A 57671-nucleotide genomic window follows, 5' to 3' on the forward strand; every position below is an offset into this window, starting at 1 on the left:
GATTGCACTGCTGGCGCTGATGTTGCTGGGCAGTGGGAAACACCATTGGGTCGAGCGTGGCCTGATCACGCTGGTCGTCATGATGAGTGTGGTGTTCATTGCCACCGCAGTGGTCGCCGGCCCTGATATCGGTGCCCTGTTCGCACAATTGACCGCACCCACACTGCCGAGCGGCAGCGAACTGATGGTGATTGCACTGGTCGGTACCACTGTCGTCCCCTACAACCTGTTTTTACACGCCAGTACCGTCGCCCGGCACCGTGATGAACGCCAACCGGTTAGCGAAGCCCTGCGCAACAACCGCTGGGACACCGGTCTTTCGGTAGGTTTGGGCGGTCTGGTGACGCTGGCTATCCTCTCCACATCCGCAACCGCATTTTTCAATCACAACGCCGAACTCACCACCGCCACCATCGCCCAGCAGTTGGAACCTTTACTCGGTATCCATGCGCAGTGGTTTTTCTCATTGGGATTACTGGCGGCCGGGTTGACCAGCGCAATCACTGCGCCGTTGGCGGCGGCTTATGCGGTGTGCGGTGCATTCCAGTGGCCCACCGATCTGCATGCTACCCGCTTCAGGGCCGTGTGGTTCAGTGTGCTATTGATCGGAACGGTGTTTGCTGTTACCGCGATAAAACCTTTACAGGCTATCCTGCTGGCACAAGCGGCGAATGGAATACTGTTGCCGTTTATCGCGGTGTTTCTGCTGTGGATCATGAACCGCAGCGACCACCTTGGCGAGCACCGCAACGGCATACTCGCCAACCTGCTCGGCGGCATTATCGTCAGTGCAGTCACGCTGCTGGGGGTTTATAAAGTGATCAGTGTGTTCTGATCACGTCTTCAATCGCTGCGCCAGGGTATCCAGGTGTGCTTTCGGACAACCAAAATTGATGCGCACAAAATCAGGTGCGCCAAAGTCCTTACCAGGGGAAGGTCCAATACCCCGTTGTTCGAAATAGCCCTGAGGATCATCACTGTCCAGACCGCTGGCATCCACCCAGGCCAGAAACGTTGCCGGTGGCGTAATCATCTGTAATCCAGGGTGCTCGTCAATGATGTCTGTCACCCGGGTGCGGTTTTCGCGCAGGTATTGCAGTTGCGCTTCCAACCAGTCATCGCATTGGGTGAAGGCCGCTTCGGTAGCGACCAATCCCATCAGGTTTGCCCAGGGCACCAGGCCTTTGGCAGCAGACTCAAAACGCTGACGAATTCGTGAGTCAGGAATGATGGCGAATGATGTCCCAAGGCCAGCAATATTGAAGGTTTTACTGGCCGCCATCAGGGTCACTGAACGTCCAGCCAGAGCCGGTTGCTTACCGGCAGGTAAGTGGCGTACCCCCGGCTCCAGGATCAGATCACAATGGATCTCGTCGGAGCACAGCATCACGTCATGCTGTTCACACAACCGGGCAATGTGCGACAACTCTTGCGCGGTGAGCACCGAACCGACTGGATTCATCGGATTGCACAGAATGAATAACGTACACTTGGGGTCCGCCATTGCCGCTTCCAGAGCAGCAAAATCCAGTGTCCAACGCCCCGCTTCCACCACACTGGGCACATCGACCCTCGTCAGACCATGCAACGCGGGCGCAGCCAACAGCGGTGGATAGTTGGGTGTTTGAACAATCACTTTGTCACCCGGTTGGCAGTAAGCCCGGCATGCGACGTTAAATGCTGGTACCACACCCGGGGTCCATACGATCCACTCAGGCCGGATATCCCAGTCATGCTTATCCCGCAACCACCGGACCACGGCCTGGTTGACACCGGTCTGCTGAACCGGCAAGTGGTAACCCAGTGGGCCATGATCGATCCGTTCATGCAGGGCATCCAGAATGGGTTGGGCGCAGGCAAATTCGGTATCCGCCACCCACATCGGCAAAATGTCTTTGCCAGCATACTTCTGCCATTTGAAAGATTGATTGGAACGACGATCGATAATGCGGTCAAAATCCATAACGGTCCTTGCTAACTGAACGGGAAAGGAAGACATTTCCGGCAACTCAGGCGGCTGGGGATATACACTCCCTCACCCGAGCAACCAGATCCTGTTGTTTGAATGGCTTGGCAATAAAACCGGTCACCCCGGCCTGCATGGCGGCCAGCACATACTGTCGGCTGGCGTGTCCGGTCATCATCAAAAACGGTGTATCGGGACTCTCGGCGCGCAGGGCTTTAAGGATGTCCAGCCCTGTATGATCAGGCATTTCCCAGTCGCATACCACCAGGTCAAGATCGCCGTCGCGACAGGTCTGAACACAAGCCATCGCCTCTATACTACTGGACATCAACAGCAGTTCGCCAGACACAATGTCTTCTAAGATATGCTTGACCATTTCCAGGGTTATCGGTTCGTCATCGATAACCAACACTTTGCCACTGAGCACTGCAACTTCCTCTTCGAGATTGGTTTGACTATAGGCCGTTGCAGGGGGTTTCTACAAGTGTAAAAAAAAGCGCCTAATTCCACCCCCTTGATACAGATCAATATCCCGACATGCGGCGAGCGTATAGTGAAATCATCAACCTGAAGAGGAGTTTCCTGATGAAACAGAATGTTGGCATTTTAGACACCGCTATTCGCTCCGTTATCGCTTGCGTGGTTTTGGCGCTGGCAGTTGAAGGTATGTTCTCCACCGTGGTTACCAGCATCCTGGTGTTGGTCGGTGCAATGCTGTGGTTATCCAGTTCATTCGGGGTTTGCTTTTTGTACAAAGCACTGGGCATCGATACCTACCCTGATTTTAGCGATGACTCTTTCCATCCCCAGCATTAAGCGCGAGCTAAAAGAGAGACATCTGATCATCGGACAAACGGCTGAAGTCCAGGCCAATAAACGGCAATATGCCGTCAGCAATGGGTTTTAGCTGTTTGTCGATGTAGTGCTGATAGTCTATCGGTGCGCTGATACTGTCCACGGCCTGCGGCCCCTGGGTGGTGATCACATATTCCACCCAACCACGGCCCTGGTATTTCGGGCTCTTGCCCTGTCGGGCACGCTGCTCGTTGGCATGCAGGGCGGCACGGACATGGGGCGGCACATTTTTGTGGTAGTTTTCCAATCCCTGTCGCAAACGCTTGCGATACACCAATAAATCATCCCACTGACCGTTGCGGGTCTGCAGCAACATGTCCTGGATGTAATGCTGTACATCTTGTTGATTAAACACTTTTTCGAACAGCGTTTGCTGGAAACCCTTGGCCAGCGCGGTCCAGTCACTGCGCACGCTTTCCAATCCTTTAAACACCAGGTCCTGGCCTTCTGGTCGTTGTCGGCGTCCGGCATAGCGCTTCTTGCTGCCTTGTTCAGAGCCGCGAATGGTCGGCATCAGAAACGGACTGAAGTACGTTTCAAATTCGATTTCCAGGTGGCATTCCAGACCATACTCATCGCGGATGTTTGCTTGCCAGCGGGCATTAATGTCATCTTGTAGCCGCCGCCCGATGGCGGTGGCGGATTGCAGGTCCTGCTCACCATCCAGACACACAAAAGTAGAGTCGGTATCGCCATAGATGACCTTGTAGCCTGCCTGTTCTATCCAGCGCGCGGTGGTTTGCATGATTTCATGACCACGTAAGGTGATGGAACTGGCCAGGCGCGTATCATAGAAGGGACATCCGCCAGACCCCAACACGCCATAAAACGAATTCATCAAAATTTTGATCGCCTGGGATCGGGGTGCATCGCCGGCTTTTTTGGCTTCATCCCGCTGTTGCCAGAGACTAGTAATAATGTCCGGCAGGTAATGCTGGGTGCGGGAAAACACGGCGTCTTTGAATCCGGGTATCCCCTGTTCAGGGCATTTAAGTCCCTCCACCAGCCCTACCGGGTCGATACAGAAGGTGCGAATAATGCTGGGATACAGGCTCTTAAAATCCAGCACCAACACATGTTGATACAAGCCCGGATGAGAACTCATCACATAGCCGCCGGGACTAGCCAGTCCTCCATTGGCAGGTCGCATGGGTGCCACATAGCCGGCACGGTGAACATTGGGCAAGTAGAGGTTGAGAAAAGCCGCGACTGAGCCTCCACTGCGATCCAACTCAAGTCCGGTTAGCTGACTACGCAAAGTCAGAAAGGACAGCAATCGGGTGTGGTCAAAAATGTCCTGCACCAACACACAATCCTGCAAATTGTATTCGGCCAGGGCCCGTTTGTTGTGTACAAAGTCATGCTCAATCGCCGCCAGCCGATTGTCCACATCGTCAGAAAGCTTGCCCCGACCCAGTAGGGCCTGGGCAACGTGCTCCAGTGCAAAACTGTCGAACTGGTAAGTTGCGGTGCGCAGGCTGTCAATGCCATCTACCACTTTGCGCCCTTCTATACTGACCCACGCCTGCAGTGTATCGTCGCGTGGGGCGCGCCAATACATCGGTGTGCCATCCCGCCCCAGGGCCAGTTTGACACCACAGCGCCTGGCCGCCTGGTCGAGCACTTTCATGTCAAAATTGACGATGTTCCAGCCGATCAGAATGTCCGGGTCGAGCACATGCAGTTGCTCAATCAATGCCAGTAACAATTCCTGCTCATTCTCAACCCATTGGATCCATTCGGGATCATCGTCAGCTTGCGGCGCACCAATCATGACCACCCGTTGATGACGCCCCTGCACCAGACCGACACTGAACAATTCCCCCCTGCCACTACACTCGATGTCCAGTGACATGACCTTAAACCTGGGCTGCCAGCTCCCTGGCGCCAGTTGCCCTTGACGGATCTCGCTGATGGGCCGCCGAAGTACCCGACTGGGTACGTCGATACGCGTCCCGCTAAAACGACAACTGCCATAGATAAAGCGTTCCATCAGATAGCGATCTGTGGGTTTGACATCGTGTTCGTGACACGCAACGCCGGCGGCCAAAAGGTGGTCTCTGGCGCTGTAATAATCACTCATTCGATCAAAATACAGCGCTTCTGTAGGGGCATGTCCGAAGGTACACAACGGCACCGAACTGCGACGACAGCGCAGCCCAGACTGACTCAACACCTGGTCAGCTTTGTGTCCTTGGTCGGCAGGAATAAAAAACACCGCTTGCTGCGCGGGCACTTGCAATTTAATCGGCCCGGAGGGAGTCACCAACCAATAGACGAAAACGATGCCGGAGGGCGTGTCCCGGTGCTGGCGGGTCAGGATAAAGCCTTGGTTCTGCGCTGACATGCTATGACATCATTGTTTTGGGGTGCACACGACAAACTGATCACGGCCATTGGCTTTGGCGTCATACAAGGCTTGGTCAGCTTCGGCCATCAGTTGGGTCAGGCTCGTATCCGTTCTGTTCAACACCAAGCCACAGGAAATTGATAGCCGCAATCCCTCTATACCAATGCGATCTGACAGTTCATTGACCTTCAATGAAAAGCTCTTGATGATCTTTTTCGCATCTTCCAGGCCAGTATGGACCAGACCGATCAGAAACTCTTCACCGCCAATCCGTCCGACCACATCGGTGGCCCTGAAAGTACGTAGACAAAGCTGCCCCAGTTCGCTCAGCACCTGATCGCCAACGCCATGCCCGTGGGTATCATTGATGCGCTTAAAGTGGTCTAAATCAACGATCACCACCACCAAATCGAAACCATGGCGGTTGGCCAGTTCCAACTGCAGTTGCAAACGCTCAAGGGCGAAACGACGATTCGCTACACCGGTAAGACTGTCATAGTTGGCCAGTCTCTCCAATTGCGCCCGGGCTTTGCGGGTACGATACACCAGCACAATCAACAACACACAGATGATCAGTGACGCCACAAACAACAATGTCAGTTGCACAAAGCGCAGGCGACTGTTCTGCAAATCGGACTGGGTCAGATGGTTGCGTTGCTCTAACAGCCGGTTTTCCCGCTCTTTGGCGTTGATTTCATATTGCGCGCGCAAACTGTGTAATTGTTCCGTGCTGCGTTCACTCATCAGTTTCTGTTTGCGCGGCACCGTCGCCTGCAGTTGTTCATAGGCCGCCTGATACTGGCCCGTTTTGGCTAACCACTGTGCCTTGATCTCATCGATAGCGAGTTGTTGCAAAGGCATGGTTGCAGGATCAAGGAAACCGTATGCCCGTTCGATGTGCTGGTAGGCGATGTCAGGCACCCCTTCTGCCAGCGCAATACGCGCCAGACTGAGGGAGGTGTCTAACTGCATGTAGCGATTTTGGGCAAGATCAAAAGTGCTTTGGGCTTCAGTGTACAGACGTTTGGCGCGGTCCAATTCGTTGCTGCGAAAGGCCAGCCCCGCGAGTTCCTTTAAGGCATAAGCCACACCTTGCAGATCGCGAATACTGCGCGCCAGTTCGGCAGACTCTTCCAGCTGCTGACGTCCAAGTTCGTGCTCGCCCAAATTGCTGTTGGCCCGCCCAAGACCGTACAGGGCGACACTCAACTCAAGGGTATTGCCCTGTTCACGGTGGTAACTCGCAGCTTCCTCAAAAAACGGCACCGCCAGTCCATCTTCGCGACGGTATTCATACACCAGCGCCAGTACACTGGCAATGTGAGCACGACTGACAAGGCCATCGTCCGAGGCTTGTTCATACGCATTCTGCAGGTCCTGCAGAGCTCCCTGGTAGTCCACCAGGCTGATCCGCAACTGTCCCCGGACATACAAGGCATGCACCATCAATTCGGTATTGTCGGCCAATTGTGCCCACACCAATGCGGCATTGGCGCCGACCAACCCTTCGTCTGAGCGGGCCAGTAAATCAAGGGCAAGGGATTCGGCCAGCCGAGCGTGGAAGAATAACCACGGTTGCACTTGGGGATCGGTCAACGCCATTGCCCGCTTGGCATACTCTAATGCCGGACGAGGATAGGTTTGTGCGTAATAGGCCAGGCTCAGCACATAATGGTATTGAGCCCGCTCGATATCGCTGTTTAATGCCTCAGCATCGCGGCGTTGCAACTCGCTGATGATTTTGTCGGGATGTTTGTTCAGCGCGACCAGCCAGTCAGCATAAGGCTGAGAAAAGGTCGTTACCGGCTGGGCGGCACTGGCTGCACCCGACAGGCACAACAGCATCAACAGCGTACGCAACCAGTTGGTCATCCTTTTACCCATAAACCATGCACTCTTCATACACCTCAGTGTACCTCGTGGGGCGCAGAAAAGGTTATCTGCACTCATACCTCGGCATCGTTCAGTCGCTAGCCATCAGTGCACGCTGCAGCGTGGCCCGGTAGCTACTCAATGCCGGTATCAGGCTGACCACTTGTCCACTGATGACCAACAAACCAAGCAATCCAGCACTTTGGGTAGTGAACACATTGCTGCTGATCATCACCCCGTAAGTCTGCAACAACCAAGGTTGCAGCAGCATCGCGCTTAGCCACAGCACTAACAGAGCAAGCATAGCGGCGACTAAGGTCATGAACAGAGTTTCTATCAAAATAAGTCGCACCACGAAACCGGGCCCGGCGCCGATAGCCCTGACCATTGCCAGTTCACGCTGGCGTTGTGCCATAGACGCCAGCAACTGAGTACACAAACCACCCAACGCCGCGAACAGTACCAGGCTGCCAATGACCATCAACAGTACTTCGACGCTATCGAGCAGCGACCACAATGAGGTCATCGCCAGTCGGGGCATGATTGCACTGAGCGGCTCCTGGTCAAACTGGTTAATAGCGCGCTGTAGCCGCAGCACCGCGAAAGGCGAAGAAACCCCCAACAGAAAGCTGTTGATGGCTTGTTCAGAAGCACTGCTACCGTGCAATTCACTAACAGCGCCCTTGTCTATCCACAGGGATTTATCCACCGGTGTTCCGGTGGGTGAAAGAATGCCGACCACATGAAAGGTGTGTTCACCATGCTGCTTAAAACTGACCCGCGCCGTACCGTGAGAAAGGTGCAGAGTATCGCCCACAGACAATTTCTGCTGGCGAGCGACCAATGCCCCCAAAACGACATCATGGTGCTCGGTAAAAATGCCGCCAGACTGAAAGTCCAGCGGCTGTTTATCGACCTGATAGTGGCTAAAGAATGCCGCTTCGGTACCCACCACCGGGTACCCCTGAAAACTGTCGCCGACCACCAAAGGGACGGCCCATTCAACGTCTTTGTGCTGCTGCCAATGTGAAAAACTGTCGCTGGATACCGTGGTCGGCAGCGTTCCCATATGAAAAACACTGGCCAGCAACAGGTTGATGTCACTGGTGCGCGGGCCAACGATAAGATCAACACCGGAAACTGAGCGTTCAAAGCTGCTTTTGAGTTGCTGTGAAACATGCACCACGGCCAACAGTACCAACGCACTGATCGCCAATGTCAGTGTGGTCCAAAGTGCCGTCTTCCAACGGTACAATAAGCTCTGCCAGGCGAGTTTAATCAACATGGTCGTATTCCACCTGATTCAGGGTACGCAAATCCAACTGTTGGGAAAAGTGCCCCGCCAGTTGATGATCATGACTGACAAACACCATCGATGCGCCTTGCTGCTGTAGGGTTTCCATCAGCAACCCCATAAAGCGTTCGCGGTTTTCTTCATCCAGGGCCGAGGTGGGTTCATCCGCAATCAACAATGACGGGCGATTGATTAACGCCCTGATAATGGCCACCCGTTGACGCTGCCCTACGCTGAGAGTCATGGCCGGACGCTCCTGGAGCTCAGCGGGCAATTGCATGCGCTCACACAGATGGGTCAGCATTGACAGTGTTTCTGTGCGTGACTGGTCGGCAAACTGGGCCGCCAGCAAAACATTGTCACGGACGCTGAGATACGGGATGAGATTGTGCTGTTGAAACACCATACCAATGTGGCGGGCCCGAAACCGATCACATTGTCGGGAGGACAACTCACCCAACGGTTGACCCAGTACAGTCACTTCGCCTTCACTGGCAGGCAGTATCCCGGCCAACACACTCAACAGCGTTGACTTTCCAGATCCCGACGGGCCATATAAGAACACATGCTGTCCGTGCTCGACCTGCCAGTGCGGAATGTCCAACACAGGCCGTTGCGTATTCGGATAACGAACCACCAGTCGGTCAACGGCAACGGCGGCGCTATCATGGCGTTGCAACGGAAACCTCCTGCATCGTTAACTGTCGTTGCCCCTGCTGTTCAGAAACCCGATACAAGGTACCGTAATCGCTTTCGCCGATTTCAATGCGCTGGCCGGTCAGCCGTTCAATCAATGGCGGCACGGTATTGCTGTGACCTACAATTAACACAGCACCTTCAATGTCCTTCAGACTGTCGAGTAATGCAGTCGGGTTCATCGGATCATAGGAGGTGACTGCAAGTCCCTGGGAGTCAGCGGTTGGCGATGCAGTTTGCTGCGTGCGGCGATAATCGGTTGCATATACCCGGACCAATTCTTTATCTGACAACAGCGTCGCCAGTTGGATAGCCCGTTGCTGACCGGTAGGTGTTAACCCCGGGTCCTGGACATTGGCCTGTTTTTCAAAATGTCGGGTCATGAAGATATCCGCGGCCTGAACCGGCGCAGCCAGAGTGACTGCGCACAGGGCCACGAATGACAGCAAAGTGCTACATGTATTCATCGTGCAGTGCTCACAAACCTAGTGTGGCAGCATTGTGCCAGAAGCGGCAGTCTGACAACAATGTTTCTCAGGCGATCAATGCAGGATTTTGCACGCCTGAAGTCGGGCAGACGGAATGGCCTGCCCGCGGATTGCTCCACTGAACTAGAATGTCCAGTGAATGGCCACACTGCCATTTCTGGGCGCACCGTAGTAGCTTTGCGCCCAATACAGACTGGTAAGGTACTTTTCGTCGCTGAGATTATTGATGTTGGCTGTCAGGGCAACACTGGCGCTGATCTGATATCGGGCCATCAGGTTTACTTTGGTATAGGCTGACTGCTCTGAAACGATGGCCTCACCGGCATTGGCAAACCCATCACTGACGACCCCTTGCTGACGGGAAATCGCCCCTTGCCACTGCACACTGGCCCCGAGGGTAAGACCTTCCAGCGCCGACGGCGAGTACGTTAAAGCCAGGCGGAGCATTTTTTCAGGGGTGTACGCCTCGACGGTTTGGTCGCCGTCGATGTCAAATTGGGTGTAACCAATGCTGCCCTGCACGCCCTGCAACAGTTCGCCTGTCAGTTCGACCTCAAATCCCTGACTGGTGATCCCTTCTGCAGGCACAAAATAATCATAAACGATGCCGTTTTCATCGGTCGTATTGCCACCAAACACCGCCAGATCGGCCTGGGTGATGTCGAAATAGGCCAGGGTCAGCAGCCCTTGCTGGGAAGACAGGCTATGCTTTACGCCAATTTCTCGGGCCTGCCCGGTCACCGCCGGCAGGCGCTCCCGCTGCGCGTTGCGCTCCGTTTGGCCACGGTACGTCTCGGTGTAACTGGCATACAGGTTGGTGTTGGACGTCACCTGATAAACCAACCCGACGTAAGGGATCAGCTCCTGATCAGACAGACCTTCATCCTGCGCATAGGAAATGCCGTCCACACTGATGTCATTGTAGCGTGCGCCGACCATCAAGGCGGTGGTGTCGTTCAGCGACCATCGTGTGGCCACATAGGCCGCTTTTTGACGCTCGGTAACGTCACTGTAGTATGCGTCAGAGGTGTCGGTTAACTCAGGAAAGTCCACATTGCCATCCCATGACGGCATGGCCGGAATGGGTGGGAAACCTTTACCGCTGTGAAAATCGTACAGCGAGATGTCCTGATAGGCCATTTTCGAATAATTAAGTCCTACCACCACTTCATGCTGTTGTCCCCAGGCGCCAAATTCCCCACGGACATACACATCCATCAGATCATGTTTGTCGTCCAGATCATACTCGCTGGCGTAGCCCTGCAAACCCAGGCCGGTGTCAGGATCCAGCGGCGCGACCAGGTAGGTGTAAAACAACAGAGAATCTTCGTCGGTTTCCCGACGAGAGTATGCGGCGGTCAGGGACCACTGCTCATTCAGGCGATGTTCAAGGGTAGTGAAATAGCGTGTATCCTCAACATCCCAGCGCGACCAGTCTGCAGATGTGTTTGTTGAGCGATCAAAATTGGTGGCCGAACCGTCACCGTAGTACAGCGTCAATGCGCCCCACATGTTACCTTGCGCTTCACTGTTCTGACGACTGACACCGACGCGCAGAAGGGTGTCGGCACTGAGGTCAGCCTCAATAACACCATAGGCCAATTGCTTCTCTAACCCGTAACGGTCGAGATACGAGTCACCGTTCTGGTACGCCAGCACAGCCCGCCCACGCACTCCATCAGTAAGACTGCCAGAAACGTCAACATCCAGACGATGAGTGTCCCAACTACCCCGCTGCAACTGCACGCTGCCTTGCAATGCTTGTGTGGGCTTCTTGCGCACCATGTTAATGGTTGCTGAGGGATTACCGATACCGGTCATCATACCGTTGGCACCCCTGATCACTTCAATTCGCTCATAGATGGCAGTATCAATATCACCGTGAGTATTGCCGGAAAATACCGGTAGCCCGAGGCCGTCTACCTGGAAATTGGTGATGTCGAACCCTCTGGCGGTGTAGTACGTTCGATCGGTTTCGACCTGTTCAACATTGACGCCAACCGTATTGGCCATCGCATCGTTAAGGCTGTTGAGATCGAAATCTCCCAGTTGCTGAGCACTCAGCACTGACACAGACTGGGGGATTTCGTCCAGGGACAAGGTTAGCTTTGAAGCACCCGAGGCTTGTTCAACCAGATACGGATTGGTGCGCTGCCCCACCACAACCACTTTTTCGACACCATCGTCCGGTAACCACACATCTGACGGGCGCGGTGACGATTGCTCAGCCAATGCGGATTGGCAAGCCATGGTTAACAGGGATAAACAGAATGAGGAGCGGGACAGGGAGATCATATTCACTAATACCGTTGCTTGAAAGTGAACGGATCTTAATGATAATGATTATTATTTGCAATAGTGTTTATTGCGTTTTTGCCGAGCAGGTGTCCCCTTCGGCTGATGGCGTGATTTAACAGCTTTATTGGCAGATATTTGCTGAAAGGCGGAGACTCCCCCCCTTGAAAAACGGGTTTGAAGGTGGGAAATCAGACAAGAAAGAGTACCGGAACGCCTGCACATTGTGCGCATGCAGTCATGGCGTATCCGGAGGCATCTGGCCATCCCTGCTTATCAGGATGGCAAAGAACATTAGCGCAAACTCAGCCAATCACTGTATTGACTGTCACTGCGATGATATAGGCGAGCACCCCATAGGCCAGTACCAGTCCCCAGGCAATCCGTGAACGACCGGTTTCACCGCGCAATGTGGCGACGGTGGCCACACATTGCAGTGCCACAACGTAAAATAGCAGAAGACCGATCCCGGCCCCCAGGGTAAGACCATCCTGTTGTAGCTGACTGGCGAGACCGACCAGATTGTCTTCGGCCCCGTCGATACCAAACAGGGTTCCCAGCGCGCCGACAAACACTTCCCGCGCCAGGAATGACATCAGAATTGCCACACCATAGCGCCAATCCAGCCCCATGGGCTCAAAGATCGGCTCAATCCAATGACCCAACTGACCCAAATAGGAGTTCTGCAAACCTTGATCCTGAGGAAAATAACCGAGGAACCAAATCACCAGAGACACCATAAAAATCACCGGCGCGGCGCGACGGATAAATTGCTTCCCACTATTGAGTACCCGATGCATCAAAGGCTTCCAATGGGGCAGACGGTAAGTCGGCAACTCAAGGATAAATGGCATATCAGTCAACGACTCGTTGTCTCGGGTAAAGCGGTTTAATAAAGCACTGACCACCAGTGCCATGATGATGCCGAAGAAGTATAGGCCGAAAAAGGCGGCACCCTGCAAACCGATAAGCCCGCCAAAATACACCTTCTCCGGGATCAATACCGCAATCAATAGTGCATAAACCGGCAAACGTGCAGAGCAGGACATCAGCGGAATGGTCATCATGGTGATCAGACGCTTGCGGGGTGATTCGATGGTGCGAGCAGCAAATATCGCCGGAATGGCGCAGGCATGCCCCGACAGATAAGGAATGAAACTGCGACCAGAAAGCCCGAAGTAGCTCAGCGGTTTGTGGCATATCAACGCCGCTCGGGCCAGATAGCCACTGTCCTCAAGCACGCCGATGATAAACGTTAGCACCATGATTTGCGGGACGAACACCAGAAAAGACCCTACCCCACCAAAAATCGCGTCATTGAGAAAGTCCGTCAGCATACCGGGGCCTATCATCCCTGTGACGGCTGACGCGAGTGCCCCTATGCCCTCTTCCACACCGTCCATCAACGGCGTAGCCCAGGTGAAAATACTTTGAAACAACAAGAACATGATGGCCAGAAAGGCAACCCCGCCAAGCATATTGTTGAGCAGAAACGCATCAATACGGTTTTGCCGCTTCAGGACGACATCGGTCTGAATGCCAAACTCCTGTGCCAGCGACTGACTGCGCTGGATAACGCTGATCTCATCTTCACTGACGTGTTCAGGCAACAACTGATCCGCTCGCTCCACCAGCTCAGGCAAGGCCTGTTTGAATTCGTGCACCCCTTCCAAGGACTTGGCAGACAAGGCAAAAACCGGACTGCCCAGCGCTTTACTCAGCGCCTGGGTATCAATGTGGTGACCGAAACGTCGCACTTCATCAATCATGTTCAACACAAACACCACGGCTTTGCCGTGCTGCTTGGCCAGCGCCTGCACTTGCATGGCAAACACCAGGCTGCGCTCCAGGCGCGTGGCATCCAGCACACAAACCAACAACGCAGTGACATCGCTGTTCACCGCTTCATTGAGCTTTTCGATGGCGATCTCTTCGTCCCGTGACAAGGTGCTCAGTGAATAGGTTCCCGGAAAGTCCACCACTTCAAACGCTCCCATCTGTCCACTTTTCAGCTCAACGGTGACACCGGGAAAATTGGCCACTTTCTGACGCAATCCGGTCAGCTGATTGAACAACAAACTTTTGCCGGAGTTCGGCTTTCCGACCAGAATGATATGACGTTTAACGGACTGTAAATGGGATGGATGCTCAGCTAACACGATCTCTGCTCACATATGGATGGCGGCAGTACTGCCTGAAAAATCAATAGGAATTAGGGATGTAGCGCAATCCCTTCTGCGACTTGCTTGTCGAGGGAGTAAACACAATCTCCCAGTTGCACGACCAGCGGTCCCTGCAATGGACTGCGGCGCAAACAATGAATTGACTGACCAGGATAAAAACCCATTTGGCGCAACCGGCTTGCCACTTCAGGTGACATAGCTTCAGCCAGTCCGAATACCTTAGCAGTCTGATTGGCAGCCAACTGCCACAGGGTCATCGTTGAATCGGCCATGACAAAACTCCAAATAGAAATAATTATCATTTATTATCATTCAAACACCCCCAGACTACAACCCCACGCCGGTGATTCACTGCATCTTCCCTGGCAAGCAATTATGACGCGCCTCGCGTAAAGGCAGCATCAGCAATTCCTATTAACTCAATCGATTTTTATCAACCATATGCGCTCCCTAATCGATTGGTTAGCGACTATAGTTTGGACGGTAAATTAAATACCTTCAGGACACAGAGGGAAGCAAACCATGAAAAAAACCATTCCGTTGGCCGCGGCAATCGCCTTGGCCCTTTCTCCCATTGCCGCCACAACGAATGCAATGGAGCAGGCACGAGACAATCAGTTCTGGTGGCCAGAGCAACTTGATTTATCCCCATTGCGGGACCATGACGCCCGTTCTAACCCCTACGGCGAGGACTTTGATTACGCCAAAGAGTTTGCGTCTTTAGACATGGAGGCGGTCAAGAAAGATCTGAACGAACTGCTCACCACCTCACAGGATTGGTGGCCAGCAGACTTCGGCAATTATGGTCCGTTCTTTATCCGTTTGGCATGGCACAGTGCCGGTACTTACCGTACCCTCGATGGTCGCGGCGGTGGCGGCGGTGGTCAGATGCGTTTTGACCCGCTCAACAGCTGGCCAGACAACGGCAATCTGGACAAAGCCCGCCGCCTGCTGTGGCCTTTGAAGCAGAAGTATGGTCGCAAGTTGTCCTGGGGTGACCTGATGATCCTGGCCGGTACCGTTGGCTTGGAAAACATGGGATTCCAGACCTATGGCTTTGCCGGCGGTCGTCCGGACGATTGGGAACCAGACGTTGTGTATTGGGGCCCTGAGGTAGAAATGCTGGCCAGTGATCGGGAAGAAAAAGACGGCACATTACAGCGCCCTCTCGGTGCAACGCACATGGGCCTTATCTATGTCAATCCGGAAGGCCCCAAAGGCAAGCCTGATCCTGTCGGATCCGCTAAGAACATACGTGTCGCCTTTGGCCGGATGGCCATGAATGACGAGGAAACCGTGGCACTGGTCGCCGGTGGTCACACCTTCGGTAAAATGCACGGCGCACACAAGCCGGAAGAATGTCTGGGCCGCGAGCCTGCAGCAGGTCCTATTGAGGATCAGGGCCTGGGCTGGAAGAATAACTGTGGTAAAGGACATTCTGAAGACACGGTTACCAGCGGTCTGGAAGGCGCCTGGACCCAGGCTCCTACCCAATGGACCACACTGTATCTGCAAAATCTGCTCAACCTTGAATGGGAGCAAACCCGCAGTCCAGCAGGCGCTATTCAGTGGGTACCGAAAGACAAATCCCAACACAGCTCGGTGCCGGATGCCCATGTTGAGGGCAAATTCAATTCACCGGTAATGACCACCGCAGACCTGGCACTTAAGTTTGATCCGGAATACCGTAAAATTGCTGAACGGTTCCTGGCCAATCCGGAAGAATACCGTCTGGCATTCGCCAAAGCCTGGTACAAACTGACCCACCGTGACATGGGTCCTACCAGCCGCTATGTCGGCAACACCGCACCGGATGATGCACTGATCTGGCAAGACCCCATCCCAGAGGTCAAACACAAACCGATCAATAACAGTGACATCAAGAAGCTGAAGAAGCACATCCTGGACAGCAGTCTGTCAGTACCAGAGCTGGTGCGTACGGCCTGGGCTTCCGCTGCCAGTTTCCGTGCCAGTGACATGCGTGGTGGAGCCAACGGCGCCCGCCTGCGCTTAGCACCACAGAAGGATTGGGCAGTCAATAATCCGGCAGAGATCAACAAAGTGCTCAATGTACTTGAAGGCATTCAGTCTCGCTTTAATAAAGGCTCTGGCAGCCGCAAAGTATCAATGGCTGACCTGATTGTGCTGGGCGGTGCTGCAGCGATTGAAAAAGCCGCCGCTGACGCTGGCCATAAAGTGTCTGTGCCGTTTGCCCCTGGACGGGCTGATGCCACGCAGGAGCAAACGGATGTCACGTCCTTCAGCCTGCTTGAGCCTCATGCGGATGCATTCAGAAACTTCTACAACGCCGACAAGGCTTACCGCTCACCGACTGAAATGTTGGTCGACAAAGCCGATCAACTGGACTTGACGGTACCTGAAGCCACCGCATTGTTGGGTGGAATGCGTGCCCTGAACGCCAATACCGGTGGTGCCAAGCATGGTGTGTTTACCGACAAACCTGGCACACTGACGAACGACTACTTCGTCAACCTGTTGAGCATGGACACCGTGTGGAAGCCCTCAGCCGATGATGTGTCCTTGTACGAAGGTCGGGATCGCTCGTCTGGCGAACTGAAATGGACCGCCACTCCGGTAGACCTGATTTTCGGCTCCAACTCCGAATTGCGCGCTATCGCTGAAGTCTACGGTTCATCTGACGGTGAAGCATTGCTGGTCAATGACTTTGTAGACGCATGGGTTAAGGTCATGCAGGCGGACCGCTTCGACATGAAGTAGTTTGTCGCGGAAAACGAAAAAGGCGGCCTGTTGGCCGCCTTTTTTAATGCATCAATACAATGCTTCTGACACCGTCCACTGCCCTATGATGTGGGCCGTGGTTACTGAGCGGCAATCAATATTGTTTGTTGTGCCAGCGACAGGTTGGCTGCAATCACTTCATCCACTTTGCGCAGGCGCTGTGCCTGCTTGAGATCATCCACACACTGTTTGGCATTGCCAACTTTGCAATTCAGCACTGCACGGTTGTTCAACGCGACGGCATTGCGACTACCAGAGGACACCGCTGCATCGCAGGCACTGTGCGCCGATGACAACTGCTCAAGGGCAATATAGGTTGCACACAGATTGTTCAGCAAGGGTTGTCGTTGACTGGCGACAGTTGTCCGACTGAGGGTTGCCAGCGTTTTACGCAATCCATCGTTCAGGTTCCCTGCCTCAATATCTCGTACACCGTTGACATCTTCGACACTGGTCTGCAACCGCAGGCTGTTTGCCGTTGAAGGCTCACTGGCATGACTGACAGCAGACAGGAATAGCGGTATCGCGCATACCAGCGATAGTGAAGCAGTTCTGATAAAAGCGTTTTTGGTGTGTGGCATAACGGTCCCCTTATGAGGCAGTGATAGACAAACAAAATCCCGACCCAATGGCGGTGTTGCTCAGGTCGCTCGCCCTTCGCGTTTAGCCATTGAGTCCTGGAGCGGATCTGAGTATGGTTCTAACAGGTGTGGATTTGCCTGATGGAGAGGCAATGAAAGACCGATGAATTCCTAATGAAAAACCAATGCTGCCCCCAAGGGCATTCAGGTAAGGGAGAAACACGGGTTTGCACCACCACAGCACGGAAAATGGCAGCTTCACCATTAATGACTATATCGTTGATGTGGGTGACAATACGGTGTCTGACGGCGTGGCATCACAGCATGTTGAACCTAAAGCCATGAGCGTGCTGTATGAACTGGCATTGAATGCTGGCCAGACAGTCAGCAGACAAGCACTACTGAGCAGTGTTTGGGGTGACCGAGTGGTGGTGGAAGAAGCATTGACCAGAACCATCTCACAACTCAGAGCAATTTTTAACGACAGTAAAGACAAACAGCTCATTCAAACCATTCCCAAAAAAGGCTATCGCCTTAAAGCCCGGATCACCTGGCTGCAGGATGACCAGCGTGGGTCAGACACCACGCCTCCCTCCGGCGACGACCCCAGTGCTGCGATCCCCTCTGCGCGACCGGGGAATAGTGATGCCGGCGCGCACAAGCGACCGATGTTGATTGCCTTCCTAGCGTTGATACTTGCAGCACTACTGTGGTGGTGGTATTCCTCCAAGACGACGGAGCAAAGCTCGTCGGCCCAACTACAGACTCCGTCCATTGCCTTGTTGCCACTGAAAAACCTCAGTGGCGATGAACAAACCCTGTATCTGGCAGAAGGATTGCCGGACGAATTACTCAGCCACCTGGCAAAACTCGATGCGCTGGAGATACCGTCGCGCTATTCAACCTTTGCACTGGCAAGGAAAGGTCTCACAACCCAAGAACTCGCCGAACAGCTACAGGTGCAATTTGTGTTGGAAGGCAGCGTGCGCAAGACAAACAGCGCATATAACATTTCAGTGCGGTTGGTCGATGCGGCGTCTGACAGAACGGTGTGGGCACAAACTTATCAAAAAGCACTGAGTGACATTTTTGAGGTTCAGTCGGACATTGCCGACAACCTTGTGCAAGCCATGCTGCCAGAGCAAAACCAACAGCCTGTCTCCGACGGGAATGGGAGCATGCCGGATGTGGAAGCCTACCAGCACTATCTGAAAGGTATTTACTGGTGGATGAATGGAAAAACCAGCGAATGGTTTTATCGCGCCGAAAGTGCGCTGTCTGAAGCGACACAACGCGATCCCGAATTCGCCGCGGCCCATGGTGCGTTAGCCTACATTTATGCACGCTATGACTATCATGACCTGTACATGGACAAAGCAACCGCAACACAAAAGTCCCGACAAGCGATTGAGCGCGCGCTGGCCATACAACCAGATGAAACCAATGCGCTGTTGGCCAGGGCGATACTGGCAACCTCCGGTGCCGAGTTTGATACCGCACAACGCGCGCTGGACAAGGTGTTAAGTGCAAACGCCAATCACACAACAGCCCTGTACCTGAACGCAGAACTTGCCTTGGCCCGTAATCAACCTGACATGGCACTGACGTTCAGCGAACAGGCCTTGCGCGCCGACCCTCTGTCTCCCTGGGTCAATGTCAATCTGGCCATCGTACATTTTTGGCGCGGGGAATTGGAACAAGCACTGGCCTACACCCACAAAGCAACAGACATCGATAGCCAGTATACCTGGGCGTATGTGTGGCGCGCCAAGATCCTTGAACAACAAGGCAAACTCGCCGATGCCATCACCGCGATGCAGCAATGTCTGGCCATTGACCAAGGGTCGCCCACCAACACCGCCTACCTGGGCCTGTTGTATTTGCAATTAGGTATGACACAACAGGCTCAACAGTATTTCGCCCAGACCGCGACGCTGTACGGTGACTCTAATGATGCGCGGCTGTGGCGCAGTTTCACGCGTTTTGTTATGCCACAACGGGACGACGACATCGCGATTCAATTGCTGGAGCAATCGGAATTACTGGACAACCGCATGTTCAGTCTGCTGCCGTTGCTGTATCAGAAGTATGTTTTCACCGAACAGCGCAGCCGCGGCGTGACGTTTTTTAAGCAACGGCTGCAACCCAATAGTCGTACTATTGCCAATTATCGCAATCAGCACGCCATCAATGGACTGGTTAACCTTTTAGAGGACTCGCGAGGCCAGGGTGCAGATTGGCGCACTGTGTTAACACACCTGAACAACACTTTGCCCGAGACGTTGCAGGTAACAGACACGTACCGGTTTATTAAGGCTCATACGGACAATCGCGCAACACCTGTCTATTCTGAACTCGCTCAGCCCTACACACAAAACCAATGGTGGCCATGGGTGTGGATCTATCCAGAGGCTCACTCTCCTGAACTTGAGGCGATGCGCCAGCAACAACGGTTAAAACTCACCGGAACATCTTCACCCACAAAATAGCCAGGTGTATTCGTATTGCGCACTATCACTGCCCTGAATTTGACAACCCCCCGGGTTGTGGCGCAACGTAGTCTGACTACCTGCGCAATAACAGGACACCCATATGCCCCCATCGCATCCACCGGCCGAAACACACGAGGTCTTTAACCAACCAGCGGCGCTGGAAAACTATAATGCGTTCCAATCCGATCGCATCTTGCAATACTGGGTCAGCCAGTTTGGCGGGGATTGGGGCACGCAACACCTGGCGCAGTTTGGCCATCGAATTGGTCATGACCTGCAACAGGCGGGCTTTCTCGCCAACAAACACCTACCGGAATTCCACTCCCACAACCGCTTTGGTCAGCGCATCGATCAGGTTGATTATCACCCTGCTTATCACCAATTGATGTCACATGCGGTTGCCCATGGCCATTGTGCGATGCCGTGGACAGACAAAAAGCCGGGTGCCCATGTCATCAGAGGCGCCATCGCCTACCTGCATAACCACGCCGATCCCGGTTCCGGCTGTCCGCTGACCATGACCTTCGCCAGTGTTCCCGCCATTTCAACACAACCGGAGATTGCCGCACGCTGGTTACCCAAGATACTGTCGCTGGAATATGATGGCAGCAATCAACCCTGGTTCGACAAACCGGGGGTTACCATCGGCATGGCCATGACCGAAAAACAAGGCGGCTCCGACGTGCGCGCCAACACCACCATTGCTGATCCCGTCAGCGCTGCCGGCGCCGGACAGTTGTATTCACTGACGGGGCATAAATGGTTTTGTTCCGCGCCGATGTGCGATGCGTTTTTGGTATTGGCTCAGGCCGATGAACAACTGAGCTGTTTCCTGGTGCCGCGATGGCGGGATGATGGCAGCAAAAACCCTATCCACATCCAACGTCTGAAGAACAAACTGGGCAACCGCTCCAACGCCAGCTCCGAAATTGAATTCAGAGGCGCCCACGGCTGGATGCTGGGACAACCAGGACGGGGCATTGCGACCATTATTCAGATGGTGGCGCTGACCCGCTACGATTGTATGCTCGGCTCCAGTGCACTGATGGCACAGGCAGCCAAGGAAGCCATCTGGCATACCCACGGCCGACAGGTGTTCGGCAAGAACCTGCATGATCAACCCCTGATGTGCAACGTGTTGGCAGATCTGGCGCTCGAAGCAGAAGCCGCCCTGGCGATTTCACTGCGCATTGCCAAGGCCTTAGACCATGCCGATGATCCTCATCAGGCAGCACTGGTACGCAGTGCTACCGGGATTGGCAAATATTGGATCTGTAAGCGGGCCATTCAACATACCTACGAGGCAATGGAATGCATCGGTGGCGTTGGCTACGTGGACGAGAATGTAACCAACCGTTTGTATCGGGAAGCGCCCGTCAATGCCATCTGGGAAGGTTCCGGCAATGTGCAGTGTCTGGACTTGTTGCGGGTCCTGCAACGTGAGCCAGAGACGCTGGACGCCCTGATGGCTGAACTGGCACTGGCATCGGCAAAACACCCCTTATTTGATACCGCGCTCGCGGCATTGCAAGATGAATTAGCCAACCCCCAACACATTGAAATGCGTGCCCGCCGGGTAATGGAGCAACTGGCGTTGCTGTGGCAATCCGCCACCTTACTGGTTTACGGGGATAGCATGATTGCCGAGGCTTTTGTCATTGCACGGCTGGGCGAAGGACATTTTCACCACTACGGTACATTGCCCCCCGAGGTTGATGCCAAAGCCATCATAAAACGGGCGATGCCTGAACGATAAGCGCCATGTTAACGTATATACTGAAAGACAGCGTTTGCACCATCCAAACGCGCGTGATCAAAACAACAGTGAAGATTAAACGGTAGGGATATGTCAGTAGAAGAAGCACGTCTTGAGTTGTGTAACCTGAGTAAATCGCAGTACCCGGAAATCAAGGCCTTGATGGATGAGGTCTACAATGAGCTGGGAGGTGCCTGGCCCAAGCACACCATTGATTATCTGATCGACGAATTCCCGGAAGGACAAATCGGCATCGTAGACGAAGGCAAGCTGGTCGGTATCGCCCTGAGCGTGCAGGTGGATCACAAGCGTTTTTCCAATCCCCACACCTACGAAGACATCGTCGACAGCAATGACAATGTCAAACATCAGGCTGACGGCGATAGCATCTACGGCCTCGATGTGGTGATTGCCCACAGTCACCGGGGCATGCGACTGGGGCGTCGTCTGTACGATGCGCGCAAAGAGTTGTGCCGCCAGTACAATTTGCGCGCCATACTGGCCGGCGGTCGTATCCCTCAATACTACAAATATGCCGATCAGATGACGCCGACGGAATACATCTCCAGTGTGGATCGCAAAGAGATCTACGATCCTATCCTGTCGTTCCAGTTGGCCAATGACTTCCAGGTCACCCGGCTACTGAAAAAGTACCTGCCCGATGATGACCGCTCAGGGGGCTATGCCACCCTGCTGGAATGGAACAACATTCTGTATGAACCCACTGAAACGGTGATTGAGAGTCGCAAGACCACAGTGCGGGTGGGCGCGGTGCAATGGCTGATGCGGCCGATGCAGTCGGTCGAAGAAATGATGCAGCAGGTCGAATACTTCGTCGACACCGTGTCTGACTACCAGAGTGACTTTATTGTCTTTCCGGAGTTTTTCAACGCGCCACTGATGGGGCTGGCAGAACACCAGTCGCAAACCGAAGCGATCCGCTTTCTGGCCGGTTATACCGAGCAGTTCCGCGAAGAGATGACCCGTCTGGCCATCGAGTACAATGCCAATATTATCACCGGCTCCATGCCGCTGAATGAGGATGGCATTATCTACAACGTGTCATACCTGTGCCATCGCAGTGGCAAAGTCGATGAACAACGCAAGGTGCACATCACCCCCCATGAAAAATACGACTGGGTCATTCAGGGCGGTGACAAAGTTTCCGTGTTCGATACCGATGCCGGTAAAGTGGGCATCCTCATTTGTTATGACGTGGAATTTCCTGAGCTGTCGAGACTGATGGCGGAACAGGGCCTGGAAATTCTGTTCGTGCCGTTCTGGACGGATACCAAGAACAGTTACCTGCGCGTCCGGTTGTGTGCCCAGGCCCGGGCCATCGAGAATGAGTGCTATGTGGTTATCGCAGGCAGTGTCGGAAATTTGCCCAAAGTCGACAGCCTGGATGTTCAGTACAGCCAATCTGCGGTGCTGACGCCTTCCGACTACCCGTTTTCCCACGATGCCATCCTGTCAGAAGCTACCGCCAATACCGAAATGCTCTTGTTTTCCGACTTGGACATGGACAAGCTGAAGTTACTGCACAGCGAGGGCACGGTGCAGAACCTGAAAGATCGGCGCCACGATTTGTACGAAGTGAAGGTGAAAAAATAACGGTGCCCCGGGTTGCCGGGGCACAACATTACATCAGACGCTTTCCTGCTGTATACGTAAGGCCGGCAGTACACGCCACTGGTAGTGCCCCCACAACAGTATCAACAGGCCCAATGCTATCGCCCCGATGTACATGATGGCGCCTGGTGCCTGACTCAGGGCCATCATGCTCAACGCAAGTAACAACACGGTTGTGATGGCAGTCGCTGTGTACACATTTCCCTTCAATAGCGCTGCTGCCTCCTTGCCCTGGCGTTTTATCGCTGTCCATTGCCAACACACAATCACACTCATCACCGCAATCACGACGTAGGTCATCGCACCATCCGTCGGAAAGTTTAACAGCGCGTGCATCACAATCACCGGTACCAGAGAGCCAGAGCGATAGAATAACCAGCCAATCACACAGGCATTAAAGAAAAGCGCCAGTATGGTGGCAACGTGGTAGCCATCAAGCTGATGGTATTGGGCATGACTCAGAGTAAACATGGCGGCAGCACCGATGATTGCCACGGCAGGCGGAAAGCTGTGCTGCAATCTGGCTTGCACAAAACCCCGCCAGAAGATTTCTTCAACAACCGGGATAAGGCCAAAGCTACCCACCGCCATCAACGTCCACCATCCGGCTGTTTTTTCACCGTGGATCAGTGCTTCCCGCCACGGTACGCTGGTGCCCAGATCAAACTCGGCGTCCAACACCCAAAGTACTTTGTTGGGTAAGTCGCCCAGCGCCCAGCCGACACAGCCGAGCCCCACCAGCCAGAGCAGAGAATGTCCCCGCAAAGAACCGCCCATATCCGCCACAAAGGACCGTCTGAACGCCCAGCCAAATAATAGGATAAGGACCCACCAGCCGGCATTTTGTAACATCAGAATGTCAAATAAATCACGACTGATGGCAAACAGATCCGGTGCCTCGCCGGTGAGTGCCATCAGCGGATGACCCTGAATGCCAGCGAGTTGAAACAACACTGATGACAGCATGCTGCCAACAAAAAAGACCGCGAGGATTTCAGCCAAACTTGCCAATTGGCCGGGACGGGTTTTTGCGTAATGTATAAAGTGACGATTTCGATTCATTGGGTACCACATTTCAGTTGTAAACGGTATTGTGGTACCAGCATAAGTGGCCAGAAAAGGGAGGTCGTCCATCTGGGTCGAAACTGACCCAGAAAAGGTAATGATCGGCCTATGTTAACTCGACATTACCTTTTCACAAATCCTATGCTATTGATTTTCCTTGCGATATTGACTTGGCGTCATGGCAGTGTGTTTTTTAAACGCTTTGTTGAATGTCGCTTTGTTATTGAAGCCGACTGCCAGCCCAACATCTAAAATCGGCGTATCAGACGCGACCAACTGACGTTTCGCTTCGTCAATCCGTAGCCCATTGATGTAGTCGTAAAAGTTGACCTTAAGTACATCGTTCAGGTATTCGGACAATTGGTGGGGAGTCACCTTCACGTGCTGCGCCAAGGTACGTAAATCCAGGAAGCGTTCGGTGTACAAATTGTCGGTACGAACAACCCGGTCCAGCTCAGCATCGATATGAGCCTTAACCTGTGTGTTGAGGTTGGACACTTTCTGTTTGCCGGCCTCTGATGCTTCAGGCATTTCCGGTACAGGGGCATCGTTTACATGACGGAAAATCTCAGGTTGCTGAAGGCCATAAAAGCCGGTCATGAAAATCAACACCACCAGCACCAGCGATAACACAGAATCAATGCCTGCGGGGATCATCGAGAGATCCACATCAGCCAACATCACTACCACGAACACCGTTTCAAAGCTGAGAAAGCCAAGCAACAAGTTGCGTAACCAAGACAGACTTTTTTGCTCCAGCGCTGAAAAAGTTTGCCGAATACGATGAGCGTGTTCAAACCACAGCTTCAGTGACCAGAGGGTATAAAGTACTACCGAAGTTGCTTTTAGCAGCGGTAACACACTTAGCCCCTGGTCAGCAGACTGACCTGCAACAATACCGTTAATGACACTTTCCGGGGGTGCGAAAAGCAGCGGAATAAACAGTGCCCAGTTAAGGCACACCGGTACAAAGTGAAGCAACAGCGATAGCGTGAACCGACGGCTCGGCTGTGTCAGCTGGCGGGTATACAAATACAGTAACGGCCCAAACACGAACACCACCGCACTCCCCAACAAATAGGTTTTCAACCACACGCGCCACAACTCTGTGACCTGCAGAAAGTGCACCAGTAACGCGATGGCAAAGGAGAGCATTAACGCTGCCAAAAAACGATTGGCAACCAGAGGGGCGGGTTTATGCAGCACCAAAGACAGTGCCAGAAATAAGCCCTGTACGATGCCGATTAGCAGTATTCCACTGCTCAAATCAAGTTGCATGTCGTCCAATCGGTTCCGTCCAGAAATGAATCTTGTTGGGTCTATCTTACGATGGTTACGGGTTACACGTCACCTCCCCTTTCCTGCAACCGACCGGTCCAGTCCGCGGCACCCCAACGAAAAAGGGTGGCAATGATGCCACCCTTTTATGTCACATTCGCCCTGCGCCTAGTCGTCATCCTTGTCTTGCTTTTCAAGCTTAACGACTTCAGCCAAAACGCCGCCATCTTTCGGATAGCCTTTGACTTCAACCCCAACGCCGACCGCAATATCTTCCAGACCGCCTTTCTTAAACACCGTCAGTTCGTCGATGAACACAACGGTGCCATCCACCACAAACTGACTATCGCTGGTGACCTGCGTGATTTCACCCTCCAGTTCAACCTCTTCCCGTTCGGAGAACTCGATCTTCTTGGCGATTAACACATCCCCTTCCAGATAGCCCTCAACGGTGACTTGCTCTTCGTTGGCCAGTCGCAGTTGGTTGCCATTGCGGTATTTTGTTTGCCCGGTTGTGGTCACGGCCTGATCACCAACAAAGAATGCCTGTGCGGACTCAAAACCGTTGATAACGCCGGTTAACTCCATCTCCTCGGCCTCATTCTCGAAGTCGATTTTTTCTGCCAACAATACGCCAGCCTCGCTGACATAACCTTCAACTTCAACGCTTACGCCTTGCGCCAGGTCTGACACTGCGCCGTCTTTGTAGGCCGTGCTGTCGTTCGTGGTGACACTGACACCATTGACAGTAAACTCAGTTACCGAGACAAAGGTTTCAATCACGCCTTTGACTTCGACTTCTTCATTATCATCTTCACGCTCAAACTCAATCTTGGACGCAACAATACTGCCGTCCTGATCTTCCAGACCTTTCACTTCAACGTAAGCATCTGCCACCAGATCGTCGATGCTACCGTCTTCGAAACGTGTACTGTCATTGATGAACACCGAGCGGCCGTTCAACACAAACTCGGTCTCACTGGTAACGCTGGCTACCTGACCTTTTAGTTTTACTTGGGCCGCAACTTCATCGTCATCCGATCCACGTTCCACTTCCAGAGCGAGCACATTACCGCTTTCCTGAAGCTGGCCTTTGACTTCGATGACATCGCCACTGACGATCGTTGCAAAGAAGGTATCAGCGTCTACCTCTGCATCATCAAGCTCAAACTCGGTCAGCGCCGATGTTTCCACCGTCACACCCTGAACCTGGAAATTAGGGGCTGCAATCTCAGTGACCTGACCTTCCAGTTCAATCAAACCATCGTCATCTTCACCCGCCGCTTCCGTTCGTTTCAATTGTCGGGTGACGAGTGCATCACCGTCCTGGAAAGCTTTCACATCCACAACATCACCAATGGCCAAATCATCAAGGGTCATGCGACGGACGCCCTGCGATGATTTGTCCATCAAACGGCTGTGAGAATCGACGGTGAACACGGTACCCAACACGGTCAGGGTCGAGGCGTCACTATCCACTGCACTGATGGGGCCTTCCAGTTTAATCACACCCGGTTTGTCGATACGTATCTTGCGGGCCGTCAGAACATCGTCAACGACCGTACCAAACGCTTTGATGCGCATGCCGACAACGATGTCCTGCTCATCGCCACCAAAAAATGCCGTGTCTTGTGACCATGCAACCGTTTGACCGGCAACCATAAACTGCATGTTCTCCAGCAGCTCGGTGATCACACCGTCCAATGCCACCTGACCGGCGTCGTCAGCGTCGTCATCTTCCTGAACGTACACGCTGTCCGCCACTAATACATCGTCCACCGGCGCGGCTGAGGCATGTATACGTACTTCTTCACCTTCCACCAGCGTGCCATTGACCGTCGCAGCGCTGTAATCAACAGTGAGCTGATTGACGGTGAAGGTTTGCGCAACCTCATCGAGATTTTGCAATTCTCCACGAACCTTCAACTCGGTGACTGACGAATCTTCCAACTCAACACGGCTGGCCACCAACTCGCCCGCTTCGGTTTCAATGGCACTGACCTCAACCACATCTCCCACGGCCAATGCATCGAAGGTGACACCTTCAAACAACGTCAGTTCATCAACCAGGAACACTTGTCCGAGCAATGAAAACGAACTGTCCGTAAGTGAGACAGCATCGACAGGTCCCTGGGCATTGACGTGGTATTCAACCGACAACGCCTGGGCGTCATCACCATCTGCAGACGAACGGCCTTGAATGGTCACCACCATACCGACTTTCAGATCATCTTCAGTGGACCCTTGGTCTAGGTCGGTTTCAATCACTGCGTCATTGGTTTTAAAACGAATGCCGTTAACATAAACGCTGCCAAAATTGCTGATACTGCCAGTACTCGTCACCGGCGCCTGATACACCAAGGCGATTTGATCACTGTCATTTGCCGATAACGAAACGGTCTGGGTCTCCGGTAATACATCAAACGTAACACCATCAACGGCAATGTTCGCTACGCTGAGCGTATAGCTGCCCGGGGAGAGATCGGACAGTGTTTGCGACGACGTCAATGTCTCAGAGTAACCATCCGGGCCAGTAATGGAAACTTCACCCGACATGCCCTGCGGCAGGCCGCTAATGATCACATCAAGGTTTGCTTTTGCATCGGGTACAGTGGGAGAAGGTACGTCAGTCGTGCTGTCACTGCCACCGCAACCTGTCAACACAGCACCGGAAAGCAACGAAATAGCCAATATCTTTTTCATGGTTTTGTCCAATTCATCTACATCTGAGTCCGTTTGAGTCTACCTGAGGGCACTGTTTCGCTGAATATCCGTACAGATACGGTGTATAAATCTCAATACCTTTACCGCCGACCCAGAACGACCCATAGGGGGCTTACAGTATAGTTGACTAAGCGGCACATCACCTGAAGCACGGGGTTACAAAGCATCGGCGCAGCAATGCAATAGTGCGAGCTAAGTTCAGAAGCGAGGTCAGATGTTGTTGAAAGGGGGTAAGTAGGGAAAACGACCTGAATCGGCAGCGCTATTAAACCGCCGGATTCAGGTCACGAATAGCATTCGTGTTGCAGGAATTAGCGGTTACTTGTCAGCCCGGCTTTGAAACTTGCGTTCCTCGGTATTGATTTTAATCCGTTCACCGGTCGAAATGTATTCGGGTACCTGCACGACCAGTCCGGTCGACAAAGTAGCCGGTTTGGTGCGAGACGTGGCAGACGCGCCTTTAATGGACGGATCGGTTTCTACCACTTCCAATTCAACACTGGTGGGCAAGTCCAAGGCGACAGGCTGATCACTGACAATCAACACCTGAATACCATCGGTGTCTTCATTGAAGAACATTGCCTCATCCGCAATCACCTCTTTATTCAGGTGATAGGGCGAATAGTCTTCTTTATCCAGAAACACGTAGTCGTCGCCGTCCATGTAGGAAAACATTGCAGGACGACGCACCAGGTCAGCCATGTCCAGCATATCGGAGTCTTTGAAGGTTTCATCAAACTTGGCACCGCTGACCACATCGTACATGCGCATACGATAAATACTGCCGCCGGCGCGCCCCTGGGGCACTGAGCGTTCGATATCCCGCACGATGCAGGTTTTGCCGTTAAAAACGATGGTGTTGTTCTTTTTAATTTCACTTGCCTTAGGCATGTTAGTCTTCCTGATGATTTCGCCATGCATAGATGGCACTCACGTGTACTCGAGAGGGTTATCTTCGCTGATATTGAAGACACGGAAAAGCAATTTGTGTGAAAACCACTACTTGCAGCGTTTATCAACAGATATGGGTGTGTAAGTACTGCGAGGTTAGACCGGTTGGCAGATCATCAGGGATGTGTTTACGCTGACATCAAAACATCACGTTAGCGCGGCTATCATGAAGGAGATGGTTAACCACCGCACGCGAAGCGGCGGTCCATGGATGGACCGACTGGGGGCGTTACTGGGATGGCGCCAGAGAAAGCGATCGTGGTTTGTTTATTCAGAGTGACCACCCCAAAAAAGAACCGCCACACCCGTGAAGACAACGGATTGTGAATAATCCGCGTCTATTTTAGGCAAATAAAATCAATATGTTACAGGTCATAAAAGACACTTTGCATGTTCTATGCGAAATTTAGAGATTAAAATTCTTGTAGAGACAAAATCGTACTTTTGTATAAAAAGCCTCTCTTTAAAAAGGCCGTTTATTGGTTGATACGATCAAAGTATTCATCGCTACAATCGACTATATATGCGAGTGAAGCGTTTATTAAGCATAGAGTTTGCCAAAATGCTGTTCATAAATTTTTTATTGGTCTACCGGACTACTTTACCGTATTTCATCGTGCTAGCCCTTCGTTATGTGAAACTAACTCTACTTATGTTTTGCTTTGTCGGTAGCGAAAACCAAGACAATAATACCGACCAATGCGCAAAAGACGGAAGCAGATAGTATGCCGAGTTTGGCCCCATTGAGATGTTCAGCACTATAGGCAAGATTGGCAATGAACATGGCCATGGTAAAACCTATCCCCGCAAGCATGCCGGCTCCAGCAATCATCAACCAAGGTAAATCTGCAGGCAATAGCGCTAACTTAAGTTTCACCGCAAACCAACTAAACAAAAATATTCCAGCGGGCTTACCTACCACAAAGCCAATGAAAACTGCTAGTGCAATTGCCGAGGAGGAGTCGTTAATGAAAAGGGGAATGCCGGCATTTGCAAAGGCAAACAACGGCATGACAACAAAGCCAACCCAAGGATGTAGCATCAGTTCTAACCGTTCAACCGGAGAGAGAACTTCACGAGCCGCGGCCTCTGCGGTTTTCAGCACTTTTTGGTCAATACTGTTCCCTGTCCAATGATCACCTAAAGGGTAGGCCACCACAGAGTCCATTATCGAATGCAAACGGTCATCGCTGACCCATTTTGTGGTAGGTGTCATTAGTCCCAGAACCACACCAGTAACAGTAGGATGTAGGCCTGAAGCATCAACCAACAACCAAATTGCGCCGCCCGCAATAAAAAACAGGGCAATACTGCGAATGCCCATCATTGACATGGCTTTTATCACTGCCAAGCCTGACAAGGCCGCCACAATGTAAAATGCATCCAACTGCTTACCGTAACCTAATGCCACCACAATGATGGCGCCCAGATCATCGACGATAGCCAATGACAACATAAAAACCCGTAGACTCTTGGGTATACGCTGACCCAGTAACGCCAAACAGCCAATCACAAAGGCCGTATCCGTTGCCATAACAGTTCCCCAACCATGCTGCCCCGATTCACCAAATTGGAACAATATGTAAATTCCAGCGGGCACCAACATTCCACCTGCTGCAGCAGAAACAGACAACAAGGCCAAACGCGGCTTGCGCAATTCTCCCAGTACTAATTCCCGCTTTAATTCCAATGCTATCAGGAAGAAGAACAGGGTCATCACCGCATCGTTTATCCAGGCATGCAACGAGCGTTTAAAGCTCATATCGCCTATATTGATTCCAATAGAAATACGCCACAGCTGCGCAAAGTCAGAAGCCAATGGGGAATTAGCCAGACAAAGTGCTAGCAATGTGAAAAACAACAGCACCAATCCGGCGGCAGCTTCAATTTTAAAAAATCTGCCAAGAGGGTGAGTCAACCAGTCTACTGGTGATTGTGGTAATTGCGCCGCATGTCCCCTGCTTTCGGCAACTAGCCAATTAGTGAGTTTCTTTATCCTCATCAGGATTGCTCTCCTGAATCATAGCTGACTGCCTTTGCTTCTCTTTGCTAGCATAGTCAATAACATCTTGAAGCTTCTGATAATAGTGACCTTGAAAATGATAGCTAAATTCAATGGTTCTGGTAATGCCTAAGGTTTTCATCAGGTGCTTATCTTCTTTAGTCATTCTGTCACTCCTCGCGATCCAGATCGTGATGGGAAAATCATTGATGTTTAACTTCAATACTTTTTGGTCAGGGTGGTGGAACCCGCGATTCCGCTCCAGAGTCGTTTAATTTCTTTTGCTTTTTTGCCGCTCGCTTTTCTTTGGGCTTCAGAACAGCAGTTTTTTTGAGGTATTTTTAAGTGCTCCTGCCTCTGTTCATGATAGCTATTCACTCTGGTTGGGGGTGAAGTACAGATGTTGTACCTCTGCCTGTTAATTAATCCCTATTTTTTCTCAAATGTCGGTTCTGTCAGGTATTTAAACAGTTCACTGTCAGTTGACAATATCAAGGTTGTGTCGTTACCGACCACAAAAGAATAAGCCGCCATGGTCCGGGTAAACTGGTAAAATTCTGCTGCTTCGACACTTTGATTATAGGCGCTCGCGTATATTTGTGCGGCGATGGCATCTGCCTCACCACGAATCTCCTCAACCTGCCGGTAGGCTTCTGACTGAATTTTGTTCAGATCACGTACCCTGTTACCACGAATTCGCGCCGCTTCGCCGTTGCCTTCAGATATAAAGCGTTCGGCTATCTGACGCCTCTCACTGACCATTCGGTCGTAAATTTTGGGCCGCACGCTGGCATTGTAGTTAATCCGTTTGAAACGAATATCAAGTAGTTCAATACCAAACACTTTGACCTTTTCTGCCGCTGATTTAAAAATTTCCAGCTCAACAATTTTGCGCCCTTTATGGATGGGCACCAGCACCCCCATATCCGACGTAGTTTCAGCCCCTGTAAGCAATTCGTCGCGCTGAGGAGACCTGTCCTTGGTTGTGCGAATGATTTCTATCAATTCATGTTTGGCAACTGCATTTCGGGTTTCACTACCGAGAATGTCATCCAATCTGGATTGTGCACTTCGCTCATCTCGCAAACGTAAAAAATATTGTAGGGGATCGGTAATTCGCCAGCGGGCGAACAAATCTACAGAGATATACAGCTTGTCTTTGGTAGGCATATCTGACGGACTACCGTCCCACTCCAATACTCTTTTTTCGATGGGATTAACCTGCTGAATAAAAGGCATTTTAATCTGTAAACCCGCATCAACAATTGGCTCGCCTATGGGTTTGCCAAATTGAGTTACGATAACCTGCTCCACCTCACCTACCGTGTATAAAGCGCTGTTCAGTACCAGTGCAGCAGCGGCCATTAGCACCACAATGACAAAGGACATACGTTTAAGTTTACTCATGATTGGCCTGCTCTTTGCTGTTTAGGTTCAGTAACGGCAATATACTCTGCGAATCAGAATCCAGAATGATTTTGCTCGAGAGCTTTGGCATCACCTCTTGCATAGTTTCAAGATAAATACGCTTACGTGTTACCTCCGGCGATTTTAGGTACTCTACATACAAGGCATTGAATCGAGCAGTATTACCTTTGGCTTCGTTGATCCGTTTGAGGCGGTATCCGTCGGCTTCACGAATGCGTTGGTCTTTTTCGCCTTCGGCTAATGGAATAACCTTGTTATAGTCACGCCGCGCTTCGTTGATGAGTTTTTCTTTTTCCTGCTGAGCCTGGTTGACTTCGTTAAAGGATTCCTGCACCGGTTGGGGTGGGTTAATGTTTTTTAACTGCACCTGATCAATACTGATGCCCATGGCATACTTACTTGATGTAGCCTGCATTTTTATCAACGCTTCGGATTCAATTTCCTGACGACCAATAGTGATGACTTCATCCACTGTACGGTCACCCACCACTTCTCGCATGACCGATTCGGAAACATAGCGCAGTGTCTCACTGGGCCGTCTGACTTCGAACAGAAATTTGACGGGATCGGATATACGGTACTGCACCACCCATTCAACCAGTGCCGCATTCAGATCGCCGGTCACCATTTGTGTTTCACGCTGCGCATCATTGACACGGGGGCTTTGCATCGGGTCATTAGCATTGGGAGTTGTGAATCCGAACTCCTGTTTGAGTTGGCGTTTGACAGGAACAACTTGAGTGGTATCAATCCCAAACGGGAAGCGGAAATGCAGGCCTGGCGGCACATCACCGACATACTTGCCAAAACGTTGCACCACAGCCACCGAATCGCTGGGTACGGTATAAATTGAACTCCACGCCATCGCGCCAATCACGAAGATAAACAAAAGAACAAAAAACGCCGGAGGACTACCACCGGGTAAAAGTGTTTTGATTCGTTCGGAAAATTGCTTGGTAAGCTGATCTAAATCCGCCGGAGACGCTTTACCTTTCCATGGATTTCTTGGCGGATCATTGTCATTGTCTGTTGACATAATGGTTGCCTCTGATTATTTGCCCGTTATTGGCAACATGGCTACCAATAGCAATTGTGGCCGGATAGTCAGCACAATATCCGGATGGTAAGGCGATAAAGCCTGACTGGGTCAATAGGAGTCCAGCCGGTCCGTTTCACTCTTCACTACGGCGTAACATTCACAGCAAAGCGCTTCTAATTTTTCCCTGTTGATCACCGTAATATGACCGCGTCGGTATTTGATCACACCAAGCTTTTGCAGCTTGCCTGCTGCTTCCGTCACCCCTTCGCGCCTGACACCCAGCATGTTGGCAATCAACTCCTGAGTCATGGTCAGATTGTTGCTGGATAAACGATCAAGTGATAATAGCAGCCAGCGACAAAGTTGCTGATCGATGGAATGATGCCGGTTACACACAGCGGTTTGTGCCATCTGTGCAATCAGCGCCTGCGTGTAGCGTAGCAACAACATTCGAATCCCCTGATTGTTGTTAAATTCGTTGCGTAATGCCGCAGCAGGTAACTGGAAGGCAAATCCGGCGCTTTGAACGACGGCGCAATTCGGGGTACTTTCACCGCCCATAAACACTGCAATGCCGACCACTCCTTCATTACCCACTACGGATATTTCTGCAGATGACCCATCAGCCATCGTAGACAGCAGCGATACAATACTATCGGTTGGAAAGTACACGGCCGAAACACTCTGCCCCGCATCATAGATAACCCTGCCAAGCGGCAACTCGACTAATTTGAGTTGCGGAAACAACCTTCTTTTGCTCTCTTCCGGTAATGCGTTAAGCAATCTATTGTCAGTTGGTTGGCTCATATGGTGCCTATATTAGCCATTCGGTTACTCCTTACCTGGATTTCCACTCACGATAAAATCTGATCGATTACAACACTTACTCCCGCTTTGCTGTTATCTGAGCGGCAGGGAACAAGTGCTTTTGGCCAGTGCTGATTGACCGGATTCTGATAATTGTTTGACCCGTATTGTTGCCAAGCACAGCGCCTGTCGAGAAAAGGAATTTTGTAGAAAGACAATAATCTGCAATGCAAAAATTCGTTGTCATTGTCGACAATAGCTTTAGGCCAATAAGGATTAATCAGCGGTGCAACAGATGTGATTCTGCCAACCGTTGATTCGTTTAAAAGTGGCTGAATCTTGCATGTTTCCATCTTTAGTCACTCACCTTGACGGCGAGCCTCTGTTAGTGAAGATAAGTTTGCCAGCGTAACCTGATTATTGGCTTGTGTATGTTCGATAGCAAACATAAGTGGGAAGGTAACGCTCTTCAGCTGCAAATCTATACAAGGCAACTTACAGGATCCCAACTTATCCATATACGCTTTGCCAATCCACCGTGATTAATTCACAAGCGGCGGTTGAGCTTCCCCCGCTAGAAAAGACATTCAATGCGCATCCAACTAGCGTGAATCTGTTTGTTAACCTGCAACCGAGTGTTCTGAAGACATTTCTGGCACTACGAGCCACCGAAAACAAAGTTCATGTTACTGCGAGTAATACTGCTTATACTACTCAGCCTTCAACCGTCTTAACCAGTAGTTAAATGCGCAATTGAAACCAGAAACTGAGCACATCAAAGGAGTTGTTGATAGACACTATAAGTGGCCAGATATGAATGACATATACTGGGACGATAAGGTTAACCAGTTTTATATTAGTGGTGTAAAGCATGAAGTAACGTGATGCACCGCCTGATGGCTCTGTACCAGCGCAATTGAAAAGCGGACTGGATTGGATGTTCGTCTATCAGACATAATCCTGACCTTTGTTGTTCAATACCAGCAATTTTTTTTACATTGAATCATTGATGCCGTTAACCATCAGCCTCAGTTTTGAGGTTTTTCTTGTGGAATTTAAACGCCGCCGCATAACATTGACATGAAGCCTGTTTAAGACCCGATCTGGAGAGTACGTTTATTTGCCCGCGGCTATAGCTGATTAATCCCGCCCGCTGAAATGCCCCTGCTGCAATAGTTACCGCACTGCGGCGCACGCCTAGCATCCTGGCCAGATACTGATGGGTTAGATAAAACTGACTGGCGTGAGCCCTGTCCTGCGTCATTAACAACCAGCGAGCCAATCGTTGCGGCACTTCATGCGAACAATTACAAGCCCCCGTCAGTGACAGTTGTAGTATTAAAATATAAAGATAACTATGTATCACATTCCGTAACGGCAAACTGGCTTGCAAGCGCTCGCGAAATACGCGTGCATCCATCCGTAAGGCCTTTCCTGCCCCTTGAACTATTGACAGCATTGGCGCATTCCGTTTGCCCAATGCCAGCGTGGCTCCCAGCATTCCCTCACTGCCGATCAAGCCCATTTCTACCGACCGTCCACCTGAAACCTCCACTAACACCGAAATAAATCCAGTTAGTGGGAAAAAGACATCTTCTATGGGTTCATCCGTCGCGTAGAGCACCTGTCCAAATTTGAGTTCCACTGGCGTGGAATGCCTCAACAACCATCTACGTTGCGTATTCGACAGGCAATTTATTAGGTCGTTTGTCACCGTTAGGGTTGGTAGTGAGGACACTTAAGTCTCCGACAATTGAAAAAGATGATGACTAACAAGGGGGCTCTTGTTCTTTTTAGGAAAGCAACAAATTAACCGATTAAACAGTGGCCTTCTGTACGTTACATCACGGATGTTGAGATGATTGAAAATGGCAGTTTCTGGTTCGACAGGAATAGTGGGCAGACGCAGGCTAGCTGGCATATTTCAACTTTAGTGACTGATCGCTATTCACCACTGTGTTTAAAGGAAGAGTCCACCTAACACCTTAAAAAAAACCCCCAGGGCACCCCGGGGTAAAGCAAATGTGAATCAAGTACATTATAGAATCAACAAGGGATATGAATTGACCCCACCAATGCAACTAATGTCACATGAGCAATAACCTATAGGGCTATTTCTTTTGCTCTTGCTTTTTTTCTTGCTGGGACTCTTGCTTTTGTTGCTCGCTCCCTGGTGCAAGTTTCTTTTCTTGGTCAGGTTTTACATCTTTATTAGGATTTTGCATAAACACCTCTGCTATTTCACTGAGAGCGCGATTGCCACCAGTTGAAATAAGAGCTTATCAGCTCTGATAGCATCCTTCCGTTCGCTGCCACACACTTGACCAATACAAATTAAATCAACATTGCATGCTGATAATTATTTACAAAAACAGTCAGGCATAAGTGTGATAGCGAACAGAGAACCTGACCTTTCGATGGCACATTGTTTTTATCAGTGCGCCTTTTGCACGGACCGGAAAATTGACCTTTTAGCGTATTGCTATGTGTTGACCATTCGTTATCAAGCCCCCAAATACTGGAGCCAAACAAATGAACGTACTTGCCCAAGAAGTAACACCAGTGCCTTCCCAACCAGATATTTCAAAAGAAAATCTGTGCTATTTAAGTGCTGACACTTTATGTCACAACGACGTCTACAACCATAAGGAACAGAAGCTAGGCAAGCTACACAGTTTGATGCTAAGGGTGCCAATAGGTGAGGTATCTTTTGTCATTATTGCAAAAGGCGGATTTTGTGGAATTGGCGAGAAGCTATTGGCCGTGCCATGGCAAGCATTAACATTAGACAGAGAGAGAAAATGCTTCGTTTTACCTATGCCAGAGGAAAGATTGGAGCGGGCCCCGTGCTTTGACGCAAACAGCTGGCCGAACATGGATGACGCAGTCTGGGTGACGGAAATACTCAGCTATTACAATGTTGATCATTCCAAACCAGACAATGACTCAAAAATCGAGCAGAAGAGCAAGTCAAGCATCCAGTAAAGGTTTAGAGGGAGAACTGTAACTAGGCCATTGGTGCATGCAAAGCTGTAAAACTAGTTAGAGCTTGAAACCGGGCATGGACCACTTAAAAACGCCGATTTGTCCTGACTAACAAATGATTGTTGTGTAATCCTCGGCTATTCCACAGAATATGGCTGCCTGTTAAGACAGGCCTACGAACTAATATCTACTTAACCACTTAATTTACCCAGTACTCCCATCCTGATTGATGAACCGCCTTGACGGACATCACTAAATGAGCCAACTGATGTGTTCTAAGACGGCTTCAAATTAGTAGCACGGCCCCCCCTTTGCAGGTACTGTTTTTTGTCGCTGTTTTGCCACTTGCCCAACGCTTTAGGCCAGTAAAGATGAATACTAGTTGCAGGGTCTGGAATTATCCTTTTCGATTCATGGTTATTGTTTTTATGGTCATTATCCCTTTGTATTTGCTCTATCACGCTCCCTCCTCAAGAATTTTTCTAGGGCAATAAGGCGGACAGATTAAAGACAGATCAGCCCCCCTATCTGTGCGATAGCAAAATAGTGTTAGCTACTTCTCGTGAGTATTAAGGCCAGAGTAAAAAAATCAATATGGTGCTCTTAAAAGTGAACGCCTAGCTGTTCGAGAGCCAACAACTGCGAGAAGGGCAACTACGCCAGATTTTCATAAAATGTTCGCTATCGAACAGACTACAGCGACGTAGCAATCAATACTGTGTCTGTAACGTTATTGATTCCTAATTGGTTTGCCAGACCCTGCACATCGAATGTTTTAGCTTGGTAACGTTCCCAATCATTTGTAGTAACTACAAAGCAAGTACAAACAATTAGGGCTTCAAGACTGAATAGCGCAGGAGACTGTGATGAACGCCAATCTATCGGTAGCAACACGCCAAAAAACTTGGTCCAAAGTACTGCTAGTCAAATTAGCGGTTACAGTCACCTTGTTGTTTACCAGTGGTTGTGCAAGTCAACAAGTGTCCGGTCAAAATGCGCTACAAGCGCATCAGTGGCTTGACCAGATAATAATCGTCTCTAGAAATAAGCCCCCTACATTGACCGAACAATCAACGCTTCTGACAGCACTGTCAATGACCTGCAGGTCGCACTTAAAGCAAGCAAAGCTTTTGAATAAAGCACTGCGATTTCGTGTTGATGCACTGGTGCTAGCTCAAAAATCCAATGCATCTGGATTACCATGAGAACACATTTACCATTCTCGCATGAGTTCGGAGTGACATTAGTTTCAACCCGCTGGATGTTAATAATGCTGACAATCTTTTTATATGCTGCCTGCTCTTATTCATCGCCATTGAATACTGGCTTAATTGAAGCAACACAACGATTAAATGCACTGAAAGGTAATAATCGAAAATCCAGTATGGCTAGTTTGAATTCGAGTAGGCCTATGCAGCAGTTTGAACATTTGTTGTGGATGGCTGAGCATAAAATAGAACTATCCGATACCCGCTCCAGAACAAGGTATCTGGAATATGAACACACTTCATTGCTTGACCAGTTACATAGCTTGCTAGGCAAAAATCCATAGTCTGAAAAATGCCTCTGAACGATACACCTCCAACCAATGTCATCAAAGGCCAGTAACATAGATAGGAGCAAACAAGATGAAACAAGATATTGATGTAGTGGTGGTGATTCAGGAAAAGGCAATGGCCAATTATCTTTGCCATAACATTGGGCTAGCAATTCCCGGTGTTCGTCTGGTTAGGGTTCGTACACCTATGGAAGTATTGCCATTGTCTCGTAACCGAAACATAAAATTACTCGTTATAGTGACAATAGCCCAAAACTTAAACTGCCTAAACGTTGACGCATTAAACATGCTGCCTCCAAAAACCATGCTGCTTTTATTATCCAGCAAGCACAATTCTCGCAAGAAGTGCCTGTCCACTGTACTTTTCCAGTTGTCAGAATACCTGCGGCGTTGGCCGTCCCAAGCGGCCACCGCAGAAAAAACTTCAAATACCGAAAACCAGGAAAAAAGGGCTTTGGGCGCAATGGATGATGCAGTCTTCAATTGCAATAAACTCGGTCAGGTAACCTATCTAAATAGTGCTGCTGAGCAACTTACGGGGTTGCAGTACAACAAAGCACTCGGAATGCCGCTCTCTGCCATACTTCAGATAGGTTTGAGTTCAGAGGATCAAGTCCACACCAACCAAATTGAACAACTTATCGCTGGCAATCGTACTTTATTAAGTCAAATAGATTTGCAACTCATTCATCCAAATAGCGATAACGCTCATACCATAAACTCAGTCTCCCAAATACATGATAAGTCGGGTAATAACGATGGCGCTGTGGTTGTTTTACACAAGGTTAACAGTGATTATGTAAAAATGTACCACCAAGCAAACTACGATTGGCTAACTGATCTCCCTAATCGCGCATTGTTGTCCGAACGCTTAAACTTTGCCATCAGTTTAGCCAACCGACACAGTTCACTTGTGGGTCTGCTGTTTGTTGATTTAGACCACTTTAAATTAGTCAACGACTCACTAGGACATGAAGTCGGCGATCAACTACTAAAATCTGTGTCCAAACGCTTGGTAGAGTGTGTTCGCACCAGCGACACTGTCAGCCGTCATGGCGGTGATGAATTTGCAATTCTGTTAACTGAAGTCGCTGGTTTTAGTGACTGTGAACAGGTCGCTAGAAACATCCTGAAAGCCTTTAATATGCCACATCAATTAGGTACCAGAGCTTTAGTGATCAGTCTGAGTATCGGTATTAGTGTCTACCCTTTCGATGCAACAAGTGGTGATACTATGTTCGAGCACGCAGACCAGGCCATGTATTTGGCCAAGAAAAAAGGTCGGAATAGATTTGAAGTCTCTGCATACCAGAAGATTTGTAATTATGATAAGTAATTCTTACTAACGTTCCCCTGAAGTGGCAACGACCTGACAAACTACTAATCTACCAATTTGATGCACTTGGTTCCCAACATTACCACGTCAAGAAAAATGGCCTATCGTTTTGCCCATTCGTTAAAAAATAAATTAAAAAAGTGAACATTGTTCTGAATCTAATTGTCGCTAAATGAACCTAAAAACAGAGCTAGGCAAATTACGGCTTTAGACATGGTGAGTTAAAAACCAAACTGATTAGTAAATGCGGGGTAACTGACTCAATTGAGAACCCCACGCGAAGCGTCGGTTTAAGTCCGCCCCAAGCGCCAGATACACAAATTTTTTGCGGAAAAAATTTGAACAGCTTTAGCTGGCCCCGGAGGGGAAGTATCAGGACGATACGCACAAAAAAACCGACTTTCGTCGGCTTTAATTATCTTCTCAACGAGAAGATGGTAGCAGAGGGTAATTCGCGTGCCGTCAGGCATCGAATGACCTAACGTCATTCGTTAAGCGAATTACGGCGAGACAGGATGTCGAGACTGGGGGCAGATCATCAGGGACGTGTTTTCGCTGACATCAAAACATCACGTTAGCGCGGCTATCATGAAGGAGATGGTTCACAACCGCACGCGAAGCGTCGGTTTAAGTCCGCCCCAAACGCCAGATACACAAATTTTTTGCGGAAAAAATTTGAACAGCTTTAGCTGGCCCCGGAGGGGTAAGTATCAGGACGATACGCACAAAAAAACCGACTTTCGTCGGCTTTAATTATCTTCTCAACGAGAAGATGGTACCAGAGGGTAATTCGCGTGCCGTCAGGCATCGAATGACCTAACGTCATTCGTTAAGCGAATTACGGCGAGACAGGATGTCGAGACTGGGGGCAGATCATCAGGGACGTGTTTTCGCTGACATCAAAACATCACGTTAGCGCGGCTATCATGAAGGAGATGGTTCACAACCGCACGCGAAGCGTCGGTTTAAGTCCGGCTCTGAACACCAGACACACAAATTTTTTGCGGAAAAAATTTGAACAGCTTTAGCTGGCCCCGGAGGGGTAAGTATCAGGACGATACGCACAAAAAAACCGACTTTCGTCGGCTTTAATTATCTTCTCAACGAGAAGATGGTACCAGAGGGCGGACTTGAACCGCCACGCCCGTGAAGGCAACGGATTTTGAATCCGTCGTGTCTACCAATTTCACCACTCTGGCACTGTTATTCATTTTTTTTCCTGCCCTTGGGGGCAAGTGGCAGGCATTATAGCGATCAGTTCGAGGTGTGCAAGTGTTTTGTGTTTGACTGCCTATTCTATGAACAAATCCCAACGTCAGGCCCCAACCCGTTGCCACCCTCCCTGCAGGTAATATAATTACTCGTCGTCGAGGATCGCAGTCGATATATTCCGCCCGTGAGCAAATTTATATCTCGCCCTTAACGCCTTGTTTTAAAAGGTTTCAGCAACCAACCCGACACAGGAATGTAATTTTTTTGTTACCGGGCAGTTGCCACTTTGAAAATTTTGATGTAGTTTTAAGCGCAATGACAACGCTGTCAAAATTGTGGACGCACACACATGGTTTGTCATTTTTTTATTATGGATTAATGACAACGCTGTCATACACACGACAACAATAAGAGGGCAACATGAGAAAACTAAACAAGGTAACGCGTGCCGTTCATTTGGCGATTGCTGCCAGCGCAGCCTTCGCCGGGATGAATGCCATCGCACAGGAACAGCCGCCGCAGGATGACGCCCAGGCGCTTGAAGTGATTCAGATCAAAGGGATCCGGGCTTCAACCAAAGCGGCGATCAACACTAAACGGTTTGCCGGCTCCATTGTCGATGCCATCGCGGCTGAAGATATTGGTAAGCTGCCGGACATCACCATTTCTGATTCCTTGCAACGGATCACCGGCGTTCAGATCCAGCGCGTCGCCGGTGAAGGTGGCCCTGTACAAATCCGCGGTTTACCTCAGGTTGACACCACACTCAATGGCGAAGTGTTCTTAAGCGCCACTACCATTGATTCGTCAGGTGCGGACTTTAGTGACCTTCCCTCTCAATTGTTCTCCGGCGTAGACGTGTATAAATCTGCCGAAGCCAAAAACAGTGCCGCGGGGATCTCAGGCGCGATTGACCTGCGTACCCGTCGTCCTTTCGACATGGAAGACGGCTGGACGTTCTCTGGTGGTGCTGAAATCTCCCACGGCTCTATCAGTCAGGAAGAAGATCCCAGTCTGAATGGCCTGATTGCCTATAACGACGGTAAATTTGGCGTGCTTTTCACCGCCGTTAACACCGAAGTTAACCTGGCCACCGATTACAACGGTTACTTTGATACCTCCGAAAACGGCGGTATTGGTGCGGCAAACAACAACCACACCTGGGGCGCCAACCCTCGCGGTGAAGACGTTCGTCATGTGGTACCGCAAGGTTTTGCTGCCTTTAACAAGCAGGAAGAGCGTAAGCGTAATGCATTTCAGCTCACCGCACAGGCGGATCTAGGCTCAGGCTTTGAATTGACCTTTGATGCTTTCTACACTGATCAGGACCGCTTCAACAACCGCAGTGGCTTGTCACAGAACAACCGTTGGTACACGTTCAACGACTATGCTTATCCCACTGCAAACGGCTGGACAGGCGATTCCTTTGTGGATGCTGACGGCAATGAGTGGGGTGGCGTCAACGCGTTCAACCTCAAGCCCTGGCGTCTGCAGACCTTTACCCAGGTCAACAACAACTATGAAACGTCAGAAAACTACAACCTCGAGCTGAACTATGACGATGGGGGTGCCTTGTCAGGTCAGGTTCGCATGACCCGTGCCCGCGCTACCGCTAAGATGCGTCACGGTTACGGCGAAGGCGACTTGCTCAGCATTGACAGCGGCTCTCTGGTGACCGGCCCAGGTCAGTTCACCCAAGGTGCAAACTGTACCAATGGCGAAGACATTGTCGGAGACGGCGGCGGCTGTTTCGCCCAGTTTTCCCCTGGCGGTATTGCCGACCCTGACTTCATCCTCACCTATGACGCTTCCGGTGAACACCCGGTGTTCGGCGGCTTTGATCAAATCGTCAACGGTGGTGCTGGCCCGCAGTCTGTCGCCGCATACATGGCTGACATCAATTCTTACCACATTGGTGCATTCTCATCAGAAGGCAATACCGATGACGAAGGCGAAGTGAATACCTTCAGTACCAAGTGGAACTACAAACTCGAAGGCGATGTGTTTACCAGTGTCGACTTCGGTGTTCGCCAGATGGAACGGATTGTCGATCATGACCAGTTTACCTATACCTCCGAGTTTGGTGACGGTTGTGACATTGCACAGTGGAAAGCGGTTGACCAATATCACACAACCAGCACGTGTGAAGGCAACCCTGCTGCGGGTGAATACCTGACCGAGGACGTGGTGCATGACGGCAATACCATTGCTGCCGGTACCTGGGTGCCGTACACCCTGTTGGGACCCACCCGTCTGGATCAGTACACTGATGTTTACTGGCAGACCGACTTTGGTCCGGTACAAGGCGTGCCCGGCATGTGGGCTATCGACCCGAACAATTTCCGCGACCCTCGTCAGTTCCACCTGGATACGTTCGGCAACGTTCAGCGAATTGAAAACGCCGGTGCCAGCTACGACGTGAAACTGGATGAACTGAGTTACTTCATTCAGGCCAACTTCGAAACCGAAAACCTGCGCGGTAACATCGGTATGAAAGTGGTTGAAACCGACCTTTATGTTAAGCAAAACCTGGTCGGCTCCAACCTGCCGCACAGTGGCCTGGGGCCGGATACCGGCGACGTGGTCACCGAGCGCAGTTACACCGATTACCTGCCATCATTGAACCTGGCCTATTCGGTCAACGAAGACGTGATTTTGCGTGCATCATACTCGAAGAATATGCAGGCGCTGGCTCTGGCCAACTGGGGTGGCGGTAAGACCGTCGGTAAAGCCATCAATGGCGACTGTGACTGCCTGCGGGTTGTTAACGGTACGTTGAGCGGTAACCCGCAACTGAACCCCTGGCGCTCAGAGAACATGAGCTTCTCCGCCGAATGGTATCAGGGTGAAGCGTCGATGTTCTTCGCTGCCTTGTATGACATTGACATCGAAAGCTTTATCGAAAGCGGAACGGTGATGATTGATGAGCCGGATGATGACGGCATTCGCCGTGGTCCATGGCCGTTCTCCACCAATGTACAAGGTGAAGGTGGTAGTGTTCGTGGTCTTGAAGTGGGTGCAAAAATCGCATTTGCCGACCTGTTGGAAAGTGATTCATTCCTGTCCAACATGGGTGTTGATGTGAACTACACCTATACAGACAGCAAACAAAACCGTAAAGACGTGTTTGGCAACGACTTGCCGTTCGTCGGTATGTCCAAAGACACCTACAACCTTGTACTGTGGTATGAAGACGATAACTTCTCCACGCGGATTGCCTGGAACAGCCGTAGCCCACGTCTGATCACCCAAGGCAGTGCAGCCGTTGGCGGACAGTCCTTGTATCAGGATGATTACTCGCAGTTAGACATCAGTGCCACATACAACATCAATGAAGATGTCAGTGTGTACATTCATGGTGCCAACGTGTTGGAAGAGTATCAGCAAACCTACCTGGAGTTCTCCGACCAGAAGGCGTTCCAGAACGTGTATGAAGCACGCTGGATCCTCGGCGCTCGGGTGAAGTTCTAAGTCCCTGGGGTCGGTAGCACTGCGGACGGTGCTGCCGACCTTTTTTAACCGGCTGGTTATTGAGAAACGGTTTTAACTGTGTCAAAACTCTTTCTCATTACCTAGCAACAATGATCCTTTATGACCACACCCCATCACGCCATCAACAACATCGTCGTGGTTGGCGGCGGTACCGCAGGCTGGATGACCGCTGCGGCGCTGAGCCAGCATTTCAGGGATACTCCTGTATCTCTGACCCTGATCGAATCCAGTCAGTTGGGGACTGTGGGGGTGGGAGAAGCCACCATTCCAACCCTGCGTCGCTTTTACGCCAAACTCGGGCTGTCAGATATCGATGTGATCAATGCCACTGACGCCACCTGTAAACTGGGCATCGAGTTCCAGGACTGGCAAGGTGACGGGAAACATTTTATCCATCCTTTCGGCTTGTTTGGCGACAACCCTCAGGGGATTAATTTTCAGCATTACTGGCTAAAAGGCCTGGAATTGTCAGAACACGCTGACATCAGTGCCTACTCTCTCGGTGTCAACCTGGCCCGCCAAAACCGTTTTTATCTGCCCAATGCCAAGCCCCAGTCGCGGCTGGAAATTTTTGACTGGGCATTGCATTTCGATGCCAGCAAATTTGCCGCATTGATGAAAACGGTTGCAATGGGCAACGGAGTAAAGGCCATCGATGGTCGTATTCACACCGTCGGTCGGCACCCCAATGGCGCCATCAGCGGCGTACAAATCGAAGGGCGTGAGGGTGTGATTGAAGGTGATTTGTTCATCGACTGCTCAGGCTTTCACGGCCTGTTGATCGATAAAACCCTCAATACCCCTTACGTCAGTTGGCAGCAGTGGCTGCTGTGTGACAGCGCCGTGTCTGTACAAACCAGCAGCACCCAAACGCCATTAAACCGCACCATTGCCAGAGCGAAGCAAGCAGGCTGGCAATGGCGCATTCCGCTACAAAGCCGCCAGGGCAATGGCTATGTGTACTGCAGTGACGTCATCACGCCGCAGCAAGCCGAAGACAGTTTATTCGCGGACGTCAGTGGCGAAGCACTCAACTCGCCACGGCATTTTCGTTTCACACCAGGGCGACGGGACGTGGCGTGGCAACACAATTGTGTCGCCATCGGACTGGCAGCAGGCTTTATTGAGCCACTGGAAAGTACCAGCATCGCGCTGATCGAAACCGCCATTGAGCATTTGATCCAAACCTTCAGACAACCCCATTACAACGCGCAGGACGTCGCACGCTTTAATGAGGTGACCCGGGATGAGTACGAACGGGTCAGGGACTTCATCATTTTGCATTATGCCCTCAACGGACGAACCGACAGCACATTGTGGCAACACTGTCGCCAGATGACGCTACCAGACACATTGCAGGACAAAATGGCTCACTATCAGCAACAGGGTGAGGTCAAACGCCTGGCGTGGGAAATTTTCGGCGCCGACAGCTGGATAGCAGTAATGCACGGCATGGGATTCACTCCGCAACAGTACGATCCCCGTCTCTCGGATGTTGATGAAGCAACCTTTGTTGCCACCCTGCAACGGATGCGGCAGTGGATTGAGCAGGTCTGCCAGCGCGCCCCACACCATCAGGATTTTCTTAGCTACGCCAGACATCAGGCAACACGCAGCGGGGCACATGCATGAACAACAGTGCGTCACTCAAACACATCGTCATTGCAGGGGGCGGCACCGCAGGTTGGATGGCGGCCGCAACGCTGGGGAATATTTTCAGTGCCAGTGACACTCAGATAACCCTGATTGAGTCCTCACAAATCGGCACCATCGGCGTGGGAGAAGCCACCATTCCACCGTTTATTGCGGTGATAGAAAGCCTGGGGATCGACCTGGTGGACTTTATCCAGCACACCCAGTCAAGCTTCAAATGGGGGATCCAGTTTGTCGACTGGCACACCCGCGGACAGTCCTATTTTCATCCTTTCGGTACACTGGGCCAGTCCATTGATGGCCACGATTTTTTTCAGTGCTGGTTGAAATCCCAGACCAGTGACCACCCATTACCGCTAATGGCCCATTCCAAAGAGGCGGCATTGGCCGAGCATGGCGCATTTTTCAAACCCCATGAAGCCGCCAATACACCGCTGGCGTCCGCCCAGTTCGCATTGCACGTTGATGCCAGCCTGGTGGTCAAGTACCTAAAGCGTTTTGCCATGGCCAAAGGGGTGCGGCATATCGATGCCAAAATCGCTCAGGTGAAGACTCACCCCAGCGGTGACATTGCCGCGCTTCAGTTGGACAACGGCCAGCAGATTGAGGGAGATTTCTTCATTGATTGCACCGGTTTTGGTGGTTTGCTGATTGAGCAAACCCTGGCGTCGGGTTATCACGACTGGCGTATGTTTTTGCCCTGCAATAAAGCCGTCACTGTGCCCACTGCCGTTAGTCAGCCGTTAAATCCTTTCACCATCGCCACCGCCCGTGATGCCGGCTGGACCTGGAAAATACCGCTGCAGCACCGTACCGGCAACGGCTACGTCTTTGCCGACGATTTTTGCGATGATCAGCAGGCCTTGGATTGTCTATTGTCATCGGTGGAAGAAGCGCCATTGGATGAACCCCGCTTTATTCCCTTTCGTACCGGTGTCCGCAAACAACCTTGGAAAGCCAATTGCCTGGCCTTAGGGCTGGCACAGGGATTTCTTGAGCCACTGGAGTCGACGGCCATCCACCTGGTGTCCAAATCCCTGGCGTTGTTTGTGCGCATGTTCCCCAGTGCCGGCAACAATGACATCTTGCGCAACGAGTTTAACCGGCGCGTTCAGCAAGACTATGAAGAGATCCGCGATTTTCTGATCCTGCATTACTGTGAAACCCAACGGGACGACACCGATTTCTGGCGCTGGTGTCAACATGACATGCCGATACCCGACTCACTGCAGCACAAACTGGCGTTTTTCCGCCATGCCGGCGGCTTGATCCCCGGGGTCGAAACCCTGTTCCAACCCACCAGTTGGTATGCCGTGTTTAACGGTATGGGTGTGCAACCACAGGGCTACAATCCCACCCTGGATGCTCTCGACGCTGAACGCCTGAATCTCAGTCTGCAACGGGGGGCGCAAGGCATCGCAGCACTGGCCGCACAACAACCCTCTCACGCAGACTTTCTACGCACTTATTGTCCGGCCCACCCACCCGATACGTTGACAAAATAAGGAAATCACCATGCACATTTTACAAACGTCCCGGCGCGGGCGATGGCTTGCTATTGCCTGGATCCTTGCACTGGCGTCCCTGCAATCTCAGGCGCGGGACAGTACCGACTGGGTATCAGACGGCCAGTTTACCCAAGGCATTGAAGGGCCAGTGGTCGACCGCCAGGGGAATCTGTATGCCGTCAATTACCGTCACCAGGGCACCATCGGCATGGTAACTGGAAAAGACAAAGGCCGGGTTGCCATCACGCTGCCAGATGACTCCGTGGCGAACGGCCTGCGCTTCACCGCTGATCACGGATTGCTCATCGCCGACTATGTTAACCACAACATCTGGCGCTTTGAACCTGACAGCGGCGAACTGTCGCTATGGGCCCATCATGACGATATGCACCAACCCAATGATATCGCAATCAGTGCCAGCGGACGGGTGTATGCCAGCGATCCCGATTGGCGCAACAGCCGCGGTCAACTGTGGATGTTTTCTGCCGATGGTCGGCCCCACCTGGTCGAGCGGGAAATGGGCACTACCAATGGCATCGAGATCAGTGCTGATGAGCGCTACCTGTACGTGAACGAGAGCATTCAGCGTCGGGTGTGGCGTTACACGCTGGATGTTAACGGTTTGCCGACCAATAAACAGCTGGTACACACCTTCGCCGATCATGGCCTGGATGGGATGCGCAGCGATGTGCTCGGCAATTTGTACATTGCCCGTTACGGCGCCGGACAAATTGTGGTGATGTCACCGCAGGGTGACATCCTGCGCAGTTATGCGCTGAAGGGGGCATTTCCCACCAATGTTGCCTTTGGCGGCTGCGACGGCAAAACCCTGTATGTGACCCTGCAAAAGCGCGGCGCCATCGAAAAGCTGCAGGTTGAGACTGCCGGACGCGCCTTTAAGCTGGGCACTGCAGGAGGCCACTGTGAAAAATAACCTCTGCACCCTCCGGTGCCTGTTGTTCCTGCTACTCTGCCTGTCCATCGCCACAGTGCGGGCTGAGTCATTATCACTGATGCCAGCCCCACAATCCGTGCAGCTAAAACAGGGCCACTGGATATTGCCCGACGAAGTCACGGTATGGCACAGCGGCCTGTCAGCGGACCATCAACGTTCTGTGCGCGACATCCTGGCAAGCCTGCAACGCACCGTGATACTGACACATGCATCAGGCGCAAAGGCGGATATTTATCTGCACGTGGATGCGCCAGCCAAGCCCGGTGAGGTGCCTCATCTCAACAGCATTGAGTCCTATCGTCTGGCGGTAGAAAAACAGGGTATTGTCATTTCCGCTGCGCAGAGCTGGGGGGCATTGCACGCCTTGCAGACCCTGCGTCAATGGGTATCGCTGCACGGTAGCCAGCTACAACGGGGCTCCATCGACGATGCGCCTCGTTTTGCCTGGCGTGGGTTGTTGCTCGACAGCGTGCGGCATTTTCTGCCGGTCGAAACCCTCAAGCGGCAACTGCGCGGCATGGCGTCGGCAAAACTCAATGTGTTTCACTGGCACCTGACCGACGATCAAGGCTGGCGACTGCCCATTGACGGCTATCCCCGCCTGCATCAATTCGCGTCTGACGGCCAGTACTACACGCACCAACAAATCACCGATGTGGTCAGCTATGCCGCCAGCCTGGGGATCCGGGTGATGCCTGAAGTGGATCTACCCGGACATGCCTCCGCCCTTGCAGTGGCATACCCCGCCCTGATGAGCGCGCCAGGACCTTATAACATGGAGCGAAACTGGGGCGTGTTTGAACCGTTACTGGATCCGACCAACCCCGATGCCCTGACTGTCGTGAATGCAGTGTTGAAACAGCTTGCTGCCCTGTTTCCGGACCGCTACGTGCACATTGGCGGCGATGAGGTAAACCCGGCACAGTGGGACAACAATCCTCGCATCCAGGCGTATATGCGATCCCATGGCCTGGCAGACAGCCACGCATTACATGCCCATTTCAATCGGTACTTGCAGCAAGCACTGGCAAAACACCAACGCCACATGATGGGATGGGACGAAATTCTCCATCCTGACTTGCGCAAAGACGTCGTGGTGCAATCATGGCGCGGCGTTGATAGCCTGCATGACATCGTAAAGGCAGGCCACCCTGCCATTCTGTCGAGTGGCTTTTACATCGACCAACCTCAGTTCAGTGACTATCACTACCGCAACGACCCTGTGCCGGATGGCACCTCCCCCGCCGAGATTACATCATCGCCCAGCACTGACTGGCAAAGGCTTCGCGGCCAGATGCCCCGCCTCAAAGGTACCCCGGTGGTGATAACCATCTGGTATTCAGAACAAGCACAGCAGGCCATCGTTCAGTTGGATCAGCGCCACCCCAAACCGGCACGGCATGTTGAGTTTACGAACGGAAAAACCGTCATTCAGCTCGATAGTTGGATGGGCCCGTTGACCGCAGTCATTGCCACGCCTCGACAAAGTCAGATCTGGGTTGGCAATACACCCTACCCATTGACCATTTTGCAACCGTTCGACGCCCTCGCAAAAGAGGACGTGCCAATGATACACACGTCCGCCAGGGGCACCGAGGGAAGTAAAATACTGGGCGCAGAGGCCACCCTGTGGAGTGAATTGGTAACATCCGACATCATCGACCAGCGCATCTGGCCTCGGTTGTATGGGATTGCCGAACGCCTCTGGTCACCAGCCTCGTTGCAGGATCCGGTCGCCATGTATCAGCGGCTGTGGCGAATGAACAGTTTTGCTGCCGATGTGGTGGGTCTGCAGCATCACCAACAATGGCAAAAAGGCGTTGCTCGATGGGCCGGTCATCCTTCGGCGGTGGAGGATGCCTTGCTCATGACCGAACTGCTTGAACCTGCCCACTACTACACCCGCCATCACCTTCACTACCGGCAGGGACGCTACCATCAGCAGGCGGTATTGGATGGTCTGGTGGATATATTGGCGGTGGAAAGCGCGCCTATGTTGCAACTGGAACGACAAATCCGGCAATTCACCCTCGCCCCGTCGTCAGCCGAACAGCTGCACATACAACAAACATTGCAGAACTACCAATCAGCCCTTAAGCGATTGCAGCAGCGTTTTAGTGCAGAACCCAAACTGGCGCTTGTCGATAGGTTACAGCGCTATGTCGAACAGGGGTTGGCACTTCTCCACCAGTGTGGATCTGACAACGTCCACTACACACTGCATCAGACACCCAGCCTGCCTGACAACGAGATTGTCATGGCCATTGCCCGTCCGGTTGCACAGCTTGTGAAGTGGTGTGACAACCGACGCTAGTCGGCAAGGGCACGGCAATGGCGTTGTATAAAGCTGTCGTGTGTCACGGCAGCATCGGCTGCTTGCGCAATGGCACCGCGCATCTGGGCCAGATAGCCATTGAGTTTGTCGTTGGGCACTTGCAGTGCGCGGCGGTCGACGGTGTCTGGCACAACGCCGAATCCATTGAACATCGACAGCCAACTGGCGGGTTCAAACGACTCATTGGCGTATTGCAGTACGTGACCGCAGGCTTTGTACAGGTCAATTTTGTGTTGCAGCGATGCCGGCACAGGCATCGTCTGACAGTGTTGCCAGAACGCTGAGTCCTGGCGTTTGCTGAGCGCATAATGCAGGATCAGAAAATCACGGATCCGCTCCAGTTCTTCGCCGTGCAAGCGGTTGACTTCATCTGCCAACGCGGGCGTAAAGCCATTGTGGGGAAAAAACGTCTGCAATTTGGCCAGCGCGGTCTGGATTAGGGAAATGCTGGTTGATTCCAACGGCTCCAGAAAACCGGAGGCAAGACCCAGGGCGAAACAGTTCTTGTGCCAGATTTTTTTCCGTCGGCCAGGCACAAAGCGAATGGTTTTCATCTCGGTGATGGTCTCGCCCTGTAACCCTGCTTGCAATGTCGCTGCAGCCTGCTCATCTGATTCGAATGAACTGGCGTAGACGTACCCGTTGCCGGTGCGGTGCTGCAACGGGATCTGCCACTGCCAACCGGCGGTGCGGGCGATACAACGTGTATAGGGTAAAGGGGCAACATCGGTGCGGGTTTGTATTGCCAGTGCCGAATCACAGGGCAGCCATTGCTGCCAGGATTCGTAGCCGGTATGCAGAGCCTGCTCAATCAGCACCCCTTTAAACCCGCTGCAGTCGATGAACAGATCGCCACTGATCCGACGCCCATCACTCAATTCAATGGCATCGATAAAGCCGTCATCCGCGCGCAATGACACGTGTTCTACGTTGCCCTGAATGTGATCAACCCCTCGTTGTACCGCCACATCTCGCAAATAGTTGGCATACAGTCCCGCATCCAGATGATAAGCATAGGAATAGTCAGCCAGAGGATTAGGGGGGGTTGGATGGGGCTGGGCAAATTTTCCGCGCGCCGCCAGTGCACAGGCGATGCTGTAGTCCGCCAGCGCTGAAGGCTCACCAAGGCGCTGTGCGTGAAGCAGATAATGATGAAAGTCCACGCCATCAACAGGCACACCATAGTCGGAAAAGGGATGAAAGAAATCCTCGCCCAGACTCACCCAGTCCTCAAACTGGATGCCCAGTTTAAACGTCGCCTGGGTTGCCCGTATCAGTTCAATTTCATCCAACCCCAGGTTGCGATTGAAGGCCACAAAGTTAGGGATGGTGGCTTCGCCCACGCCCACCGTGGGTATGTCCGCAGACTCAACCAGGGTTACTTTCAATGGCGTCACACTCGAAAAGCGCTGCATGCTGGCGGCCGCCATCCAGCCGGCGGTGCCACCGCCGACGATGACGACATGTTTTACGGGGACTTGCTTCATCACATTGTGCTCGCAGGGTTTGACACAGTGTTTGTCCCATTCGGGACCGAACACTGCAACATTTATTTGCAAACAAGATAACATTTGTTAACATGAGTGACAACGCTGTCATTTTGATATTGATTGGATCTGCAGATTCAGTGACGCTGGATTACATATGGGGAGCACCCCACTTCATACAGAGGATATGCCGTGAAAAAACATCTTGTTGCCATGAGTATGATGGGTGCCGGTTTACTGGGCTGCCAACCCCAACCAAGCCCTGCGGATAGCGCTGCACAACCATCAGACATTGCCGCACAATTGGATGTCAAATATCAGGTGATCTCTAACCTCAACAACCAGTGTCACCATGACGGTGACTGTTATGATGCGCAACTATTGTTACGCCTGCCGTTTGACAGCAGTACGACCGATTGGGCCATCTATTTCAGTAATACCAAACCGATCCGTTTTGATGACAGCCCCCTGTTTGATATCACACACCTCAATGGTGATGTGCATCGGTTGTCTCCCACCGATGCCTTTAGCGGCTTTGTTGCCAACCAGACCTATATCATTGGTTTCCAGGGCGGCAATTCAGCCATCACTAAAAATGACGTGATGCCGAATTTCATCCTCCAATCGGGTGATCAGGCGCCACAGGTGATCCGTTCCACCGAGGAAGTGTACGATCCCGAAACACAGCTATGGACTCTGCCTCATGCCGGTGAGTTTGATGCGCCGGAACAATGGAAGCGCAGTGAAAACGATGCCGTTCCACGGGCAGACGCCACATGGCTGTACAGTCGTTACAGCGAGCAAGGCGTACCCCAGTCCATCGACCGTCGACGTATCATTCCGGCGCTGAAACAGGCCAACTGGCAGGATCAGAACGTCGAAATTTCGCGCGGCCTGAATCTGCAATTCGACGCCCCGGAGGCGGCACGCCTGGCGCTGAACGAACGGGGCATCGCAGTGGACACCACTGGGTTTAACGTCCGCCATGAACACGTCGAGATGCCCGAAGAGCACTATCGGGTGGAGATCAGCGCAAAGGACATTGTGATTCAAAGCAGTGGTGATACGGGTACCTACTACGCGTTGCAATCCCTGGCCCAACTGTACGATGCTGATAGCCAGACGTTGCCTGTCGGTGACATAACCGACGGCCCCCGCTACGGGTTTCGTGGCGTGCACATTGACGTGGCGCGAAACTATCACGACAAAGGGTTTCTGTTGCGCCTGATCCAGCAAATGGGTGCATTGAAGCTGAATAAACTGCATTTACACCTGGCCGAAGATGAAGCATGGCGCCTGGAGATCCCAGGTTTACCTGAACTGACCGACATCGGTGCAAGACGCTGCCTGGATCTGGACGATCGTCAATGCATGATGCCCCAATTGGGCGCCGGTGTGGATCCGAACAGTCAGGTAAACGGCTATCTGAGCACACAAGACTACAAGGACATCCTTGTGGCCGCCCAGGCTCACCAGATTGAAGTGATACCGTCACTGGATATGCCCGGTCACTCCCGCGCAGCAATCCAGGCCATGGAAGCCCGCTACCGTCACTATATGCAGCAGGAACAACCGGATTTGGCACGCCAATACCTGCTGATAGATTTGCAGGACACAACCGAGTATTCGTCGATTCAGTACTACAACGACAATACCATCAACCCGTGTATCGCGTCCTCCTATGACTTTATCGCCAAAGTGTTGGGTGAAATAAAAAACCTGCACGATCAGGCCGGGGTGCCCCTGAAGCGTTATCATATTGGCGCCGACGAAACTGCGGGCGCCTGGGTTGAGTCCCCCGCCTGTCAGGCGTTGATGGCAGAGCAAGGCATCGAAGAAGCCGAGCACCTGACCGCCTATTTTGTCGCCCGTGTCACCCACATGGTGAATGACATGGGTGTCATGGCGGGCGCCTGGAGCGACGGGTTGAGCCACGTTGAACCGATGAAACTCGGCAGCCGTATCCAGGCCAACTTGTGGGGCACGCTGCCTTCCGGCGGACACCAATTGGCCCATGAGATGACCAACCGCGGTTGGGACACGGTTTTGTCATTGCCGGATGTACTGTACTTTGACTTTCCATACATGGCCCACCCGGATGAAACCGGCTACTACTGGGGGTCGCGTTATACCAGTACGTTCCAGGTGTTCCAGTTCATGCCTGACAACCTGCCGGCCCATGCCGAAATCTGGACCGACGCAATGGGTCATCCCTATGTCAGCGAAGACAACACACCGTTGCAGACAGGACGCAAAGTGTCAGGGATCCAGGCGCAGATCTGGAGTGAAACCCTGCGCCATGAAACAGACGCCGAGTACATGTTGTACCCACGATTACTGGCCGTTGCTGAGCGGGCGTGGCACGAAGCCCAATGGGAAGTCCCTTATCAACCGGGTGTCGTTTATGGCCCGGAAACTGGCCATATGGATCAAGCGCGTCTCGAACAGCGCCGCAATGACTGGCAATCTTTTGTGGGCGCCATGGTCAGCAAAGTCCTGCCACGATTAACTGACAATGGTGTTTTCTACCGTCTGCCGCCGGCCGGCGCTGTGCTCAAAGAAGGGCAACTGCATACCCAAGTGCCCTGGCCTGGTTTACAGGTGGAATACCGCATTGAGGGCGATGCCCAGTGGCAAGACTACCGACAGCCCGTCTCAGTACCTGCCGATAAAGCCGTGGCTGTGCGCACCTACTTGCCACTGAGTGACCGACGCAGTCGCACACTTTGGCTAAACCGCTAATACCGATCATGGAATTTTTTACACAATGTTCACATTTCAAATGACAACGCTGTCATTAACAGGTAATCTAACCAGACTCGATGACAAAGGTGATGCTGATGAGCAGGCACGATAAACTTTTTCTGGGCATAGACGGCGGTGGCAGTAAGTGTCGCGCCTTGCTATGTGATGCACAGGGCAATGCGTTGGGCACCGGCCAGTCTGGTCCCGCCAACCCTAATCAGGGGTTACAGCAGACCATTGAATCTGTCATCGATGCCACCCATCAGGCACTGCAGGCAGCGCACCTTCCCAAAGGGGCGATTGCGCAGTTGCATGTCGGACTCGGTCTTGCCGGACTCAACCTGCCCAAATACCGCACCATGGTGCAGCAATGGGCACACCCGTTCGCCTCTATGCAGATCGCCTCTGATCTATGGATCGCCTGCCTTGGCGCCCACGGTGAGAGTGACGGTGCCGTGATCATCACCGGCACCGGTTCCACCGGTATGGTCAGCGTGGATGGGGAGGTGCATGAATTCGGTGGCCATGGTTTCAGTGTCGGTGATCAGGGCAGCGGAGCCTGGCTGGGCCTGTTTGCCATCCGACAAGCACTTCAGGCCTTGGATGGCCTGCTACCCAGCGCCCCGATGGTCGACAAAATCCTCGATACTGTCGGTTGCAGCGATGCCCAGTCGCTGGCAGAGAAAATGGCCGGCCAATCCCCGGCCCGGTTTGCCCGACTTGCGCCTCTTGTCATTGACTGCGCCAAACAACAGGATCCGATGGCCACCGCGCTGGTACAGCAAGGCGCCGACTACATCAACCGTCTGGCCCATCGATTACTGGCGTTTAATCCACCACGCCTGTCCATGATCGGTGGCCTGGCCCCGATCTTGTTCGATTGGTTGGATGAAGACATTCAAGCCCGGCTCGAACCGGCACGCTTTTCTCCCGAATACGGCGCTGTGCTATTCGCCCGCCAACACGCATGTGAGGACACCTTATGACCACCAGTATCATGGCACAAGAAGCGGCAGAAGCGCCGCAACGGATCCGCCAACAACTCACCGACAATGTCGAGCGCGCCCAACGCCTGGGCCAGCAGATCAAGCTGTTCGAACCGGCATTTGTTCAGATGATTGGACGCGGCTCTTCGGATCATGCCGGCGTGTTCGCGAAATACCTGATAGAGATTGAAACCGGGGTGCCGGTGACTGCATCAGCGCCGTCCGTGGCCAGTGTTTACCACCGTCGCCTGAACCTTCAAAAAGCCTTGGTCATTGTCATTTCTCAGTCTGGTCGCAGCCCGGACATACTCGCCCAAGCCGAGGCCGCTAAAGCATCTGGCGCCCTTGTGGTTGCCCTGGTCAACGATGAAACGTCACCCCTGGCCAGCCTGGTTGACCATGTTTTGCCCCTCAATGCAGGTCCGGAGAAAGCGGTAGCTGCGACCAAAAGCTACCTGTGTACACTGAGCGCCATTGTTCAACTGGTCGCCTACTGGAAAAAAGACACAGCCCTGATTGAGGCGCTGGACACCTTGCCTGATGCGCTGCAGCAAACGGTTCAGGCTCCGGCCCAGTTACAGGCCGATTTTCTGCGTCCGTTGGCCCGCTGCGTTGTGTTGGGACGGGGCTTTGGGTATGCCATTGCCCGTGAACTGGCGTTGAAACTCAAAGAGGTGGTCGCTATCCATGCCGAGGCCTTTTCCAGCGCAGAGTTCCTGCACGGCCCCATCACATTGGTGCAAAAAAAGCTGGCTGCAATTGATATTCAGATTGATGATGAATCACTGCCCGGACACAGCGCGCAAATTGACGATGTCATTCAGCGTGGAGGCACCGTGTGCCACCTCACACAAGCTGTCGGTGATATACACCCTCGCCTGGCACCGTTGGTGATCATGCAGCGG

40 protein-coding genes and 1 tRNA gene (2 of these 41 cut by a window edge) are annotated in these 57671 nt (G+C 52.0%); 17 read left to right on the forward strand and 24 right to left on the reverse strand.

The genetic code is table 11. From position 1 onward, the window contains the following. Positions 1–835: the 3' portion of an Nramp family divalent metal transporter gene (locus LJ739_RS13505; protein WP_229161297.1), read on the forward strand. The gene continues 362 nt to the left of window position 1, outside the view; the window shows 835 of its 1197 coding nt (coding positions 363–1197); its start codon lies beyond the left edge, outside the window; the stop codon is at positions 833–835. On the opposite strand, the gene LJ739_RS13510 is transcribed toward LJ739_RS13505, so the two are convergent. Together LJ739_RS13510 and LJ739_RS13515 are read right to left on the reverse strand one after the other, a co-directional pair. Next, positions 836–1963, reverse strand: a complete 1128-nt coding sequence (locus LJ739_RS13510) for a MalY/PatB family protein (RefSeq protein ID WP_229161299.1) — start codon at positions 1961–1963, stop codon at positions 836–838. 46 nt (positions 1964–2009) lie between these two features. Beyond that, the gene (locus LJ739_RS13515) at positions 2010–2393 is read right to left on the reverse strand and encodes a response regulator (protein ID WP_229161300.1); all 384 of its coding nucleotides are present in this window, start codon (positions 2391–2393) and stop codon (positions 2010–2012) included. 158 nt (positions 2394–2551) lie between these two features. On the opposite strand from LJ739_RS13515, the gene LJ739_RS13520 reads away from it, so the two are divergent. Then, positions 2552–2782 (forward strand): YgaP family membrane protein, encoded by a 231-nt coding sequence (locus LJ739_RS13520; protein WP_229161301.1) that lies wholly within the window; start codon positions 2552–2554, stop codon positions 2780–2782. Between the two features lie 7 nt (positions 2783–2789). On the opposite strand, the gene LJ739_RS13525 is transcribed toward LJ739_RS13520, so the two are convergent. From LJ739_RS13525 to LJ739_RS13560, 8 genes are all read right to left on the reverse strand, one after another. Beyond that, complete coding sequence (locus LJ739_RS13525; RefSeq protein ID WP_229161302.1) at positions 2790–5168, reverse strand: DNA polymerase II; 2379 nt, start codon at positions 5166–5168, stop codon at positions 2790–2792. 9 nt (positions 5169–5177) lie between these two features. Continuing rightward, entirely contained in the window at positions 5178–7043 is a 1866-nt protein-coding gene (locus tag LJ739_RS13530; protein ID WP_229161303.1) for a diguanylate cyclase, read from the reverse strand. A gap of 91 nt (positions 7044–7134) precedes the next feature. Further along, positions 7135–8328 carry an ABC transporter permease gene (locus tag LJ739_RS13535; protein WP_229161304.1) on the reverse strand — a complete coding sequence of 398 codons (1194 nt, stop codon included), beginning with the start codon at positions 8326–8328 and terminating at the stop codon, positions 7135–7137. Continuing rightward, positions 8318–9016, reverse strand: a complete 699-nt coding sequence (locus tag LJ739_RS13540; RefSeq protein ID WP_229161305.1) for an ABC transporter ATP-binding protein — start codon at positions 9014–9016, stop codon at positions 8318–8320. The genes LJ739_RS13535 and LJ739_RS13540 overlap by 11 nt, the downstream gene beginning before the upstream one ends. Next, positions 9003–9500 (reverse strand): SixA phosphatase family protein, encoded by a 498-nt coding sequence (locus LJ739_RS13545; RefSeq protein WP_229161306.1) that lies wholly within the window; start codon positions 9498–9500, stop codon positions 9003–9005. The genes LJ739_RS13540 and LJ739_RS13545 overlap by 14 nt, the downstream gene beginning before the upstream one ends. A gap of 144 nt (positions 9501–9644) precedes the next feature. Further along, positions 9645–11816, reverse strand: a complete 2172-nt coding sequence (locus LJ739_RS13550) for a TonB-dependent siderophore receptor (RefSeq protein ID WP_229161676.1) — start codon at positions 11814–11816, stop codon at positions 9645–9647. 305 nt (positions 11817–12121) lie between these two features. Continuing rightward, a complete protein-coding gene (gene feoB, locus LJ739_RS13555) occupies positions 12122–13975 on the reverse strand; it encodes a ferrous iron transporter B (protein ID WP_229161307.1) in 1854 nt (617 codons plus the stop codon). 53 nt (positions 13976–14028) lie between these two features. Beyond that, entirely contained in the window at positions 14029–14271 is a 243-nt protein-coding gene (locus tag LJ739_RS13560; RefSeq protein ID WP_229161308.1) for a FeoA family protein, read from the reverse strand. Positions 14272–14521: 250 nt separating this feature from the next. Between LJ739_RS13560 and katG the strand changes: the two genes are divergently transcribed. Next, entirely contained in the window at positions 14522–16738 is a 2217-nt protein-coding gene (gene katG / locus LJ739_RS13565; RefSeq protein WP_229161310.1) for a catalase/peroxidase HPI, read from the forward strand. A 101-nt stretch (positions 16739–16839) separates the two neighbouring features. Here katG and LJ739_RS13570 read toward each other — a convergent pair whose 3' ends face one another. Beyond that, entirely contained in the window at positions 16840–17340 is a 501-nt protein-coding gene (locus tag LJ739_RS13570; RefSeq protein WP_229161312.1) for a hypothetical protein, read from the reverse strand. A 227-nt stretch (positions 17341–17567) separates the two neighbouring features. On the opposite strand from LJ739_RS13570, the gene LJ739_RS13575 reads away from it, so the two are divergent. The 3 genes from LJ739_RS13575 (at position 17568) to LJ739_RS13585 (ending at position 23202) form a co-directional block, all read left to right on the forward strand. Beyond that, a complete protein-coding gene (locus LJ739_RS13575) occupies positions 17568–19829 on the forward strand; it encodes a winged helix-turn-helix domain-containing protein (RefSeq protein WP_229161314.1) in 2262 nt (753 codons plus the stop codon). Positions 19830–19932: 103 nt separating this feature from the next. Further along, positions 19933–21588, forward strand: coding sequence for an acyl-CoA dehydrogenase family protein (locus tag LJ739_RS13580; protein WP_229161316.1), 1656 nt, complete (start codon positions 19933–19935; stop codon positions 21586–21588). 90 nt (positions 21589–21678) lie between these two features. Continuing rightward, positions 21679–23202 carry a bifunctional GNAT family N-acetyltransferase/carbon-nitrogen hydrolase family protein gene (locus LJ739_RS13585; protein ID WP_229161318.1) on the forward strand — a complete coding sequence of 508 codons (1524 nt, stop codon included), beginning with the start codon at positions 21679–21681 and terminating at the stop codon, positions 23200–23202. Between the two features lie 33 nt (positions 23203–23235). Here the strand turns inward: LJ739_RS13585 and LJ739_RS13590 are convergent, their stop codons facing one another. From LJ739_RS13590 to LJ739_RS13640, 11 genes are all read right to left on the reverse strand, one after another. Beyond that, positions 23236–24282 (reverse strand): CPBP family intramembrane glutamic endopeptidase, encoded by a 1047-nt coding sequence (locus tag LJ739_RS13590; protein ID WP_229161320.1) that lies wholly within the window; start codon positions 24280–24282, stop codon positions 23236–23238. Between the two features lie 147 nt (positions 24283–24429). After that, positions 24430–25563 carry a helix-turn-helix domain-containing protein gene (locus LJ739_RS13595; protein ID WP_229161322.1) on the reverse strand — a complete coding sequence of 378 codons (1134 nt, stop codon included), beginning with the start codon at positions 25561–25563 and terminating at the stop codon, positions 24430–24432. Positions 25564–25731: 168 nt separating this feature from the next. Next, the gene (locus tag LJ739_RS13600; RefSeq protein ID WP_229161323.1) at positions 25732–28266 is read right to left on the reverse strand and encodes a DUF5666 domain-containing protein; all 2535 of its coding nucleotides are present in this window, start codon (positions 28264–28266) and stop codon (positions 25732–25734) included. Between the two features lie 339 nt (positions 28267–28605). Next, complete coding sequence (gene efpL, locus LJ739_RS13605) at positions 28606–29178, reverse strand: elongation factor P-like protein EfpL (protein WP_229161325.1); 573 nt, start codon at positions 29176–29178, stop codon at positions 28606–28608. Positions 29179–29884: 706 nt separating this feature from the next. Continuing rightward, on the reverse strand, positions 29885–31240 hold the full coding sequence (nhaA, locus tag LJ739_RS13610) for a Na+/H+ antiporter NhaA (RefSeq protein WP_229161327.1): 1356 nt from the start codon (positions 31238–31240) through the stop codon (positions 29885–29887). Further along, a complete protein-coding gene (locus LJ739_RS13615) occupies positions 31218–31406 on the reverse strand; it encodes a hypothetical protein (protein WP_229161329.1) in 189 nt (62 codons plus the stop codon). The genes nhaA and LJ739_RS13615 overlap by 23 nt, the downstream gene beginning before the upstream one ends. Positions 31407–31669: 263 nt before the next feature. Further along, the gene (gene hflC, locus LJ739_RS13620; RefSeq protein WP_229161679.1) at positions 31670–32629 is read right to left on the reverse strand and encodes a protease modulator HflC; all 960 of its coding nucleotides are present in this window, start codon (positions 32627–32629) and stop codon (positions 31670–31672) included. Positions 32630–32639: 10 nt separating this feature from the next. After that, positions 32640–33704, reverse strand: a complete 1065-nt coding sequence (gene hflK, locus LJ739_RS13625) for an FtsH protease activity modulator HflK (protein WP_229161331.1) — start codon at positions 33702–33704, stop codon at positions 32640–32642. A 111-nt stretch (positions 33705–33815) separates the two neighbouring features. Continuing rightward, on the reverse strand, positions 33816–34514 hold the full coding sequence (locus LJ739_RS13630; protein WP_229161333.1) for a Crp/Fnr family transcriptional regulator: 699 nt from the start codon (positions 34512–34514) through the stop codon (positions 33816–33818). A gap of 47 nt (positions 34515–34561) precedes the next feature. Beyond that, positions 34562–34867 (reverse strand): hypothetical protein, encoded by a 306-nt coding sequence (locus LJ739_RS13635; protein WP_229161335.1) that lies wholly within the window; start codon positions 34865–34867, stop codon positions 34562–34564. Between the two features lie 662 nt (positions 34868–35529). Then, positions 35530–36159: a Crp/Fnr family transcriptional regulator gene (locus tag LJ739_RS13640; RefSeq protein ID WP_229161337.1), complete on the reverse strand. Its 630-nt coding sequence runs from the start codon at positions 36157–36159 to the stop codon at positions 35530–35532. 887 nt (positions 36160–37046) lie between these two features. Between LJ739_RS13640 and LJ739_RS13645 the strand changes: the two genes are divergently transcribed. The 3 genes from LJ739_RS13645 (at position 37047) to LJ739_RS13655 (ending at position 40393) form a co-directional block, all read left to right on the forward strand. Beyond that, the gene (locus LJ739_RS13645; protein ID WP_229161339.1) at positions 37047–37499 is read left to right on the forward strand and encodes a PRC-barrel domain-containing protein; all 453 of its coding nucleotides are present in this window, start codon (positions 37047–37049) and stop codon (positions 37497–37499) included. A gap of 866 nt (positions 37500–38365) precedes the next feature. Next, complete coding sequence (locus tag LJ739_RS13650) at positions 38366–38704, forward strand: hypothetical protein (protein ID WP_229161341.1); 339 nt, start codon at positions 38366–38368, stop codon at positions 38702–38704. 423 nt (positions 38705–39127) lie between these two features. Further along, on the forward strand, positions 39128–40393 hold the full coding sequence (locus tag LJ739_RS13655; RefSeq protein WP_229161342.1) for a GGDEF domain-containing protein: 1266 nt from the start codon (positions 39128–39130) through the stop codon (positions 40391–40393). A gap of 1112 nt (positions 40394–41505) precedes the next feature. Here the strand turns inward: LJ739_RS13655 and LJ739_RS13660 are convergent. After that, positions 41506–41592, reverse strand: a tRNA-Leu gene (locus LJ739_RS13660). Positions 41593–42025: 433 nt separating this feature from the next. Here LJ739_RS13660 and LJ739_RS13665 point away from each other — a divergent pair. The 5 genes from LJ739_RS13665 to LJ739_RS13685 all read left to right on the forward strand — a co-directional run bounded on the left by LJ739_RS13665 (position 42026) and on the right by LJ739_RS13685 (position 51527). Beyond that, positions 42026–45076 (forward strand): TonB-dependent receptor, encoded by a 3051-nt coding sequence (locus LJ739_RS13665; protein ID WP_229161343.1) that lies wholly within the window; start codon positions 42026–42028, stop codon positions 45074–45076. Positions 45077–45196: 120 nt separating this feature from the next. Next, on the forward strand, positions 45197–46729 hold the full coding sequence (locus tag LJ739_RS13670) for a tryptophan halogenase family protein (RefSeq protein WP_229161344.1): 1533 nt from the start codon (positions 45197–45199) through the stop codon (positions 46727–46729). Continuing rightward, on the forward strand, positions 46726–48255 hold the full coding sequence (locus tag LJ739_RS13675; RefSeq protein ID WP_229161345.1) for a tryptophan halogenase family protein: 1530 nt from the start codon (positions 46726–46728) through the stop codon (positions 48253–48255). The genes LJ739_RS13670 and LJ739_RS13675 overlap by 4 nt, the downstream gene beginning before the upstream one ends. Before the next feature lie 10 nt (positions 48256–48265). Continuing rightward, on the forward strand, positions 48266–49192 hold the full coding sequence (locus LJ739_RS13680) for an SMP-30/gluconolactonase/LRE family protein (RefSeq protein WP_229161346.1): 927 nt from the start codon (positions 48266–48268) through the stop codon (positions 49190–49192). Further along, positions 49182–51527 carry a family 20 glycosylhydrolase gene (locus LJ739_RS13685; protein ID WP_229161347.1) on the forward strand — a complete coding sequence of 782 codons (2346 nt, stop codon included), beginning with the start codon at positions 49182–49184 and terminating at the stop codon, positions 51525–51527. The genes LJ739_RS13680 and LJ739_RS13685 overlap by 11 nt, the downstream gene beginning before the upstream one ends. Here the strand turns inward: LJ739_RS13685 and LJ739_RS13690 are convergent. Next, positions 51524–53035 (reverse strand): tryptophan halogenase family protein, encoded by a 1512-nt coding sequence (locus LJ739_RS13690; protein WP_229161349.1) that lies wholly within the window; start codon positions 53033–53035, stop codon positions 51524–51526. The genes LJ739_RS13685 and LJ739_RS13690 overlap by 4 nt on opposite strands. A gap of 192 nt (positions 53036–53227) precedes the next feature. Here LJ739_RS13690 and LJ739_RS13695 point away from each other — a divergent pair, with 192 nt between their 5' ends. The 3 genes from LJ739_RS13695 to nagB-II all read left to right on the forward strand — a co-directional run. Beyond that, on the forward strand, positions 53228–55777 hold the full coding sequence (locus tag LJ739_RS13695; RefSeq protein ID WP_229161350.1) for a family 20 glycosylhydrolase: 2550 nt from the start codon (positions 53228–53230) through the stop codon (positions 55775–55777). Positions 55778–55875: 98 nt separating this feature from the next. Further along, positions 55876–56766 carry an N-acetylglucosamine kinase gene (nagK, locus tag LJ739_RS13700; protein ID WP_229161352.1) on the forward strand — a complete coding sequence of 297 codons (891 nt, stop codon included), beginning with the start codon at positions 55876–55878 and terminating at the stop codon, positions 56764–56766. Then, positions 56763–57671 carry the 5' portion of a glucosamine-6-phosphate deaminase NagB-II gene (gene nagB-II, locus LJ739_RS13705; protein ID WP_229161354.1) on the forward strand. 90 nt of this gene lie beyond the right edge of the window, so 909 of the gene's 999 nt are visible here — the first part of the coding sequence; the start codon lies at positions 56763–56765; its stop codon lies off the right edge, out of view. The genes nagK and nagB-II overlap by 4 nt, the downstream gene beginning before the upstream one ends.

The sequence above is a fragment of the Fluctibacter halophilus genome (assembly GCF_020687825.1).
Classification (GTDB): Bacteria; Pseudomonadota; Gammaproteobacteria; order Enterobacterales; family Alteromonadaceae; genus Fluctibacter; species Fluctibacter halophilus.

Excerpts from the sequence above, each read along its gene's own strand:
- LJ739_RS13630 (WP_229161333.1), bottom strand. The coding sequence starts at position 34,514 with ATGAGCCAACCAACTGACAATAGATTGCTTAACGCATTACCGGAAGAG.
- LJ739_RS13525 (WP_229161302.1), bottom strand. The coding sequence starts at position 5,168 with ATGTCAGCGCAGAACCAAGGCTTTATCCTGACCCGCCAGCACCGGGAC.
- LJ739_RS13510 (WP_229161299.1), bottom strand. The coding sequence starts at position 1,963 with ATGGATTTTGACCGCATTATCGATCGTCGTTCCAATCAATCTTTCAAA.
- LJ739_RS13580 (WP_229161316.1), top strand. The coding sequence starts at position 19,933 with ATGCCCCCATCGCATCCACCGGCCGAAACACACGAGGTCTTTAACCAA.
- LJ739_RS13600 (WP_229161323.1), bottom strand. The coding sequence starts at position 28,266 with ATGAAAAAGATATTGGCTATTTCGTTGCTTTCCGGTGCTGTGTTGACA.
- hflC (WP_229161679.1), bottom strand. The coding sequence starts at position 32,629 with ATGTCCTTTGTCATTGTGGTGCTAATGGCCGCTGCTGCACTGGTACTG.
- LJ739_RS13675 (WP_229161345.1), top strand. The coding sequence starts at position 46,726 with ATGAACAACAGTGCGTCACTCAAACACATCGTCATTGCAGGGGGCGGC.
- LJ739_RS13595 (WP_229161322.1), bottom strand. The coding sequence starts at position 25,563 with ATGCAACTTGATTTGAGCAGTGGAATACTGCTAATCGGCATCGTACAG.
- LJ739_RS13615 (WP_229161329.1), bottom strand. The coding sequence starts at position 31,406 with ATGACTAAAGAAGATAAGCACCTGATGAAAACCTTAGGCATTACCAGA.
- LJ739_RS13655 (WP_229161342.1), top strand. The coding sequence starts at position 39,128 with ATGAAACAAGATATTGATGTAGTGGTGGTGATTCAGGAAAAGGCAATG.
- efpL (WP_229161325.1), bottom strand. The coding sequence starts at position 29,178 with ATGCCTAAGGCAAGTGAAATTAAAAAGAACAACACCATCGTTTTTAAC.
- LJ739_RS13650 (WP_229161341.1), top strand. The coding sequence starts at position 38,366 with ATGAACGCCAATCTATCGGTAGCAACACGCCAAAAAACTTGGTCCAAA.
- hflK (WP_229161331.1), bottom strand. The coding sequence starts at position 33,704 with ATGTCAACAGACAATGACAATGATCCGCCAAGAAATCCATGGAAAGGT.
- LJ739_RS13530 (WP_229161303.1), bottom strand. The coding sequence starts at position 7,043 with ATGACCAACTGGTTGCGTACGCTGTTGATGCTGTTGTGCCTGTCGGGT.
- katG (WP_229161310.1), top strand. The coding sequence starts at position 14,522 with ATGAAAAAAACCATTCCGTTGGCCGCGGCAATCGCCTTGGCCCTTTCT.
- LJ739_RS13550 (WP_229161676.1), bottom strand. The coding sequence starts at position 11,816 with ATGATCTCCCTGTCCCGCTCCTCATTCTGTTTATCCCTGTTAACCATG.
- LJ739_RS13560 (WP_229161308.1), bottom strand. The coding sequence starts at position 14,271 with ATGGCCGATTCAACGATGACCCTGTGGCAGTTGGCTGCCAATCAGACT.
- LJ739_RS13590 (WP_229161320.1), bottom strand. The coding sequence starts at position 24,282 with ATGAATCGAAATCGTCACTTTATACATTACGCAAAAACCCGTCCCGGC.
- nagK (WP_229161352.1), top strand. The coding sequence starts at position 55,876 with ATGAGCAGGCACGATAAACTTTTTCTGGGCATAGACGGCGGTGGCAGT.
- LJ739_RS13570 (WP_229161312.1), bottom strand. The coding sequence starts at position 17,340 with ATGCCACACACCAAAAACGCTTTTATCAGAACTGCTTCACTATCGCTG.
- LJ739_RS13635 (WP_229161335.1), bottom strand. The coding sequence starts at position 34,867 with ATGGAAACATGCAAGATTCAGCCACTTTTAAACGAATCAACGGTTGGC.
- LJ739_RS13535 (WP_229161304.1), bottom strand. The coding sequence starts at position 8,328 with ATGTTGATTAAACTCGCCTGGCAGAGCTTATTGTACCGTTGGAAGACG.
- LJ739_RS13665 (WP_229161343.1), top strand. The coding sequence starts at position 42,026 with ATGAGAAAACTAAACAAGGTAACGCGTGCCGTTCATTTGGCGATTGCT.
- nhaA (WP_229161327.1), bottom strand. The coding sequence starts at position 31,240 with ATGAGGATAAAGAAACTCACTAATTGGCTAGTTGCCGAAAGCAGGGGA.
- LJ739_RS13670 (WP_229161344.1), top strand. The coding sequence starts at position 45,197 with ATGACCACACCCCATCACGCCATCAACAACATCGTCGTGGTTGGCGGC.
- LJ739_RS13680 (WP_229161346.1), top strand. The coding sequence starts at position 48,266 with ATGCACATTTTACAAACGTCCCGGCGCGGGCGATGGCTTGCTATTGCC.
- LJ739_RS13520 (WP_229161301.1), top strand. The coding sequence starts at position 2,552 with ATGAAACAGAATGTTGGCATTTTAGACACCGCTATTCGCTCCGTTATC.
- LJ739_RS13690 (WP_229161349.1), bottom strand. The coding sequence starts at position 53,035 with ATGAAGCAAGTCCCCGTAAAACATGTCGTCATCGTCGGCGGTGGCACC.
- LJ739_RS13545 (WP_229161306.1), bottom strand. The coding sequence starts at position 9,500 with ATGAATACATGTAGCACTTTGCTGTCATTCGTGGCCCTGTGCGCAGTC.
- LJ739_RS13645 (WP_229161339.1), top strand. The coding sequence starts at position 37,047 with ATGAACGTACTTGCCCAAGAAGTAACACCAGTGCCTTCCCAACCAGAT.
- LJ739_RS13585 (WP_229161318.1), top strand. The coding sequence starts at position 21,679 with ATGTCAGTAGAAGAAGCACGTCTTGAGTTGTGTAACCTGAGTAAATCG.